Raw genomic sequence first — 55,779 nt, forward strand, 5'->3', positions numbered from 1 at the left:
CGTCCAGGGTCGGGTAGGCGCCGGTGGAGCGGTAGTCGTACTTCTGCTCGCTGTAGTCGAGCACGTCGGCGGTGTGGTTGGTGATGACGTCGAAGAAGACCTTGATGCCCTTGGCGTGCGCCTTGGCGATCAGCTCCTTGAGCTGGTCGTTGGTGCCGAAGTGCGGGTCGACCTGGGTGAAGTCGGTGATCCAGTAGCCGTGGTACCCGGCGCTGGCGTCGGCGCCGGTGCCCTGGACGGGCTTGTTCTTGAAGATCGGCGCCATCCAGATCGCCGTGGTGCCCAGGCCCTGGATGTAGTCGAGCCGGTCGATCAGCCCCTGCAGGTCACCACCGTGGTAGAAGCCCTTGTCAGTGGGGTCGAGCCCGTTGTCCAGCCGGCTGCCGGTGACGCCGCCGGTGTCGTTGCCGGTGTCACCGTTGGCGAAGCGGTCCGGGAGCACGAAGTAGAACTGCTCGCGGGTGAGGTCGTGCCGGGCGGCGGTGGAGGCGAGCGCCGCGTCGGTGGGCGGGGTCTGCCGGGTGGCGGCGGCCGTGGGCGCGGCACCGAGGGCGGCCGCCAGCAGGGCGGCGGCGAGCGGGGCGGCGGCTCTGGCGTGGCGGCTGGTGCTGCGTGGTCGGCGGTACGGCTCTGCGGCCACTGCGGGCTCCCGTCTGGAGTTGTCACTGCGTGAGGGGGCACCCCCGGCCGAAGGCTGGGGGCGGTGGCTGGACGCTAGTGGGTGAAAAATGTTTCAGCAAGATACTGAAATCGTTGCAAGCGAGGTCTTGACCGAACCGTTGCGCAGCGGCCAGAGTCGTCCCGTGGCCGGGTGGCCCGCCGCGACCTGACCGCGTGCGCGGGCCCCCGCCTCGACCGGCCGTCCGTAGGCGAGCCACAATGGACTCCATGCCAGAATCCGGTACCCACCGCGCGAAGCCCCTAGTACCTCGGGGGGACAGCTGGTGAAGAATCCACTACCGCAGGATGAGCAGGCGGCCACGGGTCGTCTGGCAGACTTCTCGTCCATGGGGGAACCGACCGAGATCCGTACAGCGAGCGCCGATCGCGCCGAAGCGGCTCGCGGGGCAGGTTCCGTCCAGGATGCGGGCCGTCCGGCCAGGCAGCCCGACGGAGCCACCCGCGCCGCCCAGTCGAAGCGCGCAGCGCTGCGCAGCCGCGTCCGCGAGCAGCGGCGCAGCCCGGCCCGGCCCCGGCTCCTCTTCGAGCTGGCCCTGATCGGGATCAGCTACTGGCTGTACTCCCTGGTGCGGAACGCGGTGCCCGAGCAGGCCGTGGTCGCGCAGAAGCACGCGAGCTGGATCTGGCGCTTCGAGCAGTTCCTCGGCGTCGACGTGGAGCGCGCGATCAACCACGGGGTGAATTCGGTCACCTGGCTGATCGTGGGGATGAACTACTACTACGCGACGCTGCACTTCATCGTCACCATCGGTGTGCTGGTCTGGCTCTACCGCCGGCACCCCGGGCGGTACGCGGCGGCGCGGTCGGTGCTCTTCGTCACCACGGCGATCGCGCTGGTGGGCTTCTACTTCTTCCCGCTCGCCCCACCCCGCCTGATGACCGACGGCGGCTTCATCGACACCGTGGCCATCCACCACACCTGGGGCTCCCTCGCCTCCGGCGCCGGGGCCCAGGTCTCCAACCAGTACGCCGCGATGCCCTCGATGCACATCGGGTGGTCGCTCTGGTGCGGCCTGACCATCTTCTTCCTGGCCCGGGCCCCCTGGGCGCGGGCGCTCGGCCTGCTCTACCCGCTCTGCACCCTGCTGGTGATCATCTCCACCGCCAACCACTTCTGGATGGACGCGGTGGGCGGCATGGTCTGCCTCGGCGTCGGCTTCACGGCGGCCCGGCTGCTGTACCACCGCTGGGTCTTCCAGCTGCCTCGGTACCCCGGTGGGCTGGTCGCGGAGCCCCCGATGACGGTCCCCGAGCAGTGGCTTGTCCAGGGGCGCGGGGAACTGCGCGAGGTCGGAAGAAGCGGTCCGGTCTCCTGACCACCCGAGCCAGTTGCACTACTCAGGGGCGCGGAGTACTGCGCGCAGTCGTAAGACTCCAGACCGGAGCCTTCCGCACGCGCGCAGTTCCCCGCGCCCCTGATGGTTGCTACCCGTAGAAAAGGTGCTCCACCACCGCCCGGGCCCGGCGGGTCGTACGGCGGTAGTCGTCGACGAGTTCGCCCGAGTGGCCCGGCGCGTAGCCGAGGTAGCGGGCCACGCCCGCGAGTTCGCGGGGGTCGGCGGGGAAGCTGTCCCCGGGGCGCCCCCGGACCAGCATGACGGCCGAGCGGACCCGCGAGGCCAGCTCCCAGGCGGCGTCCAGGACGGCCGCGTCCTCGGGGTCGACCAAGCCGGCGGCCGTGGCGGCGGCCAGGGCCGGGCGGGTGCGAGTGGTCCGCAGGCCGGGGACCTCGTGGCCGTGGCGAAGCTGGAGGAGCTGGACGGTCCACTCCACGTCGGCCAGGCCGCCGCGGCCGATCTTGGTGTGGGTCGTGGGGTCGGCGCCGCGCGGTAGGCGTTCGGATTCGATCCGGGCCTTGATCCGGCGGATCTCCAGCAGGTCCTTCTCGGGCACGCCCGTGCCCGGGTAGCGGAGCGGGTCGATCAGGCGGCGGAAGCTCTCGCCGAGCTCGGCGTCGCCGGCGACGGGCTCGGCGCGCAGCAGGGCCTGGCTCTCCCAGACGTGCGACCAGCGGCGGTAGTAGGCCTGGTACGAGGCGAGGGTGCGCACCAGCGGGCCCTGCCGGCCCTCGGGGCGCAGGTCGGCGTCGACCAGCAGCGGGGGCTCGGGCGAGGGGGCGGCCAGCAGGGTGCGCAGCTGGTGGCAGACGGCCTGGGCGGCCCGGGCGGCGTCGGCCTCCAGGGCGCCGAGCACGGGGTCGTGGACGAAGAGCACGTCCGCGTCGGAGCCGTAGCCGAGCTCGTGGCCGCCGAACCGGCCCATCGCGATCACCGCGAGGCGGGTGGGGAAGGCGCCGTTGGTCCGTTCCCAGTCGGCGATGCAGGCCGTGAGCGCGCCCTGGAGGGTGGCGGCGTTGAGCGCGGTGAGGGCCTCGCCGGCCACGTCCAGGGCCTCGCCCGGCTCCTCGGCGAGCCGGCCGAGCACGTCGGCGGCCGAGGTGCGGAAGAGCTCGCGGCGGCGGACCGCGCGGGCGGCGGCCACCCCGGCCTCGGCGGTGGCGGCCCGGCCGACGGCGGCCCGGATCTCCTGTTCCAGGGCGGCCCGGCCGCGCGGGCGCAGGCCCGCCGGGTCGCCCAGCATGGCCACCGCCTCGGGGGCGCGCAGCAGCAGGTCGGGGGCGAGCCGCCCGGCGGAGAGCACCCGGGCCAGCTGTTCGGCGGCGGCGCTCTCGTCGCGGAGCAGCCGCAGGTACCAGGGGGTGCGGCCGAGCGCGTCGGAGACCTGGCGGAAGCCGAGCAGGCCGGCGTCCGGATCGGCCGAGTCGGCGAACCAGCCGAGCAGCACCGGCAGCAGCGTGCGCTGGATGGCGGCCTTGCGGCTGACCCCGGAGGCCAGCGCCGTGAGGTGGCGCAGGGCGCCGGCCGGGTCGGCGTAGCCGAGCGCTTCGAGCCGGGCCTTGGCGGCCTGCGGGCTGAGCCGGGTGTCGGGCAGCAGCCGGGTGTCGGGCAGCGGCAGCTCGGCGACGGCGTCCAGCAGCGGGCGGTAGAAGAGCTTCTCGTGCAGCCGCCGCACCTCCACCGCGTGCCGCTTCCACTCCCGCTGGAGGGCGAGCACCGGGTCGGTGCGGCCGCCGGCGGCGGTCAGGCCGGTGTCGTTGATCTCCGCGGCGAGCGAGCGGGAGAGCCGGCGCAGGTCGGCCTCCTCGCGCGGCATCAGGTGGGTGCGGCGCAGCCGGTGCAGCTGGATCCGGTGCTCCAGGGCCCGCAGGAAGCGGTAGGCGGATTCCAGCGAGGCGGCGTCGGCCCGGCCGACGTACCCGCCGGCGCTGAGCGCCTCCAGGGCCTCCAGGGTGTTGGGGCTGCGCAGGGACTCGTCGGTGCGCCCGTGCACGAGCTGGAGCAGCTGGACGGCGAACTCCACGTCCCGCAGGCCGCCCGGGCCGAGCTTGAGCTGGCGGTCCAGCTCGGTGGCGGGGATGGCGTCCACCACCCGGCGGCGCATCTGCTGCACGTCGGTGACGAAGTTCTCCCGCTCGGCGGCCTGCCAGACCAGCGGGGAGACGGCCTCGGCGTAGGCGGCGCCGAGCTCGGCGTCCCCGGCCACCGGGCGGGCCTTGAGCAGGGCCTGGAACTCCCAGGTCTTGGCCCAGCGCTGGTAGTAGGCGAGGTGGCTGGCGAGGGTGCGCACCAGCGGGCCGTTGCGGCCCTCGGGGCGCAGGTTGGCGTCCACCGGCCAGATGGTGCCCTCGCCGGTGGTGTCGGAGCAGAGCCGCATCATCCGGGCGGCCAGCCGGGTGGCGGCCTTGAGGGCCGCGTCCTCGGCCACGCCCTCGCGGGCCTCGGCCACGAAGATCACGTCCACGTCGGAGACGTAGTTGAGCTCCCGCCCGCCGCACTTGCCCATCCCGATCACGGCCAGTCGGCAGGCCGCGGCGGCCTCCGGGTCCTCCTCGGCGGCCAGGTCGAGCGCGGTCTGCAGGGTGGCCCCGGCCAGGTCGGCCAGTTCGGCGGCGGCCTGCGGCAGGTCGGTGGTGCCGCTCAGGTCGCGGGCGGCGATGGCCAGCAGGCTGCGGCGGTAGGCCAGGCGCAGCGCGTCGGCCCGGTCGCCGGGGGCCGCCTGGCGCACCAGCTCGGCCAGCTGCCGGGTGAAGTCCTGCGGGCCGGGGTGCAGGTCGTGCACGCCGAAGGTGACCAGGGCGTGCCAGTCGGCGGGCCGGCGGGCCAGGTGGTCGCCGAGCGCGGCGGAGGCGCCGAGCACGCCGAGCAGCCGGTCGCGCAGTGGCTTGGAGCCGGTCAGGGTGTCGCGCAGGGTCTGCCGTTCGGGCTCGGGCAGCGCCTCAAGGAGGCGGGCCAGGCCGAGCAGGGCGAGGTCCGGGTCGGCGGTGGTGCCGAGCGCGTCGAGCAGCACCGGATCGGTGGCCAGCCCGTGCAGGCCGGGCCCGTCCAGCAGCCGCAGCGCCGTCTCCGGGTCGGTGAAGCCGCGGCGCACCAGCCGCACCCCCAGGCTGCTGGTCCGGCTGCCGCCCCGACCGTCCACTGGCATCGCCCCTCCAGACGTGTGTTCCCGTCAGCAGCGTACGTTCCCCGGCCCCGTCGGCGACCGACGCCGCGTCACCTTCGGCGCGCCCGGCCGTTAGGCCCGTGGACCATCCGGAGGACGCGGGCCCGCTAGGCAGCCGTCGGCCTCCGTCGGGAGGACGCGCACTCGCTCGCCTCCGCCGGGAGGACTCGTGCCTCCGTCGGGAGGACTCGTGCCTCCGTCAGGAGGACTCATGCCCACTCGCCTCCCCTCCCTCACCGGGCTGCGCTGCTGGGCCGCGCTGCTGGTGGTGCTCTACCACCTCTCCCGCCAGGTCGGCCCGGTGCCCTGGCTGACCCCGGTGGTCTGGTACGGGCGCAGCGGCGTGACCTTCTTCTTCGTGCTCTCCGGCTTCGTGCTGGCCTGGACGTACCACGGCACGGCCGCCCCGGCCCGGGTCTTCTACCGCCGCCGGCTAGCCCGGATCTGGCCCCTGCACGCGCTCACCACCGGGATCTCGCTCGCGGTGTACGGGGCGATGGGGGCCGTGGTGCCGGTGACCGCCGGGCTCTGGTCGCTGCTGCTGGTGCACCCCTGGGCCCGGGAGTACACCATGGGCGGCAACCCGGCGGGGTGGTCGCTCGGCGACGAGGGCTGGTTCTACCTGCTGCTGCCGGCGCTGCTGCCGATGGTCCGGCGGCCGGTGCGGGTCGCGCTGCTCTGCTGCCTGCTCGGGCCGGTGCTCTGGCTGGCCGGCTCGGAGGTGGCCGATCCGGGGCTGCGCAGCTGGCTGCTGGACTACCAGCCGCTGCTGCGCACCCCGCAGTTCCTACTCGGGGTGGCCCTCGGGGTGGGGCTGCGCCGGGGCCTGCTCCCCCGGCTGCCGCTGCTCCCGGCCGGGCTGGCGGTGGCCGGCTTCCACCTGGCGCTGGTGCCCTGGCACACGGCGGTGCCCGACGCGCTCTGGTACGGCCCGTACTCGGCCGCCCAGCTGCTGGCCGCCCCGCTGTTCGGCTGGCTGGTGCTGGCCGCCGCCCAGGCCGACCTGCGCGGGCCGACCCGGCTCGGCGCCCGCCCGTGGGTGCGGCTGGGCGACTGGTCCTTCGCCTGGTACCTGACCCACGAGGTCGTGATCCGCTGCTGGCTGGCCCTGCTCGGCCGCCCGTGGCCGGCCGCACTGAGCTGGGCGGCGCTGCTCCCGCTCACCCTGGCGGTGGCCGCGGCGCTCTACCGCTGGGTGGAGCGGCCCTGCGAGCGGCTGCTGCGCGACGCGCCGCTGCCGCACCACCCGGGTCGGGCGGTGCGGCAGCGGCGGGCTGCGGTGGGCGGCGGTCAGTCGTCCATCGAGTCGTCCAGGTTGACGTAGGCGTAGAAGACGCCGAGGTCGTAGCCGTCACCCTGGGTGTCGAACATGACCTTGATGTCGGTGTCCCCGGAGCGCAGGAACGGCGAGATGTCCCAGCGGTTGGAGTCGTAACCGAAGTTGTTCCGGTTGTAGGGGTTGCGGGCGAACTGGTCGGACGGGGTCAGCTCCTCGATGGTGGAGTTGAACGCGTCGTTCGCCACGTGGTTGACGTCCGTGAACGGCGTCAGCGGGCCGTTGGTGCTCTTGATCGACAGCGTGTCGCCGTACCACCGCAGGTCACCGTCGTAGACCACGAAACCGAGCTTGCCCTGGACCTGGGCCTGGTCCTTCGGGGTCTCGAGGTCCGTCAGGTCGAACTCGTGCGGCTTGCTGTACGGCAGCTCGACCTGGAAGCCGTCCCACAGGTGGATGTGGCGGAAGGGCTTGCAGTCGTTCTGGTAGGCGATCACGATCGACCAGCCGCCCCAGCTGTGCGGCTTCACCACCGAGTCCATGTTGGCCACGGTGTAGGTGCCGTTGCCGCTCTGCTTGACCAGGTCGGTGATGTCGGCCGAGGCCTGGTAGCTGCTCTCGTCGTCGGTGGTGATGTAGCCGATCGAGGGCTGGTCGTTGGCGATGTTGCGGTACTGCTTCTCGCCCGGCAGCTTGAGGTAGACCTCGTCGATCTGGGTCTCCGGCAGCACGGTGTCGCCGATGCCGCGGGTACCGCCCCAGTACAGCCGGGCGTACTTGACGTTGGAGCCGTCGATCAGCCCGAGGTCGGCGGAGCTGGCCGAGTAGATCTCGTCACCGAACGGGCCGATGCTGCCCGGGTCGATGTTGACGTACTTCATCGGGTAGTCGTTGTTGCGCAGGATCGTGCTGCCGGCACCCGTCCGGGCGTCCTCGCACTTCGGCAGCTTCGGGTCGAGCGGGGCCTTGGTCTCGTCACAGGTCATCAGGCTGTTGCTGATCCTGGTGATCGAGCCGTGCATGTTCTCTTCGAACCGGGTGGTGAACGGGATCGGGTTGCTGGCGATGGTCGTCGCCCGGGTCTTGATCGGGCCGTACGGCCCCGGCCCGCGGGCATCGGCGGCCGGACCGGCCAGCAGTTGGGCGGCGGCGACGGCCAGGGCCGCGCCGGCGATGCCGAGCCGACGGGCGAAGCGTCGGGCGTCGGCGCCGCGACTAGCGGTGGAGAGCATGTGCACCTCTCGGTTCGAAGGGATGCCCCCATCGGACCACAACGCTGCGCAACACTCCCGTCACGTTCCGCCAACCGTGCTGCACTGGTACACGAACAGTCCTACGGTATGCCGAAACGCCGGCTGGCTACTGACTGACCGTCCGACTTCCGACGGGTCGCCAGGCCCGCGACCAGCCGGCCCCTCCCCGACCGGACGCCTCGCTACCGGCAGGACGCCTCGCTACCGAACTGGCGCCTTGTTATCGACTGGACTCCTCGTTACCGACCTGGTGCCTCGTTATCGACCTGGCGCCTCGTTATCGACAAGCCGCCTTGTCACTGACTCGCCGTCTGCTCCGCTCCCCCGGCGACCCCGTCCCCGGCCCCGACCCCAGCCCCACCCCCGGCTCCACCCCCGGCCCTTCGGGTGAGCGCCGAGACCACGGCCAGCGCCGCCAGGTTGACCACCAGCGCGACCACGCCCACGTTGAGGTCCCGCACCGGCTGCGGGAACCCCGGCAGCAGCCGGGCCACCGTGGTGCCGGTGAGCGTCACCGTCGCGACGGTCGCCACCCCGGCCACGATCCCGGCCGCCGCGCCCCAGGCGGTGACCAGCCGCCGGCTCGGCAGGCTCAGCACCAGCGCCGGGAAGAGCTGGGTCACCAGCGCGTACCCCATCAGCAGCAGGTTCACGATGCTGCTGCCGCCCCTGAAGGTGAAGAACAGCGCGAGGGCCGCGACCACCGGCACCAGCAGCTTGGCCAGCCGCCCCACCTCCCGCTGCCCCGCCCGCGGTCGGGCCACCAGGTAGACGTTCCGGGCCAGGCTGGTGGCCGAGGTGGTCAACAGCAGCGAGCCCGGCACCAGCGCCGTGAGCACCCCGGCCCCGCCCACCACCCCGACGAACCACGGGTCGAAGGTCGCGGTGGCCGCCTTCAGTAGCGACAGGTCACCGTCCGCTCCCTTCAGGCCCGGCACCGCGATGATCGCGGCGAAGCCGGCGAAGAACACGAACAGCAGCATCAGTTGGTAGAGCGGCATGAAGACCGCGTTCCGCCGGAAGACCTTCGGGCCCTTGGCGCTGTAGGTGGCGGCGAAGGTGTGCGGCCAGAGGTAGAAGCCGAGCGTGGAGAGCAGCACCGTACTGGCGAACCAGGACGGACTCAGGCCGCTGTGACGCAGCGTCAGGAAGCCCGGGTGCTCGGCGTCCAGTCGGTGGAACATCGGGCCGATCCCGCCCGCGTAGTGCACCGGCAGGTAGATCCCGAGGAAGACCACCACCCCGAGGATCAACACGTCCTTGGCCACCGCCGTCCAGGCCGAACCGTGGATCCCGGAGACCGTCACGTACCCGGTCAGCGCAACGGCGCCGATCACCGCCGCGGCGTGCGCCGAGAGGTGCCCGTACGAGGCGGTGGAGACGATGATCCCCAGCCCGGTGAGCTGGAGCACCAGGTACGGCACCATGGCCACCACCCCGACCAGCGCCACCAGCACCCCGAGCAGCGGGCTGTCGTACTTCTCGGCGAAGAAGTCGGGCTGGGAGAGCAGGCCGTGGCGCTTGGCGTAGTGCCAGACCACCGGCAGCAGCCAGTACGAGAGCACGTACGCCAGCGCCGCGTAGCTGAGGATGTAGAAGGCCGGGCCGCCCTTCCCGTACGCCCAGCCGGCCGCCCCCAGGAACGTGAACGTGGTGTACAACTCCCCTGCCAGCAGCAGAAAGACGAACACCGTCCCGAAGCCGCGGCCACCGACCGCCCACTGCTCCAGATCCATCACCCGCCCCCGCCGCGCGGCCGCCCCCAACCCCACGGCCAGCAGCAGGAACACCCCGATCACCGCCAGCGCCGTCACCGCTCCTCCTCCCCGCGCTCCTCGCGGTTGCGCGGGTCCAGCCGGTACACCACGGCCATCACCACCGAGCTCCCCACCACCCAGAGCACCGACCAGAACAGCAGGAACGGCATCCCCAACACATACGGATCCACCCGGTTCGCCAGGAACCCACCCCCCAGGATCCCGACGAACGGCACCGCCCCGAGCCACGGCAGAACCCTGCCCCTACGTTCCCTCATGCCCGACAGGATGCTCCCCTCGGCCCCCACCCGAAAGCCCCCCGACCAACCCCGAAGTCGAGCTGGTTCCAGCCGAGTTGATCCCACCGGTCAGCGCTTCAGGGCGCGGTACCGCTTGAGCAGAGCGGTCAACTCTCCGTGCCCCACCCGGCGGTTGAGCCCCACGACCAGGTCGTCGGGGCAGAGCTCGTAGAGGTCGCCCCACCAGCGGGCGGCCTTGCTGTCCCAGATCCGGTATCCCCCGGGGACACCTCTGGCCACGTAACGCCGCTTCACTCCGCCCCTTCCTCCAGTCCGCGCAGCGTACTGACCATTCGCATGCCGATCAGCCGAATTCCCCGGCCCCGGACGCGCGGACGGCCCCGGGCAGGAGCCCGGGGCCGTCCGTTCGGTCCTACGCACTACGCACTACACATGCACTACGCCACTCGCCTACAGCACCTGCAGGTTCTTCCGCAGCTCGAACGGCGTCACCTCGGAGCGGTACTCCTCCCACTCCTGCCGCTTGTTGCGGAGGAAGAAGTCGAAGACGTGCTCGCCGAGCGTCTCCGCGACCAACTCGCTGCGCTGCATCAGGTCGATGGCCTCGCCGAGGTTCTGCGGCATGGGCTGGATGCCCATCGCCCGGCGCTCGGCGTCGGAGAGCGCCCACACGTCGTCGTCGGCGCCCGGCGGGAGTTCGTAGCCCTCCTCGATGCCCTTGAGGCCGGCCGCGAGGGTGACGGCGTAGGCGAGGTAGGGGTTGCAGCCGGTGTCGAGGGAGCGGACCTCGACCCGGGTGGAGCCCTGCTTGCCCGGCTTGTACATCGGCACGCGGATCAGTGCCGAGCGGTTGTTGTGGCCCCAGCAGATGTACGAGGGGGCCTCGCCGCCGGCGCCGGCGGTGCGCTGGGAGCCGCCCCAGATGCGCTTGTAGGAGTTGACCCACTGGTTGGTGACGGCGGCCGTCTCGGCGGCGTGCCGCAGCAGACCGGCGATGAAGGAGCGGCCGACCTTGGAGAGCTGGTACTCGGCACCGGACTCGTGGAAGGCGTTGCGGTCGCCCTCGAAGAGCGAGAGGTGGGTGTGCATGCCCGAGCCGGGGTGGTCGGAGAAGGGCTTCGGCATGAAGCTCGCGTGCACGCCCTGCTCCAGCGCGACCTCCTTCATGACCAGGCGGAAGGTCATGATGTTGTCGGCCGTGGAGAGCGCGTCGGCGTACCGCAGGTCGATCTCCTGCTGGCCGGGGGCGCCCTCGTGGTGCGAGAACTCCACCGAGATGCCCATGGATTCGAGCATCGTGATGGCCTGCCGGCGGAAGTCGTGGCCGACCCCGCGCGGGGTGTGGTCGAAGTAGCCGGACTGGTCGGCGGGGATCGGCGGGGTGCCGTCGCCGGGGAGGTTCTTCAGCAGGAAGAACTCGATCTCGGGGTGGGTGTAGAAGGTGAAGCCGAGGTCGGAGGCCTTCTCCAGGGTGCGCTTGAGCACGAACCGCGGGTCGGCGTAGGACGGCGAGCCGTCCGGCATCAGGATGTCGCAGAACATCCGCGCGGTGCCCGGCGTCTCCGAGCGCCAGGGCAGTATCTGGAAGGTCGTCGGGTCCGGCTTGGCGATCATGTCCGACTCGTAGACCCGGGCGAACCCCTCGATCGCCGAGCCGTCGAACCCGATCCCCTCCTCGAACGCCTGCTCCAGCTCCGCCGGGGCCACCGCCACCGACTTCAGGAAGCCCAGTACGTCGGTGAACCACAACCGCACGAACCGAATGTCACGCTCCTCGAGCGTGCGAAGCACGAACTCCTGCTGCTTGCCCATGGGGACAGTCTCACCTCTGCTCTTTACGTTCGTGTTACGCACGAGGCCGGCCCTGATTCACCCGGCCAACGGACCCTCCCCCCATCATCGCGGACCGGGCCCACTCGTCCACCCCCGGGGAGGCAGTCAGCCCCCGTCCGAGCCCGCGCGCTCCAGCACAGGCCGGTACTCGTCGGGATGGAGGACCATCGCACGGTCCTCACCGTCCCGGGTGACGACCTGCGCGCCCTCGGACCCGGCCGGCCGAATCACCTCGTCCAGTCGCGACCCGGCCTCTTGCTGCCGCCACCTCCTGCGCGCCTCCGTCTCAGGTCGAATCATCCCGCGTTCGGGACATAGCGTCAGCTTGACGATTAGACTGGGCGGCATGCCGAATCTTCGTGTGGCGCTCGGGCAGATCGACCCCTGGGTGGGGGACGTGGCGCGGAACTGTGAGGCGGTGGTGCGGTGGGCCGAGGAGGCCGGGCGGGGCGGGGCCCAGGTGGTGGTGTTCCCGGAGATGGTGCTGACCGGGTATCCGGTGGAGGACCTGGCCCTGCGGGAGTCGTTCGTCGAGGGGTCGCGCGCGGCGCTGCCGGCACTCGCGGAGCGGCTGGCGGCAGAGGGGCTCGGCGAGCTGGCCGTGGTGGTGGGCTACCTGGGCCGGTCCCGGGACGGGCGGCCGCAGAACTGTGCGGCCGTGCTGCACCGGGGCCGGGTGGCCACCCGCTTCGCCAAGCACTACCTGCCGAACTACGGAGTGTTCGACGAGTACCGGTACTTCGAACCGGGTGACCAACTCGCGGTGGTGCGGCTGCACGGGGTGGACCTCGCACTGGCGATCTGCGAGGACATCTGGCAGGACGGCGGCCGGGTGCAGGCGGCGGCCGAGGTCCGCGCGGGGCTGCTGCTGACGCTCAACGGCTCACCGTACGAGCGGGGCAAGGACGACCTGCGACTGGAACTGGTCCGCCGCCGCGCCGCCGAGGCGGGCTGCCCGCTCGGGTACCTCAACATGGTCGGCGGGCAGGACGAGCTGATCTTCGACGGCGGCTCGCTGGTGGTCGACCGGGACGGTGAACTCCTCGCCCGAGCACGGCAGTTCGAGGAGCAACTGGTACTGCTCGACCTCGAGCTGGCGACGGCCTCCGACCAGCACGAGAACGGCGCCGCACTGGCCGGCGGCCTGCGGCTGCTCCGGACCGACCTGGGCGGCGAACCGCTGCCCGCACCGGCCGAACGGCTGCCCGGGGAGATCGCGGAGCCACTGGCGGACGAGGCGGAGATCTGGTCGGCACTGGTCGAGGGCACCCGGGCGTACGTGGCCAAGAACGGGTTCGGCTCGGTGCTGCTCGGGCTCTCCGGCGGGATCGACTCGGCGGTGGTCGCGGTGATCGCGGCGGACGCCCTCGGGGCGGAGCGGGTGCACTGCGTGTCGATGCCGAGCGCCTACTCCTCGCAGCACTCCCGGGACGACGCCGCCGAACTGGCCCGCCGCACGGGAGTGCACCTGCGGACGGTGCCGATCGCCGGGATGTTCGACGCGTACCAGGAGGCGCTCGGGCTGACCGGACTGGCCGAGGAGAACCTCCAGTCGCGGCTGCGCGGCACGGTGCTGATGGGCATCTCCAATCAGGAGGGGCATCTGGTGCTCGCTCCCGGCAACAAGAGCGAGCTGAGCGTGGGGTACTCGACGCTGTACGGCGACTCGGTCGGCGGGTACGGGCCGATCAAGGACGTGTACAAGACCCTGGTCTTCCGGCTGGCCCGCTGGCGCAACGCGGTGGCGGCCGAGCGGGGCGAGACCCCACCGATCCCGGAGCACACCATCGAGAAGCCGCCCTCGGCGGAGCTGCGGCCGGGGCAGGTGGACACCGACTCGCTGCCCGACTACGAACTGCTGGACGCGGTGCTCGGCCGGTACGTGGAGGGCGACCAGGGACGGGACGCCATCGTCGCGGCCGGCTACCCGGCCGAGGCGGTGGACCGGATCGTACGGCTGGTGGACACCGCCGAGTACAAGCGGCGTCAGTACCCGCCGGGGCCGAAGATCTCCGGCAAGGCGTTCGGGCGGGACCGCCGCCTACCGGTCACCAACCGGTGGCGGCGAGGGTGAGGCCCAGGGGCATCGTTACGTCGCAAGCAACTTTGCCCCGACCGCATCGTTGCCTCGGGAGCAATAGTGCACCCGAGGCAACGATGCCCCCGACATAACGATGCCCTCGGTGTAGCGGTACCCCCGACGTAACGCGACGGCGCCCCGCCGCCAACGCCCACCACCCCACCTCCCCCCGGCTTCACCGCATCGCGACCTCACGGCCTCACCGCTTGCGCGCCAGCGTCACCCCGTCGCGGACCGAGAGCATCACCGCGTCCACCCGGTCGTCAGCCGCGATGAACTCGTTCAGCCCCCGCATCGCCAGGTGCTGCTCCTGCTGGTAGGCCGGGTCCAGCGAGCGGCCACCGAGCAGGACGTTGTCCAGGACGATCACCCCGCCCGGGCGCAGCCGGCGCAGGATCTCCTCGTAGTACGCGGGGTAGCTCTGCTTGTCCGCGTCGATGAAGGCGATGTCGATGTGCGGCTCGTCCGGCAGCGCCCGCAGGGTGTCGAGCGCGGGGGCGATCCGCAGGTCGATCCGGTCGGCCACCCCTGCGCGCTCCCAGTACTCCTGCCCGACGGCGGTCCACTCGGCGCTGGTGTCGCAGGCCAGCAGCCGGCCGCCCTCACCCAGCCCGCGGGCGATGCAGAGGGAGGAGTAGCCGGTGAAGACCCCGACCTCCACGGCGTACTTCGCGCCCAGCATCTGCACCAGCATGGTGAGCAGCGCGCCCTCGTCGGCCGAGACCTGCATCCAGGCCGCCTGCCCGGTGACCTCCCTGGTCCGCTCGGCGAGTTCCGACAGCACCTGGTCGGCCGGCGTGCTGTGACGCAGCACGTAGCCGCCGACCAGCGGGTGCACCGCCTCCAGCTCGCCGCCGTCGACCGGCGCGGCCCACTCGACGGTGAGCTCCTCCTGGGTGGCGAACCGCACCAGGTGGCGGGCGACCACATCCTGAACCCGCATCAGCTGCTCGGCATCGGCCGCCGCCGCGCTCAGCTCCAGCTCACCCGGACGGGCGGTCAGGACACAGCGCGCGCCACTGTCGAGGGTGACGGTGCCGAGCCCCTCGGCGTCGACCGTGGCACTGATCTTGTGGCCCAAGTGGGAGACGAGCTGCTTGAGGTAGCGCTCGGGCCGGTCGGTGGGGACGTGGGCAATGGAGAGCGGCATCGGGGGTTCCTCTCACCGGGGGTGGTCCCGGTACGGCGTCGAATACGGCACGGTGCCGAGCACGACGTGGGGCAGGCACTTGGAGCACGGGGTCAAGCGATGAGAATTCTCGCTGCTTTCGTCGAGGCAGATTCTCCGCACCGACCTCGGCATTTGTCAAAGCGTCGAGTTCCCTGGACACTTTCGGTATGGCAGAAGACGACCGCCCCGCCCCACTGGTCATCCAGTCACCGGCCCAGTTCAAGGCCCTCGGACACCCGCTGCGCCACCGGGTCGTCAACATGCTGCGCCAGCGCCCGGCCACCCTGCGGCAGTTGGCGGAGGCGCTCGGCCTGGCCAAGGGCACCATCGGCTACCACGTACGGGTACTGCGCGAGGCCGGGCTGGTCGAGCTCGCCGAGAGCCGTCAGGTGCGCGGCGGCACCGAGCAGTACTTCGGGCTGATCAACAAGAGCTTCGCCTTCCGGGAGGGCGAGACGCTGGCGGCCGCCTTCCTCTACAACTCGGCCCTCGCCGAGATGCGGCCGGCCCCCTCCGGCCAGCCCGAGCACACCGAGCTCCGCCACCTCTGGCTCACCCCCGAGCAGGCCGCCTCGATCGCCGACCAGCTGCGCGAACACGTCGCCGAGCTGCAGAAGTTCGGGGTGCGGGCGGCGCAGCTGGGGGCGGGCGAGAGTCCGACCGCCCAGGCGTACGGAATGCTGGTCAGCCTCTTTCCGGCCGACGTCCCGAGGCTGGGGCCGGACGACGTGGGGTGAGGGGTGCCTGCCCGGCGGCTTCCCCCAGCCTGAGTGCACCCCGACGGCACCTTTGCGCCGGCGGGGGCTTTACCTCGGAGGCACCTTTGCCTCGGAGGCACCTTTGCCGCGAGGGCAACCTTCCCTTGGGGGCAACCCTGCTCGAGGCGCAACCTTGCGGCAGGCGCAATCTTGTAGCGGAGGCATTCTTGCTCTGCGGGCACTTTTGCCCCGCGGGTAAACCTAGTACCGGTAGGCCGCGGCCACCGCGCGGTGGTCGCTGCCGTCGGCCGGAAGCACCCAGGAGTCGGTCGGGGTGAGTGGGCCCCGGCTGAGGATCTGGTCGATCCGGGCCATCGGGAAGGCCGAGGGCCAGCTGAAGCCGAAGCCGTTGCCAGCCGCCCCCTGGGCCGACCGGAGCTGCGAGGTGACCGGGGCGAGCGAACGATCGTTGACAGTGCCGTTGAGGTCGCCGAGCAACAGTACCCGCTGGATCGACTCCTGACGGATCGCCAGTCCCAGTGCCTCCGCACTGACGTCCCGTCGGCCGGCCGTGAAGCCGCCGTCGAACTTGACCCGGACCGAGGGCAGGTGTGCCACGTACACCGCAAGCGGCCCCTTGGGGGTGGTGACGGTGGCACGGAAGGCCCGGGTCCAGCCCATCTTGAGGTCGACCGGGGAGATGTCGGCCAGCGGGTACGCGGACCAGAGGCCGACGGTGCCCTCGACCGCGTGGTACGGGTACTTGGCCGCCAGGCCCTTGGTGTAGGTGGGGACGGCCGAGCCGGCGAGTTCCTCCAGGGCGACGATCTGGGCGCCGGAGTCGTTGAGCAGCTTTACCGTGCCGGCCGGGTCGGTGTTGGCGGCGGCCACGTTGTGGCTGAGGACGGTGAAGTCGCCCTTGCCCGTGCTCTTGTCGGTGAGCAGGCCGCCGAACAGGTGGAACCAGACCAGGGCCGGCAGCAGTACGGCGGTCAGCGCCGTGGCCGAACGGCGCCAGAGACCGAGCAGCAGCAGGACCGGTACGGCCAGCCCCAGCCAGGGGAGGAAGGTCTCCAGCAGGCTGCCGAAGTTGCCAAAACTGTTCGGCAGCCAGGAGTGGCAGGCCAGCAGCAGGGCGACCAGCACCGCGAGGGCGGCGAGGATCCAGCCGCGTCGCCAGTCCCGCCAGGGCGATCCGGTGGTCTCGGGGCTCCGGGTCGTGGTCGGCGCCTGCGCGCTGTCGGCCTGCGTCATCCGGTGCTCCTCCGTACGTGCCCGCTTCGTCTGGCCGATCCCGGTTTAGTCGGATTCTCGGCTCAGCCTATGACGGCACAGACGCGGCCCGGCCCGGTCGGGGTTGCGACGCGCGCCGGTTCCGTGAGATTCACCACGGGGCGCGATCATGACCGCTCGAGCAGCAGATCCCCCGGCCCGCCGGCCCGAGCCGCCGGGCGACGGGCGACGGGCGACGCGGCGGGAGTCAGGCTCCGGTGCCGACGCCCTTGAGGAGGGCGTCGACCATCTGCTCGGGGAGGGTGGGGTCGTCGAGCGGGGCGTCCTCCCAGAGGACGGTGCGCAGGAGCATCGGGCCCATCACGATCTCGATCAGGACGTCCAGCGGGATGTCGGCGCGGAGCACGCCCTCCTCGACGCCGCGTTGGATGATCGAGCGGGCCAGTTCGCGGCGGGGCTTGATCACGCGCTCGTGGTAGGCCTGGTGGAGTTCGGGCCAGGAGTGCATCTGGCCGAGGGCCGCCTTGAGCATCCAGCGGGAGCGCTTGGCCAGACCGCGCTGGCGCATGTACTCCAGCATGGCCACCAGCTCGTCGCGGATCTCGCAGTCGCCGGTGCGCACCGGTTCGGGAGCCTCCAGGCGGGCGACCACGTCGACCAGCAGGGCCTCCTTGTTGGGCCAGCGCCGGTAGATGGTCGCCTTGCCGACCCCGGCCGCGGCCGCGATCCGCTCGATGGAGAGCTCGGTGAGCTGGACGCCCTCCTCCATCAGCCCCTCGACCGCAGCGAAGATCGCCTGCTCGGCAGCCTCGCTGCGCGGGCGCCCCCGCCGGGGAGCTGCGGGCTCCCCGGCGAGGGCGTCATGCTCGGCGGCGAGGTTACGCGCCGACCGGGCGAGGGCCTGCGGCGCCCCGGAGGGAGACTGCCGCGCCGGAAGTTCGGTCTTCATGGCCCTCATTCTCCACTTCTCGATCAAGCCTGGGCAGAGCCGGACTGCGGCTCCGCCGAAGCGGCGGCCACCGAGACAGGAGCCACCGGGACGGGGGCCGGAGCAGCACCCTCAGCCGGAGCACCGGACCCACCGGACGCACCGGACGCACCGGACCCACCGGACGCACCAGACGGATCGGAAGGATCGGACGCACCGGCGGAAGCCGGAGCCCCGGCGCCGGCCGGCACGCGGCCCGGCAGCAGCAGCCAGGCGAGCAGCACGCCCACCGCCGTGATGCCGGCCGAGAGCCCGGCGACCACGTGCATGGCGTGGATGAAGGCGTCCTCGGCGGGCCGGACCAGGCCGGAGTTCCCGGTGCGGGCCGCGATCGCGAGGGTGGCCTCCAGGGACTCGCCCGCCTTGTCGCGCAGGGCCGAGGGCAGCTGGGCGAGCCGGCCGCCGACGCCGTCGCGGTAGGAGGTGGAGAGCACCGCACCGAGCACGGCGACCCCGAGCGAGCCGCCGACCTGGCGGAAGGTGTTGTTGACGGCCGAGCCCGCGCCGGCCTTCTCGCGGGGCAGCGAACCCATGATCGCGACGGTGACCGGCGGCATCACGTGGGCCATGCCGGCGCCCATCACGAAGCCGATCACCACCAGCACCCAGATCGGGGTGGAGACGCCGAGCAGCAGGTAGCCGAGGAAGCCGAGCGCGATCAGCGCCATGCCGCCGGCACAGGTGGCGCGGACGCCGAAGCGGTCGACCACCAGCCGGGCCCGGGGCGCGAAGACCAGCTGGGCCGCCGCCAGCGGCAGCATCAGCACGCCGGCCTGGAGGGCGCTGTAGCCGCGCACGCTCTGGGTGTAGAAGACGCCGAAGAAGGAGACGCCCATCAGCGCGAAGAAGACCAGGCCGACCACGGCCACCGAGCCGCTGAACTGCTTGCGGCGGAACCAGCTGATGTCCAGCGCCGGGTGGGCCGTGCGGCGCTCGTGCAGGACGAAGAGGACCAGGGCGAGCACGCCGCCCAGCGTCGGCACCCAGGCGGCCGGCGCGGTGAAGTCGGCCAGCTCGCCGCCCTTGATGATGCCGTAGATCAGCGCGACCAGGCCGATGATCGAGAGCAGCACGCCGATCGGGTCGAGCTTGCCCGGCTTCGGGTCCTTGGAGTCCGGCACGAAGAGCGCCATGGCGACCAGGGCCGCGGCCACGATCGGCACGTTGACCAGGAAGACCGAGCCCCACCAGAAGTGCTCGATGAGCAGCCCGCCGGTGATCGGCCCGATCGCGATGGCCAGGCCGACCGCCCCGGCCCAGATGCCGATCGCCTTCGGCTGCTCGTGCCGCTCGAAGACGTTCATGATGATGGCCAGCGTGGCGGGCATCACGAAGGCGCCGCCGAGACCCATCACGGCCCGGTAGGTGATCAGTTCGCCGGGCGAGGCGGCCAGCGCCGAGAGCAGCGAGCCGAGGCCGAAGACCAGCATGCCGCCGAGCAGGGTCCACTTGCGGCCGAGGCGGTCACCCAGCAGGCCGGCGGTGAAGAGCAGGCCGGCGAAGACCAGGGTGTAGGAGTTGATCGCCCATTCGAGGTCGCTCTGGCTCGCGCCGAGGCCCACGGGGGCGGGGGTGGCGATCGTCTTCATCGCCACGTTGAGGATCGAGTTGTCGAGGACGACGACCAGCAGGGCGAGCACCAGGGTGCCCAGGATCAGCCAGCGCCTGCGGTGGATCGCCTCGGGGACGCGCCGGGCCGCAGCGCCTGCGGTGGCGTCGGTGACGTGCTGGGTGGACATCTCTACGTGTTTCCCGTCCGTACGAGTCTGTGCGGACTTACGAGCCGGAAGCGTCTCGTAACCCCTTGAGCCTCAGCATAGCCCTCGTTTCGATACGAGACGGGTCCGTATCGTAAAGTCTCGGCAAAGGACTCCAGGTGACGCTCTGGGCACCCGGCTCTTTGCGCGGGCGCTGCCGCGTGCAAGCATGGAGGAGATCCGGGGACGCCGTACGGCGCCACGAGACGACAACCTTCAGGAGCCTGTTCGATGAACGCTTCTCAGCTTCAGCCTGCCCAGAACCAGCCCGCCGTGGCCCCCGCCGGCGCTGGGCAGACCCTCTACGGCGGTGTGACCAACCGCCGCGTGACCGTCCGCGATCTGGCCGCCGCCAAGCAGCGCGGCGAGCGGTGGGCGATGCTCACCGCGTACGACGCCCTGACCGGCGGGGTCTTCGACGAGGCCGGCATCCCGGTGCTGCTCGTCGGCGACTCGGCGGGCAACTGCCACCTCGGCTACGAGACCACCGTGCCGGTGACCATGGACCAGATGGTGATGCTCTCCGCCGCCGTCGTCCGTGGCACCAAGCGCGCCCTCGTGGTCGCCGACATGCCGTTCGGCTCGTACCAGGAGTCGCCCGCCCAGGCCATGCACAACGCCGCCCGTCTGCTCAAGGAGGCCGGGGTCGGCGCGGTCAAGCTGGAGGGCGGCGAGCGCAGCGCCCGCTCGATCGAGCTGCTGGTCGAGGCCGGCATCCCGGTGATGGCGCACATCGGCCTCACCCCGCAGTCGGTGCACGCCTTCGGCGGGTACCCGGTGCAGGGGCGCGGCGACGAGGCCGCGCACCAGCTGCTGCGGGACGCCAAGGCCGTGCAGCAGGCCGGGGCGTTCTCGGTCGTGCTGGAGGCCGTGCCGGCCGAGCTGGCCCAGCAGGTCACCGAGCAGCTGGCGATCCCGACCGTCGGCATCGGCGCGGGCGTCAACTGCGACGCGCAGGTGCTGGTCTGGACGGACATGGCCGGCATGACGGCCGGTCGGGTGCCGAAGTTCGTCAAGCAGTACGCGAACCTGCGGGCCGTACTCGGGGACGCGGCGCGGGAGTACGCGGCGGACGTGGCGAGCGGCGCCTTCCCGGCAGCCGAGCACTCCTTCAAGTAACACCGGCCACGAGTAGGGGCGCGGGGAACCGCGCCCCTACCTCCGGTAATGCGCCCCTGACTCCGGTGCCGGGCGCCGTTCAGTACCAGCGCTGCCAGGAGTTGAACCTGTTCGGGTCGGCGTTCCACAGTCCGACCGGGCTCCCGTTGCCGCGCCAGTACGAGGAGTACCCGTCGAGGGCGGCGGCCAGGGCCGAGCGTAAGTTCGTCATGGCCCCAACGGTAGGAACCCGTGGTCCGGCCGGAAAGGCCCGGGGCGCAAGTGGCGCACTCGCTCTCCGCTTCGATCCGACGGGTCGGATGACAGCGGGCTGACGGTGGGCTGACGGTGGGCCGCCGGTGGGCCCCGGCAGTCTTCTCGGCATGACAGCAAACACCAATGCCGTCGAGGTGCGCGGGATCGTCAAGCACTTCGGGGAGACGAAGGCGCTGGACGGCGTCGACCTCAGCGTGAAGCAGGGGACCGTGCTGGGGGTGCTCGGGCCGAACGGGGCCGGGAAGACCACGCTGGTGCGGATCCTGTCCACCCTCATCAAGCCGGACGCCGGCACCGCGTACGTCGGGGGGTACGACGTCCTGACCCAGCCGCGCCAGCTGCGGCGGACCATCGGGCTGACCGGGCAGTACGCCTCGGTGGACGAACTGCTCTCGGGGTACGAGAACCTCTACCTGATCGGGCGGCTGCTCGACCTCTCGGCCAAGGAGGCCAAGGCCCGGGCGCTCGAACTGCTGGAGCGGTTCTCCCTCACCGAGGCCGCCAAGCGGCCGGCCAAGACCTACTCCGGCGGGATGCGCCGCCGGCTCGACCTGGCGGCCAGCATGATCGGGCGGCCCCGGGTGCTGTACCTGGACGAGCCCACCACCGGCCTCGACCCGCGGACCCGCAACGAGGTCTGGGACGAGGTGCAGCGGATGGTCGCCGAGGGCAGCACGGTGCTGCTCACCACGCAGTACATGGAAGAGGCCGAGCAGCTCGCGCACGAGCTCACCGTGATCGACCGCGGCCGGGTGATCGCGGCCGGCGGGATCCAGCAGCTCAAGACCCAGGTCGGCGGCCGCACCCTCCAGGTCCGGCCGGTGCACCCCGCCGAACTCCCCGAGATGGCGCAGCTGTTGGCCGAGAACGGCCTGGCAGCCACCGTCTCCACCGAGACCGGCCTGCTCTCGGCCCAGATCACCGAGGACGAGCAACTCACCAGCGTGGTGGGCCTGCTGGGGGTCCGGGGCTTCGGCATCGCGAGCATCGACACCAAACTCCCCAGCCTGGACGAGGTGTTCCTCGCCATCACCGCCAAGCCCGACACCGCCAGGCCCGGCACCGCCACTCCCGGCACCGCCGCGGCCCGCACCATCAAGGCCGATCCGGCTGACGCCCCGAGCGACGCCGTCCCCGCCCCGCAGAAGGAGGCCGTGGCATGAGCGCCGCGACACTGACCGCCGCACCCCAGTCGTACGCCGACGAGGACCAGCGGATCGGCCCGCGCGCCCACCTGCGCCACCTCGGCGCGCTGACCCGGCGCAACCTGATGCGGATCAAGGCCGATCCGGAGTCGATGCTGGACGCGCTGCTGGTGCCGATCATCTTCACCGTGCTCTTCGTCTACGTGTTCGGCGGCGCGGTGAAGGGCACCCAGCAGGACTACATCCAGTACATGATCCCCGGGCTGCTCGGCACCACCGGGCTCAACCTGGCGATGGGTGTCGGCACCGGGCTGAACACCGACTTCCAGTCCGGGGTGATGGACCGGTTCCGGACGCTGCCGATCGGGCGGGCGGCGGTGCTGCTCTCCAAGATGGCGGCGGAGACCCTGCGGGGGCTGGTCTCCTTCACCATCCTGATCCTGTTCTCGATGCTGCTCGGGCTGGAGATCCGGGAGGGCTTCCTCCACCTGCTGGCGGCCGTGGGGCTCTCGCTGCTGTTCGGCATGTCGATCGTGTGGATCTCCATGCTGCTGGGGATGTCGCTGCGCAGTGCCCAGGCCGTCCAAGGGATGTCGATGATCGTGATCATGCCGCTGCAGTTCGGGTCCTCGATCTTCGCGCCGACCGACACCATGCCCGGCTGGCTCCAGTCCTTCACCCACTACAACCCGCTCTCGGCGCTGGCCGACGCCAGCCGCAACCTGATCAACGGCGGGCCGCTGACCCACTCGGTGCTGATCGTGGTGATCTGGTCGGTCGCGATCACCTCGATCACCGCCCCGCTCGCGGTGGCCCGCTTCCGCAAGCGCACCTGAGCGCCGGCGCCCCCGGTGGCCGCTCAGTCCAGGCACTCGTCCAGCAGGGCGGCCGTCTCCGTGATGGAGAGCAGGCCGCCCTCGGCGAGTGCCTCGGCGTACGCGGCCTCGCCGAGCATCCCGAGCAGCACCTCCTCGGCCAGCTCGCGCTCCCGCCGTTCCAGGAAGGTGCCGATGTCGCCGTGCAGTTGGGTCTGGGCCCCGAGCAGCAGCACCGCGCGCCGGGCCAGCCGCAGGTCTCCGGTCTGCCCGGCCAACGCCGTCAGCACCCCGGCGGCGGGCATGGCCAGCATCACCGTCATGTGCTGGGCGAAGACCGAGGCCAGCTCGTCCACCTGCCGCAGCCGGGCGCGGCCGAGCCGCAGCAGCTCCGCCGCCCGCTGCGGCTCGCCGGCCCGGGCGTGCACCCAGGCCCGGAGCGAGTCGACGATGCCGAGGAACACGTCCGGCACCAGCGGCCCGAAGGAACGCTGGTCGACCTTGAGCGCGTCCAACTGGCCCAGCGCCGCCGGGTACTCCCCGCGCCAGGTGAGCAGCGCGCAGAGCGCCAGCCGGCCGAACATCGCGGCGCCGTCGTGCGAGTGGCTCTTGAAGGTGAGCCCGTCCAGCGCCTCCCGGATCAGCCGCTCGCCCTCGGCCTCGTCCAGCTCGAACAGCGCCTCGCCCAGCCGTACTTGGAGGGTCGGGATCTCCTGCCAGGAGCCCAGCTCGCCGGCCAGCTCGATCGCCCGGCGGTAGCAGTCCACGGCCCGCCGGGAGTCGCCGGCCTTGGCCGCGTTCTCCCCCGCCGCCGAGAGCGCCTCGGACATCCCCCAGCGGTCGCCGGTACGGGTGAAGAGTTCGAGCGCCTCCGCGCAGTCGGCGGCGGCCTGCTCGGTGGTGCCCACCCAGTCGTTCATCATCCGGGCCCGGATCTGCAGGACGAACGCCAGGTCGGATTCCGTCCCGTGCACCCGGCAGCCGGCCACCGCGTCGTCCAGCAGCGGCCGGAGTCGGTCCATGTCCCCGGCCAGGAAGGAGGCGAAGACCCGGAGCAGGCCGGGGAAGCGGTAGGCCTGCGGCAGGTCCGGGGTGTACGTGGCGGTGATCCGCCGGGCCAGGTCGGCCATCTCGGTCTTGCCCAGCATCGCCATGTCGGCGCTGAACATCCCGATCAGCCGGTGGATATGCAGCTGGCGGCGGGCCTCCTGGAGCAGCTCGGGGGCCAGCGGCGGCGGCGAGTCCAGTGGCCCGGTGAGCAGCGGCACCGGCGCCGGGGCGCCGTCGGCGAACGGGTCCGGCCCCAGGCCCGCGACCAGCTCGGCCCAGTCCCGGGCCTCCAGCCGGAAGTCGCGCAGCGACCAGAACCAGTCCATGCCGAGCACGATCAGCAGCGCCTCCTCCTCGTCCCCGGTGTCCACCGCCCGGCGCAGCGCGGCCCGGACGTTGTCCTGCTCGCGCTCCAGCACGCCCAGCCAGTGCAGTTGGTCGGCGCCGTGCAGGTTGGCGTACGCCTCGCGGACGAACTCGCGGCAGGCCACCGTGTGCCGCCGGGCCGTCTCGCCGCGCGGCCCCTCCGGCTCGGCCTCGGCGAGGCGCTCGGTGGCGTACTCGTGGATGATCTCCAACATCCAGTACCGGGGCTCGTCCTCGGCCAGGCCCGCCACCAGCAGCGACTTGTCCACCAGCGAGAGCACCAGGTCGGCCACGTCCTCCCGGACCACCTCGACCCCGTCGGCGCAGACCTGCTCGGCGGCCTCCAGGGTCCAGCCGCCCGCGAAGACCGAGAGCCGGCGCAGCACCGCACGCTCGCGCTTGCCGAGCAGCTCCCAGCTCCAGTCCACCACCGCGCGCAGCGTCTGCTGGCGCGGCAGCAGCGTCCGTGAACCGGCCGTGAGCAGGGCGAACCGGCTGTCCAGCCGGTCGGCGAGCCGGCGCGGGGTCAGCCCGCGCAGCCGGGCGGCGGCCAGTTCGATGGCCAGCGGCAGCCCGTCGAGCCGACGGCAGATCTCGGCGCAGGCGGCCGGGTCCTCCGCCGGGTCGAAACCCGGGCGGGCGGCCGCCCCGCGCTCGGCCAGCAGCCGCAGCGCCACCTGGTCCGGCAGCGGCTCGACCGGCACCACGGCCTCGCCGGGCACCCCGAGCGGCTCCCGGCTGGTGGCCAGCACGGTCAGGCCCGGGCATTCGGCGAGCAGGTGGTCGGTGAGCTCGGCCGCCGCCTGGATCAGGTGCTCGCAGTTGTCGATCACCAGCAGCATCCGGCGCTGGGCGCAGTGCTCCACGATCCGGCGCACCGGATCCGCACTGCGGGAGACCTCGGCCACCGCCCCGCCCGCGTGCAGCACCGTCTCCCGCAGCCCGAGCGCCGAGAACACCGCCCCGGCCACCGCCGCCGGCTCGTCCAGCGGCGCCAGCTCGGCGAACCAGACCCCGTCCGGCCACACCTCCCCCCGCTGCTCCAGCTGCGCTGCCTCCAGCGACAGCCGCGTCTTCCCCGACCCCCCGGGCCCGGTCAACGTGGTCAGCCGCCCGGCGCCCAGCGCCGCCCGCAGCGCCGCCAGCTCCTCCTCCCGACCGACGAAGCTGGTCAGCCGCGGCCGCAGATTCCCCACCGGGCGCCCGCCCGCACCATCCACCAAACGCCCGGATGCACCATCCAGCGAACGCGCGCCCGCACCATCCACCAAACGCCCGGATGCACCATCCAGCGAACGCGCGGTTGCACTATCCAGGGGCGCGGGGAACTGCGCGAGGTCGGCAGGCACCGCCCCCGCACTCGCCCTCACACCTGCCCCCGCTCCCCCAGTGGCCCCCACCCCCGAACCGGCTCCCGCCACCGAACGGGCCCCCGCTCCCGCCCCCGCAAGAAGCTCCCCGTGCAGCGCCCGCAGCTCCGGCCCAGGATCGGCCCCCAACTCCTCCGCGAGAGCGCGCCGCACCACCTCGTACCGCCGCAGCGCATCCGCCGTCCGGCCGCTATCGCGCAGGGCGCGGATCAGCAGCACCTGGAGCTGCTCGTCCAGCGGGTGAAGCTCGCAGAGCTCGGTCAGCTCGGCGGTGGTCTCGGCCGCCTGGCCGAGGGCCAGGCGGGCGGTCAGCAGCAGCCGGTGCGCCTCGTCCCGCTGGCCCTCCAGCCGGGTGGCGGCGCCCGCCGCGTCCGGCAGGTCGGCCAGCGCCGGCCCGCGCCAGAGCGCCAGCGCGGCGGTCAGCCGGTCGACGGCCGCCCCGGCGTCACCGGCCGCGAGCGCCGTCCGCCCCTCGCCCACGAGCTGCTGGAAGTCCCCCAGGTCGGTGCTGCGCCCGGTCAGCCAGTACCCCGCCGGCCCGGACCCGACCTCGTCCCGCCCCACCGTCCGCCGCAACCGCCCCACCAGGGTCTGCAGCGCGGCCAAGGCGTCCTGCGGCTGGTCCGCCCCCCACACCTCCTCGACCAACAGCTCCGCCGGGCACGGCCGCCCTTGACGCAAGGTCAGCGCCGCGAGCAACGCCCGCAACCGCGCGCCACCCAACGCGACCTGGGTGCCGTCGTCCTGCCGGGCCGTGGTGATGCCGAGGATGCCGTAGTACACCGGACCATTCTGGTGTACGAGCCCGCCGCCCGGTGACGGTGGCGGGGAAGTGGACAGGCGGTGGACACCTCGACGGTTGCCGCCGGACACGGGGGCCCGGCATCATCGGGGGTCCGTCCTGCCCTCTCTAATGCTCGGAGCCCCGCACCATGACCTTTGCCGACACGGAGCGCTCGCGGAGCGAGGAGAGCCGGATCAGCCCGGTGTTCTGGGTGCTGCTGGCCACCCTGGTGACGTCCGGACTGGCGGTCGGGAACGGGTACGGGAACGCGCGGCTGGGGATCTTCCTCTTCGTGGTCTCGGGGTGGATGGTCTCGCTCTGCCTGCACGAGTACGCGCACGCCCGCACCGCGCTGCACGGCGGTGACCTGACCGTGGGCGCCAAGGGGTACCTGACCCTCAACCCCTTCAAGTACGCGAACGCGCTGTTCAGCTTCGTGCTGCCGATCGTGTTCGTGATCCTGGGCGGGATCGGCCTCCCCGGCGGGGCCGTCTACATCGAGCGGCACCGGATCCAGGGCCGGCTCAAGCACAGCCTGATCTCGGCCGCCGGCCCGCTGGTCAACGTGGTGCTGGCGCTGGTGTTCCTGCTGCCGGTGGGCCTGGGCTGGTTCGACCTGATCTCGCCGCAGGTGGTGGTCGACGACCACCAGTACCAGGAGACCTACCTCCAGGTGGCCTTCGCCTTCCTCGGCTACCTCCAGCTGACCGCCGCGGTGCTCAACCTGCTGCCGGTGCCCGGCCTGGACGGGTACGGGATCCTCGAGCCGTGGCTCTCCTGGAAGACCCGCCGCGCGGTGGAGCCGTTCGCGCCGTACGGGATGCTGGCCCTGTTCGTGCTGCTCTGGCAGTCGCCGCTGGGCGGCTACTTCCTGCGACTGGTGCTCTGGGTGATGGACCTGGTCGGCGTCGAATCCGGGCTGGTGGGAGCCGGCTACCAGCTGTTCCGCTTCTGGGAGAGCTGAACCCACCCGGCCTGACACTGTCGCAAGGCTGTGACAGAGGGGCCCTGCGGATCGCCCCCTTTTCTCAGATCGAGTGCATACGCTCGACGGTATGCCTTCGTCGAACCGCCCCTCCGCCACCCAGAAGCTCGGGCTCGCCGGCAAGCTGGTCGCCATCAGTGTCGTGGCGGGTGTGATCACCGCCGGTCTCGCGCTGCCCGCCGTGGGCAGTGTGGGGCTGGGGACCAAGGACGCGATATCCGACTTCAACAGCCTCCCCGACGACTTCACCACCCCGCCGCTCTCGCAGTCCTCCACGGTCTACGACGCGGCGGGCAACGTGATCGCCACGGTCTTCGACCGTGACCGCACGGTGGTGCCGAGCGACCAGATCGCCCCGGTGATGAAGCAGGCCCTGGTCGACATCGAGGACAACCGCTTCTACCAGCACGGCGCCGTCGACCTGAAGGGCATCCTCCGGGCGATCGACAAGAACGCCGCCGGCGGCGGGGTCAGCCAGGGCGCCTCGACGCTGACCCAGCAGTACGTGAAGAACGTCTTCGTGGACGAGGCCGGCGACGACCAGAAGGCCGTGCTGGCCGCCCAGGCGCAGAACCTCGGCCGCAAGGTCAAGGAGATGAAGTACGCGATCAAGGTCGAGGAGACCTTGACCAAGGACCAGATCCTGACCAACTACCTGAACATCACCTTCTTCGGCGAGCAGGCCTACGGCATCGAGGCCGCCGCCCGGCGGTACTTCAGCGTGCACGCCAAGGACCTCTCGCTGCCGCAGGCGGCGCTGCTGGCCGGTCTGGTGCAGTCGCCCAGCGGCTACGACCCGATCGCCAACCCGAAGACGGCCAAGGAGCGCCGGGACACGGTGCTGCGCAAGATGGCCGAGTACGGCTCGATCACCAAGGCCCAGGCCGACCAGGCGATCGCCACGCCCGTCACGCTCAGCGTGACCCGGCCGCAGCAGGGCTGCATCACCGCGCAGAACGGCGAGGGCTTCTTCTGCGACTACGTGAAGAAGATCGTCACCAGTGACCCGGCCTTCGGCGCCTCCAACGCCGAGCGGCAGGCGCTCTGGAAGCGCGGCGGCCTGCAGATCCACACCACCCTCGACCCGAAGGCGCAGTCGGCCCTGCAGGACTCGGTGACCAGCCACGTGTACGCCACCGACAAGGCGGCCACCGCGATGACGGTGGTGCAGCCTGGCACCGGCAAGATCCTCGCGATGGGCCAGAGCCGCCCGTACGGGCTGAACGCCCACCAGACCTCGATCAACCTGAACGTGACCAAGGCGATGGGCGGCGGGCTCGGCTTCCCGACCGGCTCGACCTTCAAGCCGATCGTGGCGGCGGCCGCGCTGGAGAACGGGATCGACCCCTCGCAGTCCTACGACTCCCCGTACAGCATGCCGTGGCCGCGGATGACCACCTGCAGCGGCGGGGTGCTCAAGGAGGGCGGCGAGGTGCACAACGACGCCAAGAGCCTGACCGGCCCGTTCACCATGGGCCCGGCCATGGCCAAGTCCGTGAACACCTACTTCGCCGCCCTGGAGGCCGACGCCGGGCTCTGCAACGTCTCCCAGCTGGCCAACAAGATGGGCATCACCCAGCAGGCCGGCGGCGAGCCGCTCCAGGTGGTGCAGTCGATGACGCTCGGCTCCAACGACCTGACCCCGCTGGAGATGGCGAGCGTCTACGCGACCTTCGCCGCGCACGGCACCTACTGCGCGCCGAGCGCGATCACCTCGGTGACCACGGCCGACGGCAAGCAGCTGAACGTGCCCAAGTCCGCCTGCACCGAGGCGATGTCGGCCAAGACCGCCGACACCATCACCGGGCTGCTCAAGGGCGTGGTCGAGGACGGCACCGGCGCGGAGGCCGGGCTCTCGGACCGGCCGAGCGCGGGCAAGACCGGCACCACCAACGCGGGCAAGCAGGTCTGGTTCGTGGGCTACACCCCGGAGTTGGCCGGCGCCACCGTGGTCAGCGACACCGACGCGCCGACCTCGCTGGACGGCCAGAAGATCGGCGGCCACTGGGTGGACCAGGCCTTCGGCGGCACCCTGGCCGGGCCGATCTGGCAGGACGCGATGAGCGGCGCCCTGGCCGGTACCCCGGCCCAGGACTTCACCGGCGTGCCCGACCTCTCCACCCCTCAGCCCCCCGCCTCCGGCCAGTCGGGCAGCCCCGACCCGCAGCCGAGCCAGAGCGACAACGGCCAGTAGCGGGTGCCCGGGGGCTGCTACTGACGCTCGGCGGCGGCCCGCTCCTGGCGCTCGCGGCGCAGGTAGAACCAGGCGATGTTGCTGGCCACGCCGGCCAGCAGCACCCAGACCACGCCGAACCAGTTGCCCTCGACGAAGGAGACCACGGCGGCCGTCAGTGCCAGGACGAAGATGATCGAGGCCATCAGGGCGTTGCGGGGCATGGAAGTGGCTCCTAGGTCCGGAAGTGTCGTCCCCCATTGTCACGGAAGGCCCGCCCGGTTCCGCACCAGGGGGCCTTCCGTGTACACAGGAACCGAGGGCCGGGGCTCAGACGTCGGTGACCCGCAGGCCCGCGTGGGCCTTGTAGCGGCGGTTGACCGAGATCAGGTTGGCCACCAGCGCCTCCACCTGGTGGGCGTTGCGCAGGCGGCCGGCGAAGATGCCGCGCATGCCGGGGATCCGGCCCGCGAGCGCCCGGACCACGTCGGTGGCCTCGCGGTCCTCGCCGAGCACCAGTACGTCGGTGTCGATCTCGGCCACCGCCTCGTCCTGGAGCAGCACCGCCGAGAGGTGGTGGAAGGCCGCGGTGACCCGCGAGTCCGGCAGCAGGGCCGCCGCCTGCTGCGCGGCGCTGCCCTCCTCGGGCTTGAGCGCGTAGGCGCCCTGCTTGTCGAAGCCCAGCGGGTTGACGCAGTCGACCACGATCTTGCCCGCGAGCTCGGCGCGCAGCGCGGTGAGGGTGGCCGCGTGGCCCTCCCACGGCACCGCGACGATCACCACGTCGCTCTCCCGGGCGCAGGTCGCGTTGTCGGCGCCGCGCACGCCGAGGCCCAGCTCGGCGGCGGCGGCCTCGGCCCGCTCGGCCGTCCGGGAGCCGATGACCACCTGCTGCCCGGCCTTGGCCAGCCGGTAGGCCAGGCCGCGGCCCTGGTCGCCGGTGCCGCCCAGCACGCCGACCACCAGGCCGGAGACGTCGGGGGCTTCGTGGGCAGGGCTGCTGACGGTCACTGAATCGTGGGTACTCATGGGGGAGATCCTGCCAAAACGCGCCGCGCAGGAGCATGCTGAACCGCATGGACGCCGTGAGAGTTTCAGCACTACGCGACCGCCTGGCCGGGACGGGCTGGCTGGAGGCCGCCGGGGCGTTCGGCGGAGCGCTGCGGCGGGCGGTCGGCCGGCGCGGCGCCGAGCCGCTGCTGCTGGTCGGCACCGAGCGGCACGAGCCCTGGCACCTGGCCGCCCACCTGGACGACGAGGCCGCCTGGTCCGGCGTGCCGGGCCTGGCCCCGACCCTGCTGCGCCACCACGTGCCGCCCGGCGCGCCCGCCCACCTCGGCCACGGCCTCACCCGGCTGGCCACCGCCCGCCGGGGCGCCACCCTGCTGGTGGTGGCCCCCGAGCGCACCGACGACCCGCTGCTCGAACGCCTCCAGGACGCCCGCCGCAGCGGCGCCACCCTGCTCGCCCTGGACACCGGCGACCGCGAGCTGGCCGGCCTGGCCCACGAGCGCCTCACCGTGCCGGGGGCGGGCGGCGAGCCCTTCGACCTCGTTCAGCACCTGGTCAGCACGGCGGCGGGCGCGAAGCCGCCAGGGCTGCTGGCTCGCCTGACGGCGGCTCCGTTGAGCAGATGGTGAACCCTGGTGCGGTGGGACGTTGCGGGTGCCACTGCCGGTCGGCGACCGGGCCGGGGTCGGCTCCTTCCGTACTCGCGCAGTTCCCCGCGCCCCTGGTAGTGCAGCTAAATCACTTGCCGATCGGCCGGCCGGGAGCCGATGATGCCCGGCGATGACTTCTGATGCCTCCTGGCGTGCCCTGCTGCACAAGATCCGACCCGACCTGACCCCCTGGCGCTCCTCGCCCGACTTCCGGCTCCTCTGGAGCTCCGGCTGCATCTCGGCCTTCGGCAGCTTCCTGACGTACGTGGCGCTGCCGCTGCAGATCAAGGACCTGACCGGGTCCTCGTTCGCCGTGGGTCTGATCGGCGCCGTGGAGCTGGTGCCGCTGATCGTCTTCGGGCTCTGGGGCGGGGCGCTGGCCGACGCGCTGGACCGCCGCAAGCTGGTGCTCTGCTCGGAGGCGGGCCTGGCGCTGCTCTCCGGGCTGCTGCTGCTCAACGCGCTGCTGCCGCACCCGGTGCTCTGGCCGATCTACGTGGTCGCCGCCCTGGTCGCGGCCGTGGACGGCCTGCAGCGCCCGGCCCTGGATTCGCTGACGCCCCGGATCGTGCCGCACGACCAGCTGACGGCGGCCTTCTCGCTGCTCTCGCTCTACCGCAACGCGGCCTCCGTCGCCGGCCCGGCACTGGCCGGCGTGATCGTGGCCACGGCGGGCGTGCAGACCGCGTACGCGCTGGACGTGGCGACCTTCCTGGTGTCGCTGCTGCTGCTCGCCCGGCTGCGGGCGGTGCCGCCGGCCACCGGCGCGGAGCGGCCCACCGTCAAGTCGATCGTGGTCGGCGTCCAGTACGCCTGGAGCCGCAAGGACCTGCTCGGCACCTACGCGATCGACATCGTGGCGATGCTCTTCGCCTTCCCGGTGGCGATCTTCCCGTTCCTCGCGGCCGACCTGGACGCCGGCTGGGCCCTCGGTCTGCTGTACGGCGCCTCGGCCGTCGGCGCGCTGCTGGTCTCGGTCACCTCGGGCTGGACCTCGCACGTGCACCGGCACGGCCGGATGCTGGTGCTGGCCGCCCTCGGCTGGGGCGCCGCGATGACACTGGCCGGCCTCTCCGGCAACATCTGGCTGGTGCTGCTCGGCCTGGCCGCGGCGGGCGGCGCCGACCAGATCAGCGGCATCGCCCGCTCGACCATCTGGAACCAGTCCATCCCGGACGAGCTGCGGGGCCGCCTGGCCGGGGTCGAGCTGCTCAGCTACTCCGTCGGCCCCCAGCTCGGCCAGGTCCGGGCCGGCGGCATGGCCAGCCTGATCGGCGCCCGCGGCTCGGTCTGGGTCGGCGGCCTGGCCTGCGTGGTCGGCGTGATCGGCCTCACCGCCGCCCTCCCGTCCATGCTCGCCTGGGACAAGCGCACCGACCCCAACGCGCTGGCCGTCCGCGCCGGCCGCGAGGCGGCGGAGGCCGCCGAAGCTGCGGAAGCCGGGGAGGCCGCAGAAGCCGGGGAGGCCGGGGAGGCCGGGGAGGCCGCGGAGACGGCTGCCCCTGGTGCGGCGGTGGCTTGACGGGCCCTCACCGCACCGGGCCCCCGGTCAGCCGTTCGGCTGGTCGGGGGTTCCGCCGTTCCAGCGGGAGTCCTCCTCGCGCCACTCCTCGTTGCGCTCGGCCGCCGTGTCCAGGGCCCGGGCGGCCTCCTCACGGGTGGCGTACGGGCCGAGCCGGTCCTTGGCCGCGCACTCCGGGCCCTCCTCGACCTTGGCGTGCTTGAGGCACCAGTACCACTCCCCCGGCTGCCCGGTCGGCTTGCTCTTGCCGAAGCCCAGCGGCATCGCGATCAACTCCCATCGGTCGTCCCTGCTCTTGATCATTCCCGGTCCGCGCCGACCGCACACGGCCGGGGTCGGACCAGGCCCGGCCGATAGAATCGCGGGCATGGCTCTCGTACCCGGCGTCCAGTCGCCCATCCGCAAGGTCCCCGCGCACATCGCACGCCCGGAGTACGTCGGCAAGCCCGCGCCGACCCCGTACACCGGGCCCGAGGTGCAGACCGCCGAGACCGTCGAGAAGATGCGGATCGCCGGGCGGATCGCCGCGCAGGCGATGGCCGAGGCCGCCAAGCTGATCCGGCCGGGCACCACCACCGACGCGCTGGACGCCGTGGCGCACGAGTACATGTGCGACCACGGCGCCTACCCCTCGGACCTCGGGTACCGGGGCTTCCCCAAGTCGATCTGCACCTCGGTCAACGAGGTGATCTGCCACGGCATCCCGGACTCGACCGTGCTCGAGGACGGCGACATCGTCAACATCGACGCCACCGCCTACATCCACGGCGTGCACGGCGACCTCAACGCCACCTACCTGTGCGGGGACGTGGACGAGGAGTCGCGGCTGCTGGTGGAGCGCACCGAGGAGTCACTCGCCCGGGCGATCAAGGCGGTCAAGCCGGGGCGTCAGATCAACGTGATCGGGCGGGTCATCGAGTCCTACGCCAAGCGCTTCGACTACGGCGTGGTGCGGGACTTCACCGGGCACGGGATCAACACCTCGTTCCACTCCGGCCTGATCGTGCCGCACTACGACAGCGAGCGGGCCACCGAGGTGATCAAGCCCGGGATGACCTTCACCATCGAGCCGATGCTCACCCTGGGCACCTACGACTACGAGATCTGGCCGGACGGCTGGACGGTGGTCACCAAGGACCGCAAGCGGACCGCCCAGTTCGAGCACACCCTGGTCGTCACGGCCGAGGGCGCGGAGATCCTCACCCTGCCGTGATCGCTCCGACGGGTGCCCGTCAGCCGATGAGCCACTGCTCCTCGGCGACGGCACCCACCTCGGTGCAGGCGTCGGTCAGCACGTCGAGCAGCCGCAGCGCGTCCGGCAGCGGCTGCTCGGGGCCGCGCAGCCAGCGCACCTGGGAGCCGTCCGGCAGGGCCGCCGGGGGGACGAGGGTGTAGGAGCCGCGGCAGTGCCAACGCAGGCCGGGGTGCTCGGACATGGTGTCCGGGGTGGAGTCCAGCGCGCTGGGCCACCACTCGTCCTCGTCGGCCGGGGTGCCCTTGGTGGCGGTGAAGAAGAGGTACCGGTCCTCGCCGACGGCGGCGACCGGGCCGCCGACGCCCAGCGCGTCCAGCCGCTCCAGGGCCAGCCGGCCCGCCTCAGCCGGGACGTCGAGCACGTCGTGGGCGCGGCCGGTGGCGGTCACGAAGTTCGCCTGCGGGTCACGCGAGAGCCAGCGCGAGAGCTGCTCGGGGTCGGTGGTCGCCTGGGACTGCCAGGCGAAGGAGACCGGATGCTGACCGGGGGCCGGACAGCCCACCCGGTCGCAGGAACAGCGGTGCCCGGCGGGATGCGCGGCGGGCGCGAGCGGGAAGCCCGCGGTCACGGCACCGAGCAGCTGATCCAGCCGAACGGCCGCGTCCAGGCCGGTCACGGGTCTCGCACCCTGCCGGTCCCGCCGCTGCCACCAGGCCGTCCACCTACCGCTGGCTACCATCGGGCCCCTTCCGCACCTGCAGTTACCGTGCCTGGTGCGGCACGGTCACGGACGCAACAACCGACGCAACACCCGAACCGGCCCGTTGCTTCCCGGGGCCGGGCACGACCCGACGCGTCTCAATCACGGGCCGGAGCCGGGGTCACCGGACGGCCGACGCCCGGGGTCACGGTACGGAGTACGGGGCCCGCTGACCCGGGGAACCCCGGAGGCGTACAGAGCAGGATAAGGGTGCGGGCGGGGTCCGGATGACCGGGGGCGGTGCCGCTTCGGTCACACTCGCGCGGGGGCCTAGGCTGACCTGGTGAGAAGCGCGGACACCGAATTCCACGGCGGACCCCTGGACGGCAGGGTGCTGGCCGTCCTGCTGACGACGCTCGGCCACGTACCGAAGGTGTACCGGGTACCGGTACCGGCGCACGGCGAGACGCCGGCCGCGACGCTGGTCTACCGCCGGGCCAAGGAGTACGACCCCAAGGGGCGGTGGCGCTGGCGCTACGAGTACGACCGCGAGGCCTCCTCGTAGCACCAGCGGCGGGCCACGGGCCCTCCGGGGCTCACCCCTCCTCGGCGAGGATCAGGTAGAGCTTCTTCTTCGCCTCGGTGAGGACGGCCAGGCCCTTGGCCCGCTGCTCCTCCGTGCCGGTGGTCATCACCTGGCGGACGGCGTGCTCGACGGCCGAGAGCGCCTGGGCGACCTCCTGCACCGCCTCCCAGTCGACCCCGCGGCCGGCCTCCTCCCAGGGCGACTCCGCGCCGGCCTCGGCCTCGGCGCGCCCGGTCTCGGTCAGCTCGAACAGCCGCTTGCCGGACACCTCCTGCGCCTTGATCAGCCCCTCCTCCTCCAGCAGCTGGAGGGTCGGGTAGACCGAACCCGGGCTCGGGCGCCAGGCCCCGCCGGTCCGCTCGCCGATCTCGGTGATCATCTCGTAGCCGTGCATCGGCCGCTCGCGCAGCAGCGCCAGCAGCGAGGCCCGCACGTCACCCCGCCGGGCCCGGCCACGGCCCCGGCCGCCGCCACGCCCGTGCGGCCCGAAGCCGCCGCCGTGCCGCCCACCGAACCCGCCGTGCCCGAACGGCCCACCCCCACGCGGCGGCCCGCCGAACCCCCCGAAGGCCCCCCGGCCCTCGAACATCTCCCCCATCTCACTCCGGCCACCGGCGAACCCGCCGGTCTCCTGGCCCCGCCCACGGCGACGCCCTTCTCCACGGAACTGTCCTCGCATGAGGACCACCACCTTCATGTTTCAGTCGGAAGCCTCCCAGCGAGGCATCTCGATAACTCGACGATATATCGCTAACTATCGCCCGTCAACGGATTCCGTAAGTCGGCGACTGTCGGCTCCTTGAGCCGGTGGGCCCGGGCTTGACTTCAAGGCGGCTTGAGGATGGAAGCTCTCCCGGTGATCACCTCTGCCTCGCCCGGCACCCGGGCTGCTCGAATACCCGCCGGCTACCGGGCGCTGGCCCGGGAGCGTTCGTTCCGACGGCTGCTGCCGGCGTTGGCCGGCTCCGACCTCGGGGACGGGATGAGCATGGTGGCCGTGCCCTGGCTGGCGCTGTCGGTGGCGCCGGCCGGGCGGGTCGGGCTGTACGTGGGGGCGGCGGTGGCCGCGTACGCGCTGCCCGGGGTGGTCGGGGCGCTGGTCTTCGGGCGGTGGCTGCGGGCCCGGTCGCCGCGGCGGCTCCTGGTGGCGGACAGCCTGCTGCGGGCCGTCCTGCTCGGGGCCGTCCCGCTGGCCTGGGCGGCCGGCGCGCTGCACCCCGCGCTCTACCTCGCGCTGTTGGCCGGCTCCTCCGTGCTGCACGCCTGGGGCAGCGCCGGACGGTACTCCCTGGTGGCCCAGGTGCTGCCGCCCGAACACCGGCTGGCCGCCAACGCGCTGCTCGGCGCGAGCAGTTCGGCCGCCATCGTGCTCGGCCCGGCGGCGGCCGGCCTGCTCGCCACCCTGCTCTCCCCCGCCTGGCTGATCGGCCTCGACGCCGCGAGCTTCGCGATCCTCGCACTGCTCGCCCACCGCTCCACCACCACTGCCGCCGCACCGGGTCCGGCTGGGCCACCGACCCCGCCCCGGCGCGGCGAGGGACTCCGACTGCTGCGCCGCCAGCCGGAGTTGCTCGGCATCCTGACCCTCACCTGGGCCTTCAACTTCCTCTACGGCCCGGTCGAGGTCGCCCTCCCGCTGCACATCACCACCGAGCTGCACGCCGAGGCGAGCCTGCTCGGCGCGTACTGGACGGCCTTCGGCGCCGGCGCCGTGCTCGGCGGGCTGGCCGCCGGGCTGCTGCGCCGACTGCCGCTCTGGACGGTCACCTTGGGGATCGTGGCCGGCTGGGGCCTGACCCTGCTGCCGTTCGGGTTCGGCGCCCCGGCCGCCGCCACCGTCACCTGCTTCGGCATGGGCGGCCTGGTCTACGGGCCGTTCACCGCTCTGACCTTCACCCTCTTCCAGAACCGCACCCCCACCGCCCAGTTGACCACCATGCTGGCCACCCGGACCGGCGCCCTGCTCACCGCCGCCCCGGTGGGCACCGCCCTCGGCGGCCCGCTCACCGCCGCCTTCGCCCCGCACACCGTGATCGCCGCCTCCGGCGCCGCGACCCTCCTGCTGGCCGCCACCGGCGCCGAGCTCCGGCTGCGCACCCGCCGCCCCCCGGCCACCCTCCCCCACCCGATGGCGCGCGAAGTCCCTTGACCCGCAGTCGAATACGGACCGCCGACTCGGCATCACCCGGGCCCTTGCACCGATCGCACACAGCCGTGCCCCCCGCAGCGAAACACCGGCTTTCGGCCCTTTCCCGAGTCCAGGCCGAGGCCGGAACCAGGGCCCGACTTACGACACGACACTCCCGTCCCGGCGGCAAACCCGCCTGGCGGCGGGGCAGTCGGGCTACGGTGGCCGACATGGCCGGTGAAGAGGATCTGCGGAAGCTGCTCAGCGGGATGCACCCCGTACTGAACCCCGGGCGGTACGTGTACTGCACGCTGCCCGCCCGAGTGCCGGCCGGGCTGCGGCCGGTGGTCACGGTGGTGGAGGCCGAGGGGCCGACCGTCGTGCTGGCCCAGGAGGAGGCCGACTCGCTCGGGCTGCCGTACGAGTACGTGGCCGCCTGGATCACCCTGCAGATCCACTCCGCCCTGGCGGCCGTCGGCCTCACCGCCGCCGTGGCGACCCGGCTGGCCGATCATGGCATCAGCTGCAACGTGGTGGCCGGCTTCCACCACGACCACCTGTTCGTGGCCGCCGGGGACGCCGACCGGGCCGTCGAGGCACTGCGTCAACTGGCCGCCGAGCACGCCTGATCGGAGCAGCCGGGCACCGTCGGGACACCGATGGCCGCCCGGATGACCGAAACCCGACGGCTCCCGAACTTCTTTACCGATTCGCTGTGTACATGCCTAGTAACGCAAGGTAGTGTCAGCCTCTGCCACGCTGGACCGGAGGGGAGAACACATGCCACGCGACAAGATCCCAAGAGTCATCGCCGGGACGGACACCTTCGTCACCGACCCGGAGGACGAGACCGAGGAGGGCGACCCGCCTTACTGCCTCGGCCCCGACGGCGTCGCAGGTGCCGCAGGCCCGGCGGACGCCGACAGCGACGAGGAGGCCTCCTCACACTGGGGCCAGTGGCTGCGCCCGGACTGAGCGCCGGCCTCCCCGGCACCACAGCGCCCGTCCGGCCGACCCGGCCCTCGCACCACCCTGCGACGCATTCCATCGCACCGCGCCGCACCACGAAGCAACGCGCCGCGACGTACCGCGACGCGACGCGACGTACCGCGAAGCACCAACGGCCTTGCGCAGCCCCGGCCTTCCCCCCGACGGCCGGGGCTGACGCCTGTCCGCGCCCGGCGCGTGGGGCATCAGGCCGACCCGGCGGTCTCCGTCCGCAGCCAGTCCAGGTACGCCGCGCTGCCGCCGAGCACCGGCACCACGAGCAGCTCCGGCGTCTGGTACGAGTGCCGCTCGGTGACGAACTCGGCCAAACCGTCAGCGAGTTCGGCCAGGGTCTTGAAGTCGACCCGCCACTCCTCGGCCTGCTCCACCGCCCCGGCCCAGCGGTACACCGAGCCGATCGGGTACACCTGGGCACAGGCCGCCAGCCGCTCGGCCACGGCCGCCGCCGCCAACTCCCGGGCCAGTGGCTCGCTCTCGTGGGTCGTGGTCACCACCACGAACTCCGGCCCCGCACTCTGGTTCGTCGTCACACCGCCAGGGTAGACCGCCACCTCGGGCCGACCGGCCCGGCTGCGGGCTCCCGAAGGGGTGGACGGATGACCGAGGAACTCTGGGACGAGGTACGGCGGCTCGCCGTCCGGCTGGACGAGACCGGTGCGCTGGCGCCCGAGCAGCGCACGCTGCTCCAGATCCTGAAGATCGGCGAGGAGTTCGGCGAGGCCGCCGAGGCCGTGATCGGTGCCCAGGGCGCCAACCCCCGCAAGGGCCACTCGCACACCTGGGCCGATGTGGAGCGCGAGCTCTACGACGTGCTGGTCACCACCATGGTGGCCCTGCTGCGGCTCAACCCGGCCCCGGCGAAGCCGTTCGAGGAACACCTGAAGCGGGCCGTCCGGCGCACCCTCGGCGAAGCGGGCTGACCGGTCAGGTCGCCTGCCGGGTCACGGACCGGACTCGGCGTGTCACGGGCCTGACCCGTCGTGTCACAGGCTCGCAACAGGGGTAACCCGGCCCCGGCCCGGCCACGTGTACAGGGCTGCCGGACGGAGAACCGCCCGGCGGCCCGACCACTTGGGGGACTCCTGCCATGCCTGCTCGCCGCATCCTCGCCACCGCCGCGCTCGCCACCGCCGCGCTGACCCTCAGCCTCACCGCCTGCGACCCCACCCAGCCCTCGGACGGCAAGTCCGCCGCCGCCCCGGCTCCCACGGTCACCGCCACCGCCGTGCCGGTCTCCGCGCCCACCGGCGGCACGACGGCGGGCGCCGGCCAGACCACCCCCAAGCCCACCAGGGCCACCGCCAAGCCGGGCACCAGCACCAAGCCGAGCGCCACCGCCAAGCCGAGCGCCGACTGCACGGCCAACGCCCAGCACCCGGGCCACAAGGTGATCAACGCGACCGTGGCCTGGGGCTCCCCGGACCGGATCGGCGCCAACGCGACCAAGTTCGTCTGCGGCCCCGACGTCCCGGACGACGGCTACTACGAGGCCGTGGCCCCCAACACCGAGTACCGCTTCGCGGCCGGCGCCAAGGCCACCCTGCTGGCCACCGGCGTCAAGACCACCGAGGTGCCGCTGGCCCGGCTGCTCCAGCAGATCAACACCTGCACCGGCCACCCCGGCGACGCCGGTGACTACAGCTGCTACGGCAACATGTACGACATCACGGTCGACGCCACCGGCAGGATCACCACGATCAGCGAGCTCTACCACCCCTGATCGCGCTCATCCACCGGCCGGGCCTTCAACCCCCGGCCGGTCCGTGCCCCGGCCCCACCGCTGCCCACACCAGCCGCGCGGTCTCCTCGGCCGACCGACTGCCGTCCACCACCAACCGGCAGCCCCGGCGCAGCGGTTCGACGTACCGGGCGTGGGCCTCGCGCCGGCTCTCCAGGTAGTTCCGCAGCAGCACCTCGACCGGGAAGTCCCCGTCCACGCACTTGCGCCGGATCTTCCGCGCCAGCCTCAGGTCCGCCGCCAGCTCGACGAACACGTCGAGCCGCTCCACTTCCGGCGCGGTCGCCACCATGCGCGCGAACAGCCCCTCCACGACCACCACCGGTGCCGTCGCCGCTGCCACGTCCCTGGCCAGCCGCTCCAGGTCCTGCGACCGCGGATCCCCGACGTCCAGTCGCGGCACCCCCGCCTCATCCGGAACCCACACCCCACGCCCGGGCGCGCCGAAGTAGTAGTCGTCCCCGTGCAGCACCACCGCCCCACCACCGGCGCCGGCCCCGGCCGCCAAGGCCGCCGCGAGGGTCGTCTTCCCGGCCCCGGCGCCGCCGGTCAGCGTCACCACCGTCCGCATCATGCCCCCACGGCCCCTACGGCCTCCTCCGACTCCTCCGACTCCTCCGGCGCCCAGCGCAGCAGGTCGCCCGGCTGGCAGTCGAGCGCCTCGCAGAGCGCGGCGAGCGTCGCGAACCGCACCGCCTTCGCCCGGCCGTTCTTGAGGACGGCCAGGTTGGCGGGGGTGATCCCGACCCGGTCCGCGAGCTCGCCCACCGACATCTTCCGCCGAGCCAGCATCACGTCGATGTCGACGAGGATCGACATCAGATCACCTCGTCCAACTCGGCCTGCAGCCCGGCGGCTTCAAGGTCCCGCGTGACGGCCTGGCGGAGCAGCATCCGCAGCACCAGCACCACCAGCGCGACCCCCAGGATCGCCAACCCGATCCCGCCCATGATCACGGTGCCCCCCGGATCCTCCCGCTGCCCCGGCGCATTGACGGCCGTGACCGCGAACCAGAGCAGGGCCACCGCCACCACCGCCCCGATCACCCCGTCCACGTACCGGAACGCAGCATCGGAGAACACCGTCCCCCGCCGCACCATCGCCACCAGCCGCCACACGCAGACCAGCGCGACCTGCCCTGCCGCCATCCCCAGCAGCGTGATCACCCGGAACGCGGTCAACGGCAGCATCCCGTCATCCGACTTGGTCACCATGGCCACCACCATCAACACCTGCACGAGCACGGTGCCGCCGAACACCACCCCGAGCACACCGCGCAGCGCGGCCACGGTCAGCTTCCCCATCGCCCATCCTTCCATCGAACCACGATAGGAATCTATCGATTCTCGATAGGAAAGGGAAGGGCGGGCCAACCTCCGAAGAGCGGGGGCCGGACGCGAGAAGGCCCCTGGTCTGCGAAGACGCAGGCCGGGGCCTTCCCTCGTCCTCATCCAGCTACCGGGCGAGATCCCCGGCCGGCTCCGAAGGAGCAGGTGGGCAGTGCCGAGCCGGTGTCGGATGGATCAGCGGCGCTGTGCGCGGCGCTTGAGCGTGCGCTCGTAGTCCTGGAACCGGGCCTTCGAGATCAACGAACGGTCCGGGGTGCGCAGGACGATCCCCTCCGGCCGGCCGCCCGCGCCCTCGTCGAGGGCCACCCGGGTGTCGGGCAGCATCGCGTTCAGCCAGCTGTGAGTCTCCTCGATGCCGGTCGGCAGCTGTCCGGCCGGGACGGTGCCCAGACGCGGGGTCACCTCGATGCCCTCGGCCTCCGCCGCGCGCTGCAGGTCGGCCTCGGACGACCAGTACTGGCCGCCGCCGTCACGCCACTGGGCGATCCGCTCCCGGTCCCAGCCAAGGGCCTCCTCGGGCACCCGGGCGAGGTCGAACAGGCGGTGACCGACGTTTCCGCCTGCCGTGTACTGCTTGGCCGCCGCGCCGACCCGGTGACCGTACACCTCGAGGAAGTACACCAGGATGCCGTCGGCCGGACGCCCCTTCAACCGGTCGGCGAGCGGCCGGAGCGCCGCCACGATGCCCAGGGCCGGATTGGACACCCGGTCACCCCGGGCGTGCAGCAGTTCCTCCCGGGAGCCGATGAAGTAGTCCCCGTCGGGCAGCAGGACGATGCGCCCGTTGGTCCCGTCGACCTTCTCGGTGAGGACCACCTCGCCCGTGAACGCGGTGGGGTTCTCGAGCAGACCGCCGTTCTTCGGGTCGAGCTCGTGGTGCGTGGGGATCGACGGGTACTTCGTGGCCGAGTTCAGTGCGGCCAGGTCGAGCAGGGCCATGGGAATCCTCCGGAGCAGGGCTGTGCTTCACCGCCGGGGCTCAGCGGGACGGCTCACGAGACGGGCTCGCGGGTACGTGGAACGGCCAGCATGGCCCACGCGAAGATCCACTCGCCACCGCATTTCCCGGGACCACACCTGACGCCCCGGCACCTTCGCCTGCCCCCTGCTCCGCCTGGCCCGACCGCCGGCCACCGGCCACCGGCCACCGGCCACCGGCCACGCAAAGGCCCTCTGACCTGTAAGAACACGGATCAGAGGGCCTCTCGCAGATGACCGACGGACGAGTCGGCCTGTACGCCGGGTTCTGTCTCCCGGGGTGCTTGCGCGGCCCGGGGAGGCGGTCATCCATCTAGGGCTGCCGTTGCCGACAGCCTCGTGCGGTCTACCCGCGGACTCGGGCGAGCAGCCCTCGAACATCCGCGCACGGTGCCCGGAGGCACCGATCTTGACCTTGCTCCGGGTGGGGTTTACCGAGCCGGCCGAGTCACCTCGGTCGCTGGTGGTCTCTTACACCACCGTTTCACCCTTACCTACCGAGGTAGGCGGTCTGTTTTCTGTGGCACTGTCCCGCGGGTCACCCCGGGTGGGCGTTACCCACCACCCTGCTCTGTGGAGCCCGGACGTTCCTCGGCGGGCCCCGTGAAGGACCCGTCGCGACCGCCCGGCCGGCTCGTCCGCCGTACTGGTCATGGTAGCCGCTCGGCGGGGGCCTCCCGTACCGGGGCCGGGTCGAGTCGGGCCGCCACCCGGTGGGCGGTGCGGGCCGCCCACGGGGTGGTGGTGGCCAGGGCGAGCAGCAGGACGGCCGCGCCGAGGCCGGTGACGATCCACCAGCCGGTGTGGCTGGCGGCCGTGAAGTCGGTGCCGGCCGCGCTGGAGACGGCCGCGCTGACCACCGAACCGATCACCGCCACGCCGAGCGACTGCCCGACCTGGCGGCTGGTGGAGGCCACCCCCGCCGCCACCCCCGCCCGGCTGCTGGGCATGCCGGCGACCGCCGAGTTGGTGATGGGGGCGTTGACCACGCCGAAGCCGAGCCCGAAGAGGGCGTAGGCGAGCAGCAGTTGCGGGGTGGGGGTCGCCGGGCTCAGGCGGACGAGCAGCAACCCGCTGGCGCAGATCGCCGCCCCGGCGACCAGGAGCGGCGGCCGGGGCCCGTACCGGCCGACCGTCCAGCCGGAGACCGGCCCGCCGACGAACATCAGGGCAGCCATCGGGAGGGTGTGCAGCCCGGCCTGGACCGGGCCGAGGTGGCGGACCTCCTGGAGGTACACGGTGGAGAGGAAGAGGAAGCCGCCGAGCGCCGCGCAGGCGCTGATCGCGGCCGCCACCGCGCCGGTGAAGGGGACGCTGGCGAAGAAGCGGGGGTCGATCAGGGGTTCGGCGGTGCGGCGTTCCCAGCGGGGGAAGGCCAGCAGGGCGGCCAGCGCGAGGGCGGCGAGCAGCAGGACCACCGGGGAGTGCCAGCCCTGACCCGGGCCCTCGATGATGGCGGCCGTGCCGCCGCCGAGCAGCAGGACGAGCAGCAGTTGGCCGACCGGGTCGAGTCGGCGGGGGCGCGGCGCACGGGATTCCGGGACGTGACGGAAGGTCAGCGCGAAGACGGCCAGGCCGACCGGGACGTTCACCAGGAAGATCCACTGCCAACCGGCCGCCGAGACCAGGAAGCCGCCGATCAGCGGGCCGAGCGCCATCGCCAGCCCGACCACCCCGCCCCAGGCCCCGATCGCCTGGGCCCGCTCGCGGGGGTCGGTGAAGGTGTTGGTGATGATCGACATGGCCACGGGGTTGAGCATCGACCCGCCGACGGCTTGGAGCGCCCGGAAGCCGATCAGCCAGCCGAGGCCGGGGGCGAGGCTGCAGAGCAGCGAACCGAGCACGAAGACCAGCAACCCGACCCGGAACACCCGCCGCCGCCCGAGCCGGTCGGCCACCGACCCGGCCGGGATGAGCAGGACCGCGAGGACCAGGGTGTAGGCGTCGACCGTCCACTGGAGCCCGGCGGCGGGCGCGTGCAGGGCGTGGCGCAGGGCGGGCAGGGCGATGTTCACCGCCGTGGTGTCCAGGCAGACGAGGAACAGGCTCAGGCAGCAGACCGTGAGGACCAGCAGCCGTCGGCGGCGGCTGTCGGTCGGTTCGGCCGGCTGGGCGTGCGGTGCGGTGGACCCCCGGGGCATCACCTGGCGATGCTCTCAGATGGCCGGTGGGCGTTGTCATCGGTTTATCGGTTTGATTGGTGGGGTGGGCCTCCCCGGTGAGTGCTTCCGGGCGGGCGGGCAGGCGGTCAGGCGGCGGCGAAGCGGACGGTGCGGGCGACGGGGTCGGCGGTGGTGAGGCGGACGCGGAGGCGTTCGCCCAGGGGGAGGGTCACGTCGGCCTCGCAGGCGGCGACCACGGCGGGGTCGCGGAGTTGGACGGTGCCGCGCTGGGGCTTGCGGTCGTCGACCTCGATCACCACGGCGTCGAACAGCTCGCCCTCGCGGCCGAGCAGCACCTCGCTCTCCACCAGGTCGACGCAGGCCCGCTCCACGGCGCGGGCCCGCCGTTCACCGCCGGCCATCACGCCGGGCAGGCTCGGCAGCTGCTCCCCCACCCAGGCGGGCAGTTCGGCGCCGCCGGCGACCGCCGCGCAGATCTCCAGCGCGTACCGGTCGGCGAGGCGGCGCAGCGGGGCCGTGCAGTGCGCGTACGGCGCGGCGAGCGCGGCGTGGCCGGGGTCCGCCGGGACGGGCAGGCCCTGGGCGGTGTCGAAGGAGTGGTAGCCGGCGCCGCGGAGCAGGCCGGTACAGGCATTGAGGAAGGCGGCGTGTTCGGCCCGGGACGGGTCGAGGCTGCGGATCAGCTCGGGGTAGGGCATGGTCTCGGGCCAGTCCACGGCCAGCGCCTTGGCGATCCGGCGCAGGCGGGCGTACCCGGATTCGGGCGCGCCGGGGAGGGTGCGGAGCAGGCCGACGCCGGCGTCCAGCATCAACTCGGCGGCGGCCATGCCGGTGAGCAGCGAGATCTGGGCGTTCCAGCCGTCGGCGGGCAGCGGTGCGCGGTAGGTCAGGCCGTAGCCGCCGTCCAACTGCTCGACCTCCTGCTCGGGCAGCGGCAGGCTGATCCCGCCCCGAGCCCGCTCCTGCTCCTCGCGCAGCCGCCCGATCACGGCCAGCAGACCGAGCTGCTCGTCGCCGTTGAAGTCGACGGCCCGCTGGACCTCCGCGTAGTCGAGCCGACGGCGGGAGCGGACCTGGGCGCGGCGCAGGTCGGCGAGGACGACGGCGCCGTCCGCGTCGAGGTCGAGCTGCCAGAGCAGGGCCGGGCGCAGCTCGCCGGGGAGCAGGCTGGCGGCGTCCTCGGCGAGGCGCTCGGGGTGGAGCGGGATCCGGCCGTCGGGGAGGTAGAGGGTCTGCACCCGGCGGTGGGCCTCCGCGTCGAGCGCGCTGCCGGGGTGGAGGAAGGCCGACACGTCGGCGATCGCGTAGTGGACGCGGTAGCCGGTGCCACGGCGGGAGAGGTGCATGGCCTGGTCGAGATCGCGCGAACCGGGCGGGTCGACCGTGAAGAGGGGGAGGTCGGTGGCGTCCAGAGCGGGCAGGCGGGGTGCGGCGGCGGCCTGTTCGGCCTCGGCGAGGGCGGCCGGGGGCCACTCGGTGGGGAGGTCGAGCTGGGTGCGGAGCTCGGCGAGTTCGGCGTTGATCCGGGTGGGGTCGGCGACCCGGACGGTCAGCTGACGGCGGGGCATGTCCGCAGCCTACGGCGGGGGTGGGGCGGGAGCGGGGTGCCGCGCGGCAGGGGGAAAGTTACGGCGAGGGCAAAGATGCGGCGAGCGTAAGCATGCGACGAGGGCAAGGGTGCAGTGGTGGCAAGAGTGCAGTCATGGCAAAAGTACGTCGAGGGTAAAAGTGAAGCGAGGGCAGATGGGATTCGAGAGCAAAGGTGCCGTGAGCGTAAAAGTACAACGGAGGTAAATGTAGGGCCGTGGTACGGCCTGGTCAGCGAGGGTCGGCCAGTAGAGTGGCGGGGTCGCTGTGCCACAAAGTGTTGAGGAGTGCCGCTGTGCTGGTGTTGCTGCCGCCGTCGGAGGGGAAAGCGGACTCGGGGGCGGGCGCGCCGCTGGCGCTGGACGGGCTCTCGTCCGCCGAGCTGACGGGCGCGCGGGCCGCCGTGCTCGATGCGTTGGTCGAGCTCTGCCAGGGCGACCCGGACGTGGCGCAGGAGGTGCTCGGGCTCAGCAAGGGCCTGCGTGGGGAGATCGCCCGCAACGCCGGGCTGCGCGAGGCCGGGGCGCTGCCCGCCGGCGAGGTGTACACCGGGGTGCTGTTCGACGCGCTCGGGCTGGCCAAGCTGGACGAGGCCGCGTACGCGCGGGCCGAGCGTACGCTGCTGGTGTTCTCCGGGCTCTGGGGTGCCGTCCGGATCGGTGACCGGATCCCGCCGTACCGCTGCTCGATGGGCGTGAAGCTGCCGCCGCTCGGCGCGCTCGGCGCGTACTGGCGTGGGCAGTTGGGCGAGGCGCTGCCCGCCGCGGCCGGCCGCGGGCTGGTGCTCGACCTGCGGAGTTCCGCGTACGCCGCCGCCTGGAAGCCCGCCGGTGAGCTCATCGGGCGGACCGCCACCGTGCGGGTGCTGCACGAGCGCGAGGTGGACGGGGTGCTCAAGCGTTCCGTGGTGAGCCACTTCAACAAGGCGACCAAGGGCCGGATCGTGCGTGACCTGCTGGTGGCCGGCGCCGAGCCCGCCTCCCCCGGTGAGCTGGTGGACGCGCTGACCGGGCTGGGCTACCGGGTCGAGGTCTCGGCCGAGGGCACCGCGCGCAAGACCTGGCAGCTGGACGTCGTCGTGGACGAGATCCACTGATGGCCGGGGACGCGACCCTGGTGCAGCGGCTGGCCGAGCAGCTGCCCGAGGCGGCAACGACCGACGGGTTGGCCGAGCTGGTCGAGGGACTGCTGGCCTACCAGGTGCCCCTCAGCGGGATGGACCGGGTGCGGCTGTCGGTGCTCGCGGAGGAGCAGGGCGTCCGGGAGCGGATCACGCCCGGGCTGCTGCGCTGCCTCGGGGACGGGGTGCCGGCCGTGGTGCGGCTGCTCGACGAGGAGGAGGTGCTCCCGGGGAGCGGCGGGCTGGTGCTGGTGCCGTGGATCGGGTGCAACCGGTGCGGGCAGGCGCTGCTGCGGGCGCACACCTGGGAGGACTGGGACGACGTGTCCGACCGCGCCGAGAAGTACCTGGTCGGGGCGGCGGAGTTCGCGACGGCCGGGGAGGCTTTTGCGGAGTTGGTCGGCCACTGCGGTAGTGAGGGGCGCGGGGAACTGCGCGAGGGCGGGAGAGGCGTAGCGGTCGCCTGACGCAGAAGGCCCGGTTGCACCGTCATCGGATGGTGCCACCGGGCCGGCGTGCGAACAGTACGGGCGGTCAGGGGCTGGGCGCGCGGTTCCTCGCACCCCTGAGAAGAATCATCTGAGAAGAATCACCGCAGGTGCGAGGTGTCGTTCATCAGCCGGAGCGAGGCGTTGCCGTCCGCGTAGTACTGGACCGCGCAGAAGGAGGCCGCCGAGAGTTCCATCCGGTAGAGCGAGTCGGGCGGCGCGCCGAGCGCGAGGCGGACCAGGGTCTTGATCGGGCTCACGTGGGAGACGACCAGGACGGTCTTGCCGGAGTAGCGGGCGAGGAGCTTGTCGCGGGCCACGCCGACCCGGTGGGTCAGGGTGGTGAAGGACTCGGCGGAGCCGGTGGGCTTGGCCTTGGCGGAGCCGAGCCAGGCGGCGAGGTCCTCCGGGTGGCGGTCCTGGACCTCGGCGAAGGTGAGGCCCTCCCAGGCGCCGAAGTCGAGTTCGCGCAGACCCTCCTCGGTGCGCAGTTCGAGGCCGAGCCGCTGGGCGACGGCCTCGGCGGTCTGCCGGGTGCGCCGCATCGGCGAGCAGACCACGGCCTGGATCGAGCCGCGCGCGGCCAGCGCCTCGGCGGCCCGGTTCGCCTGCCAGTGGCCCTTCTCGGAGAGCTCCGGGTCGGAGCCGCCGCTGCCGGAGAAGCGCTTCTCCGGCGTGAGCGGGGTCTCGCCGTGCCGGAGCAGCACGAAAGTGGTGGGGGTGCCGAGGTCGGCCGGGGCGGCCCACCCCGCCTTGGGGGCGGCGGGGGCCGGCAGCGGTCCGTCCACGGGGGCGGTCGGACGGGCGGCCCCGGACTCCCGGGAACCACCGGGCTCCCACTGCTTGCCGGCCTTGCCGGCGTCCATCGCCTCGTTGGCCAGCCGGTCCGCCTCCTTGTTCCGCTCGCGCGGGATCCAGGTGTAGCTGACCTGGGCGCGCGGCAGCACCGTGCGGGCCTCGGCGGCCAGCGGCTGCATGCCGGGGTGCTTGATCTTCCAGCGCCCCGACATCTGCTCGACCACGAGCTTGGAGTCCATCCGGACGTCCACCGCGGCGTCCGGGTCCAGCTCGCGGGCGGCCTTCAGCCCCGCGATCAGACCCCGGTACTCGGCCACGTTGTTGGTGGCGTGTCCGATGAACTCGGCAGCCTCGGCGATGATCTGCCCGGTGTCGCCGTCGCGGACCACCGCGCCGTACCCCGCCGGGCCCGGGTTGCCCCGGGAGCCGCCGTCCGCCTCGACGATGAACCTGCGGCCCCCCACCGGATCAGGCGCTCTCGGCGGTGCGGACCAGGATGCGGCCGCAGTTCTCGCAGCGGACCACGGCGTCCTTGGGCTCGGCCTTGATCACGTTGAGGTCCGCGGTGGCGAACTCGACCCGGCAGCCCTCGCAACGGCGCTGGTAGAGCCGGGCCGCGCCGACGCCGCCCTGCTGCTCGCGCAGGCGGGTGTAGAGCTTGAGCAGGTCGGCCGGGATGACGGCGGCGACGGTCTCGCGGTCGCGCTTGACCTTCTCCACGTCCGCGTCGATCTCGGCGAACGAGGCGTCGCGGCGGCCCTCGGCCTCGCGCAGCACCACGGTGGAGTGCTCCAGGCGCGCGGTCAGCTCGGCGACCCGGCCCTGGGCGGACTCCATCCGCTCCATGATCTCCAGCACGACCTCCTCGAGGTCGCCCTGACGCTTGGCCAGCGAGGCGATCTCGTGCTGGAGGTTCTCCAGGTCCTTCGGTGAGCCGGTGCCGGAGTCGAGGCGCTGCTGGTTGCGGGCGGCGCGGGCGCGCACCTGCTCCACGTCGGCCTCGGCCTTGGCGAGCTCGCGCTCGGTGTCGCCCTGCTGGGCCTGGGCGGCGACGACCAGGGAGGTGAGGGCGGTGTGGTCGGCGGTGGCCTGGTCGATCTCGGCGTGCTCGGGCAGGCTGCGGCGCCGGTGGGCCAGCTGGTCGAGGCGGGAGTCGATGGCCTGCAGGTCGAGCAGGCGGATCTGGTCGGCGGGCGCGGCGTTCAAGCGGGGAACTCCTGTGGGATCGTCAGGTCAGTCGGACAAGTCTGGTGCGGCATCGAGCCGCTGGGGCCGTGGGCCGGTGGGGCCGTAGGGCGGTGCGGCCCACCGGGGCCGTCGGGCGGTGAAGCCGTCAAGCTCTCGAGCCCCGGGGGTCAGGCGGCCGGTGGGCCGTCGGGGTCGGGCCGGTGCATCGGGGCGTGGGCCGTCCACGGGTCGGTGACCCGCTCGGAGACCCGGGTCTCCAGTTGCCAGCCCTGCTGCTGGGCGGCGGCGAGCAGGCCGCGCTCGGCCAGCCGCAGCCAGGGCCACTCGGTGGCCCAGTGCGCGGCGTCCACCAGCGCGACCGGGGCCGCCTCGACGGCCTCGGAGGCCGGGTGGTGGCGCAGGTCGGCCGTCACGTACGCGTCCACCCCGGCGGCCCGGACCTCGCCGAAGAAGCTGTCCCCCGAGCCGCCGCAGACGGCGACCCGGCTGATCAGCCGGTCCACGTCACCCGCCACCCGCACCCCGGCGGCCGTGGCCGGCAGCCCGGCGGCGACCTGGGCGGCGAAGGCGGAGAGGGTCAGCGGAGGCTCCAGGACGCCGATCCGGCCGGTGCCCCGGCGGCCCGCCGGGTCGGTCGGGTCCGGGATGAGCGGGCCGAGCACCCGCAGGCCGACGGCCTCGGCCAGCGCGTCGGAGACGCCCGGGTCGGCGTGGTCGGCGTTGGTGTGGGCCACGTGCAGGGCGATGCCCGCGCGGATCAGCGAGTGCACCACCCGCCCCTTGAAGTGCGTGGTGGCCACACTGGTGGTGCCGCGCAGATAGAGGGGGTGATGGGTGACCACCAGGTCGGCTCCCCACTCCACCGCCTCGTCGACCACCGTCTGCACGGGGTCCACGGCCAGCAGGACGCGGGTGACCTGGGCGTCGGTGTCTCCGCAGACCAGGCCGACGGCATCCCAGGATTCCGCCCACCGTGGCGGGTACAGCTCTTCGAGCACGCTGATGACGTCGGACAGTTTCGGCACCTGTTGAGACTACCGCGCGCGGGGAGCAGGCCGGGCCCCGGCGGGGGGCGGCGGGCCGCGTCCCGGCCGGTCGGGGCCGGTCCGAGGCCGGTCGTTGCCCGGTCCGAGGCCGGTCCGGGCAACCGAGCGGGCACCGCACAGCCGCTCGTCAACCGGCGCACGAGGGTCTGCGGACGTGTTCCGCGCACTCCGGCGGCAGCCCCCCGGGAGGCCCGCCGTGGTGTCACAGGCCACACGCACCCGGTGGCGCGCATTCGAAAACGAATCGAGATCACCCTTACGGGTGAAGTGACTCCCGAGGCGTTGAGCCACACCGCCCCCGAAAGTAACTTCAGTGGTGCGAACGAGAGTTGCCTCGACCAGGGGGGTCGGGAAGGGCGCACCGCCAGGCCGCACCGCCCGGTCACCGACCGGGTCCAGACCGGTTCACCGACCGGGTCGCGGCCCCCGGGCCGGCACACACCGCACACCGGTGGAGTGTCCCGTCCGGGTACATCAAGGCAGCGCGGCCGGGGTGGCTCTCGTACTTCCGTAGACCGATTCGAGCCGGGGTTCCCGCCTGCGCGGGTGCCCTCGGCGATCACGACGAAAGGGTGTGGCAGATGAGGGCGGGCACACCGTTTCGCATGGCAGGGGGGCCGGGGTCGGTGGACGACGAGCCGAATGTGGACGGCACGTTGGTGGAGGTCGCCCGGGCGGCCGTGCACGGCGCCGGGAGCCGGGGAGGCGACGGTGGGTGGGAGTTCACCGTCGAGGGCTTCTGGTGCACGGCTCGGCCGCTCGGTACGCGGACGGCGCCGCCCGTCCAGGGGTGGAAGCTGCACGTCAGCGCGGCCGCCGAGGTGGCCGAGCAGGTGCTGGCGGCCGTCGCGGGTGTCCTCGCGGACGACCCGTGCACCTTCAAGTTCGCCGCCGACCGGGAGCGTCTGCACGAGGTCAACTCCCGCAACAGCGAGCGCGGTTCGGCCGGCAAGTACATCACCGCGTACCCCGCCGACGAGGCACAGTTCGGCCGGCTGGCCGAGCGGCTGCACCGGGCCACCGAGGACCTGCCCGGCCCCGGGGTGCTCTCCGACCGGCCGTACGCGCCGGGCAGCCGGGTCTCCTACCGGTACGGCGTCTTCACCGGCCGCGCCGAGCTGGGCAACGACGGTGCCTACCGTTCGATGCTGACCGGCCCGGACGGGCAGCGGGCGGAGGATCTGCGGACGGCGGGCTACCGATGTCCGCCCTGGCTGGTCGACCCCGTCGAGGGGAGGGGGTCGACCGCCGGCACCGCCGCAGCCCAAGATGCTGCCGCAGGTGGGGCCGGGAAGCCGCGCGGGGGCGGGGTGCTGCTCGGCGGGCGGTACGCGCTGACGGCGGCCGTGCGGCACAGCACCAAGGGCGGGATCTTCCTCGGCAAGGCCGTGGACAGCGGCGCCGAGGTGGTGGTCAAGCAGGCCCGCGCCCACATCGAGGTGGACCGCTCCGGCCGCGAGGCGCGCACCGCGCTGCGGCACGAGGCGATGCTGCTCACCCGGCTGGACGGGCAGCGGCTCACCCCCCGTCCGATCGAGCTGATCGAGCAGGACGACAACCTCTTCCTGATCCAGGAGCGGATCCCCGGCCTCCCGCTCGCGAGCTGGGTGGCCGGCCGCCTGCGGCGGGACGGCACCCCGGACGTCGCCTGGGCCGAGGCAGGGCCGATCGCGCTGGCGCTGACCGAACAGCTCCAGCGGGTGCACGCCCAGGGCCTGGTGCTGCGCGACCTGTCACCGACCAATGTGATGGTCCAGCCCGACGGCGAACTCCGTTTCGTCGACCTGGAGTTGGCCGCCACGGCGGGCAGCACCGCCGGTACGGCCGGCACCCCCGGCTACCGGGCGCCCGAGCAGGGGCCCGGCGACACCACCGCCGTGGCCGACCACAGCGCCGACCTCTACGCCCTCGGCGGCCTCTTCTTCCTGCTCGCCACCGGCCATGACCCGCTGCTGCCGGAGGACACCCCGCTGCCGCGCCCGGCCGGCGACCGGATCGGCCGCTGGCTGGAGCTGGCCGCCCGCAACGGCGACACCGCCCGCCGGCTCGCCCCGGTGATCCTCGCGCTGCGCGCCGAGGACCCCGGCCGGCGCTGGAGCCTGGCCCGGGTCAAGGAGGCCCTGACCGGCTGCGCCGCCGCACCCGTCGGCCACCCCGCGCCGGTCACCCCGCTCGCCGACCAGCTGGTCGACCGGGTGATCCGGGACGGCCTGCGGCACCTCGCCGCCACCGCCACCCCCGAGCGCCGGGACCGGCTCTGGCCCACCGTGCCCGCCGGACAGCTCACCGACCCGTGCAACGTGCAGCACGGCGCCGCCGGCGTGCTCGCCGTGCTGGCCCGGGCCGTCGGCACCGGTTCACTGCCCGGCGTGGAGCGTGAACTCGCCCTGGAGACGGCCGCGTTGGCCGCCGACTGGATCGAGCGGCGGTGCGCCGCCGAGCCGACCGCGCTGCCCGGCCTGCACTTCGGCCGCTCCGGCATCGCCTGGGCCCTGCTGGACGCCGCCGAAGCCCTCGGCGACGCACGACTCGCCGCCCGCGCCGTCACCCTGGCCCGGACGGTGCCGTACGTCTGGCCGAATCCGGACGTCTGCCACGGCGCCGCCGGAGCCGGCTTCCTGCAGCTGCGCCTGCACCGCTCCACCGGCGCCGCCGACTACCTGGACCGGGCCGCGGTCTGCGCCGACGGACTGCTCGGCGCCGCCCATGAGGAGCCCTACGGCACCGTCTGGTCCGTCCCCAAGACCTTCGACTCCAGCCTGGCCGGAGTCACCCACCTCGGCTACGGCCACGGCGTGGCGGGCATCGGCGCGTACCTGCTGGCCGCCGGCCGCCCGGAGGCCGCCCTGCGCGCCGCCCGCACCCTGGCCGCGACCGTCAGGACCACCGAGGGCGACAGTACCTGCTGGTGGCCGCAGAGTGCGGGAGACCCGGAGCACATCCGGCTCCAGCACTGGTGCAACGGCTCCTCCGGGGTCGGCAGCTTCCTGATCCGGCTCTGGCAGGCCACCGGCGACCCCGATGCCCGGCGCCTCGCGCTCGGCGCGGGCGAGGCCGTACTGGCCGGCCGCTGGCACAGCGGCACCAGCGCCTGCCACGGCCTGGCCGGCAACGGCGAGTTCCTGCTCGACCTCGCCGAGGCCACCGGGGCCCCCCGGTACCGCACCGGCGCCGAGGAGTTGGCCCGGCTGATCCTGGCTCGGGCCGGGCTGCGCGACGGCCTGCTGGTGCTCCCCGACGAAACCGGCCTCGGACTCGCCCCCGCCTACGGCACCGGCTACTCCGGCGCCCTCGCCTTCCTGCTGCGCCTGCGGCACGGCGGCTCGCGCCTCTGGCTCGACTCCTGATCAGCCGTCAATTCCATTCCCCCGCACAGAGAAAGAGGTGAGCCCGCCATGAGCAGCAGCACCGCCACCCGCACCACCGCGCCCGCCCTGCGCCGGCTGAGCTTCACCTTCGCGCTCGACGGTTCGCACGCCGCCTGCCTGGCCGCCGGCGCCGACGGTGGCTGGTACGTGGAGAGTTGGCGGCTGACCGTGGACGGCTCCGCCGTCCCGACCCCGGTGGAGCTGCCCGGTCAGCGCTCGGAGAGCCTGCGCTCCCAGCTGGTCGCACTGCCAGACGGCCGGGTGCTGGTCTGCCGCCACGACGGCGACCGGCACGACCTCGTCCTGCTCTCCACGGCCGGCACCGAACGCGTGCTCGCCACCCTGCGGATGCCGGGCCTGCGGCTGCTGCCCGTCCCGGCGGTGGACAACGGCACCTCGGGCACCGGTACGTCGTTCGGCACTGGCCTGGGCGGGCCGGTGGCGGTGGCGCTCGGGACGGACACCCGGCCGATGACCACGGTCTGGCTGGTGTACGCCGACGGCTCCGCACCCCGGCAGGTGGCCGAGATACCCGGCCTGCACGGCGGCGGGGTCTGGCTCGACCGGTCCGGGCGGCTGCTCGCGCTGGACCGGGTCGCCGACGGGGTGGTGAAGTCCGTCGTGCTCGACCTCGACCTCGGCCAGGCCACCCCGCTGCTGGAGATCGCCGAGCGGAGCAACGACCGGCTGGTGCTCTTCGACCCGGACACCCGGTTCGCCATGGTGCGCAGCGACGCACCCGGCGAGGACCGGCTCGGCTGGGGCGTGCTCGGCGGCAGCGCGCCGCTGCGCTTCCCCGAAGTGCTGCACGTGCCCGGGGTGTTCCTCCGGCCGATCGCCCTCGCGCCCGGCACTACCTCTGGTGGTGACTCGTGGGGCACGGCCGAGACCTCCGGTACCGGTTCGTCGGCCACGGCCGACGCCTCCGGCACCGGCTCGTGGGCCACAGCCGACTCGGCGGCCGAACTGCCGCGGGTGGTGGCGCAGATCGACCGGGGCGCTGCCTCCGCGCTCGCGCTCTGGACGCCCAGCGGCGGTCGGCTCGACCCGCTGCCGGTGCCGCCCGGGCGGCTCGGCGCCGTCGGCCACTGGTCCACCGCCGGTCTGCGGATGCCCTACTCGGCGCCCGACCACCCCGCCGCGCTGGCCACCCTGGACGTGGACGCGTTGCTGGGTGCGGGAGCGTCGGCCGTCGCGGTCGGCGGGCAGCTCGCGCCGACGGCCCGGTACGACCGGCGGACCCCGCCCGGCTGGCGGCTGGACGGCAGCACCGGACCGGCCGAGGGCAGCCACTGGCACCGGGCCGAGAGCCTCGAACTCACCGGCCCGGCCGGCCCGATCGAGGCCGTGGTCTACGGCGGCGAGGCCTGGCTGAGCGCCCCGCACCTGGTGCTCGCCCTGCACGGCGGGCCGGCCGACGCCTGGCGGTTGGAGTTCGACCCGGCGCTCCAGCGGATGGCCACCGCCGGTCTGGCGGTGCTCGCGCCCAACCAGCGCGGCAGCACCGGCTACGGCGCCGCGCACGCGATGGCCATCCGGGGCGCCTGGGGCGGCCCCGACCTCGCCGACCTGCTGCACCTGCTGGAAGGGCTGGCCGGACAGCGAGCGGCACTCGGGCTCGAACCGCCCGCGCTGTTCGGGGTGAGC

The 55,779-nt window shown here is 72.9% G+C and carries 50 protein-coding genes and 1 other RNA gene (2 of these 51 only partly in view); 22 read left to right on the forward strand and 29 right to left on the reverse strand.

What is annotated here, in order from left to right; translation table 11 throughout:
• Nucleotides 1–640, reverse strand: the start of a protein-coding gene (pulA, locus tag CFP65_RS10395; RefSeq protein WP_104815838.1) for a pullulanase-type alpha-1,6-glucosidase. The gene continues 4,835 nt to the left of window position 1, outside the view; the window shows 640 of its 5,475 coding nt (coding positions 1–640); its start codon is at nucleotides 638–640; its stop codon lies off the left edge, out of view.
• A 367-nt stretch (nucleotides 641–1,007) separates the two neighbouring features.
• Here pulA and CFP65_RS10400 point away from each other — a divergent pair, with 367 nt between their 5' ends.
• Complete coding sequence (locus CFP65_RS10400) at nucleotides 1,008–1,997, forward strand: phosphatase PAP2 family protein (protein ID WP_104815839.1); 990 nt, start codon at nucleotides 1,008–1,010, stop codon at nucleotides 1,995–1,997.
• A 109-nt stretch (nucleotides 1,998–2,106) separates the two neighbouring features.
• Here CFP65_RS10400 and CFP65_RS10405 read toward each other — a convergent pair whose 3' ends face one another.
• Nucleotides 2,107–5,163, reverse strand: a complete 3,057-nt coding sequence (locus tag CFP65_RS10405; protein WP_104815840.1) for a bifunctional [glutamine synthetase] adenylyltransferase/[glutamine synthetase]-adenylyl-L-tyrosine phosphorylase — start codon at nucleotides 5,161–5,163, stop codon at nucleotides 2,107–2,109.
• Between the two features lie 229 nt (nucleotides 5,164–5,392).
• Between CFP65_RS10405 and CFP65_RS10410 the strand changes: the two genes are divergently transcribed.
• Nucleotides 5,393–6,505, forward strand: coding sequence for an acyltransferase (locus tag CFP65_RS10410; RefSeq protein WP_104815841.1), 1,113 nt, complete (start codon nucleotides 5,393–5,395; stop codon nucleotides 6,503–6,505).
• Here the strand turns inward: CFP65_RS10410 and CFP65_RS10415 are convergent.
• The 5 genes from CFP65_RS10415 to glnA all read right to left on the reverse strand — a co-directional run bounded on the left by CFP65_RS10415 (nucleotide 6,472) and on the right by glnA (nucleotide 11,539).
• The gene (locus CFP65_RS10415; protein WP_254552321.1) at nucleotides 6,472–7,689 is read right to left on the reverse strand and encodes a hypothetical protein; all 1,218 of its coding nucleotides are present in this window, start codon (nucleotides 7,687–7,689) and stop codon (nucleotides 6,472–6,474) included. The two genes, CFP65_RS10410 and CFP65_RS10415, sit on opposite strands and share 34 nt — an antisense overlap.
• 317 nt (nucleotides 7,690–8,006) lie before the next feature.
• Nucleotides 8,007–9,524, reverse strand: a complete 1,518-nt coding sequence (locus tag CFP65_RS10420) for a sodium:solute symporter (RefSeq protein WP_254552322.1) — start codon at nucleotides 9,522–9,524, stop codon at nucleotides 8,007–8,009.
• A complete protein-coding gene (locus tag CFP65_RS10425) occupies nucleotides 9,521–9,745 on the reverse strand; it encodes a DUF3311 domain-containing protein (RefSeq protein WP_104820766.1) in 225 nt (74 codons plus the stop codon). The genes CFP65_RS10420 and CFP65_RS10425 overlap by 4 nt, the downstream gene beginning before the upstream one ends.
• Before the next feature lie 90 nt (nucleotides 9,746–9,835).
• Complete coding sequence (locus tag CFP65_RS10430; RefSeq protein ID WP_104815842.1) at nucleotides 9,836–10,021, reverse strand: hypothetical protein; 186 nt, start codon at nucleotides 10,019–10,021, stop codon at nucleotides 9,836–9,838.
• A 156-nt stretch (nucleotides 10,022–10,177) separates the two neighbouring features.
• On the reverse strand, nucleotides 10,178–11,539 hold the full coding sequence (gene glnA / locus CFP65_RS10435) for a type I glutamate--ammonia ligase (RefSeq protein ID WP_104815843.1): 1,362 nt from the start codon (nucleotides 11,537–11,539) through the stop codon (nucleotides 10,178–10,180).
• 367 nt (nucleotides 11,540–11,906) lie between these two features.
• On the opposite strand from glnA, the gene CFP65_RS10445 reads away from it, so the two are divergent.
• Nucleotides 11,907–13,634, forward strand: coding sequence for an NAD+ synthase (locus CFP65_RS10445; protein WP_104815845.1), 1,728 nt, complete (start codon nucleotides 11,907–11,909; stop codon nucleotides 13,632–13,634).
• A gap of 205 nt (nucleotides 13,635–13,839) precedes the next feature.
• On the opposite strand, the gene CFP65_RS10450 is transcribed toward CFP65_RS10445, so the two are convergent.
• Entirely contained in the window at nucleotides 13,840–14,790 is a 951-nt protein-coding gene (locus tag CFP65_RS10450) for a DUF2218 domain-containing protein (RefSeq protein WP_371682395.1), read from the reverse strand.
• 188 nt (nucleotides 14,791–14,978) lie between these two features.
• Here CFP65_RS10450 and CFP65_RS10455 point away from each other — a divergent pair, with 188 nt between their 5' ends.
• Entirely contained in the window at nucleotides 14,979–15,548 is a 570-nt protein-coding gene (locus CFP65_RS10455) for a winged helix-turn-helix domain-containing protein (protein WP_217368153.1), read from the forward strand.
• A gap of 222 nt (nucleotides 15,549–15,770) precedes the next feature.
• Here the strand turns inward: CFP65_RS10455 and CFP65_RS10460 are convergent, their stop codons facing one another.
• The 3 genes from CFP65_RS10460 to CFP65_RS10470 form a co-directional block, all read right to left on the reverse strand.
• Nucleotides 15,771–16,763, reverse strand: coding sequence for an endonuclease/exonuclease/phosphatase family protein (locus CFP65_RS10460; RefSeq protein WP_158702124.1), 993 nt, complete (start codon nucleotides 16,761–16,763; stop codon nucleotides 15,771–15,773).
• A gap of 226 nt (nucleotides 16,764–16,989) precedes the next feature.
• A complete protein-coding gene (locus CFP65_RS10465) occupies nucleotides 16,990–17,691 on the reverse strand; it encodes a TetR/AcrR family transcriptional regulator (protein ID WP_104815846.1) in 702 nt (233 codons plus the stop codon).
• A gap of 23 nt (nucleotides 17,692–17,714) precedes the next feature.
• Nucleotides 17,715–19,469 carry an MFS transporter gene (locus CFP65_RS10470; RefSeq protein WP_104815847.1) on the reverse strand — a complete coding sequence of 585 codons (1,755 nt, stop codon included), beginning with the start codon at nucleotides 19,467–19,469 and terminating at the stop codon, nucleotides 17,715–17,717.
• Between the two features lie 249 nt (nucleotides 19,470–19,718).
• On the opposite strand from CFP65_RS10470, the gene panB reads away from it, so the two are divergent.
• Nucleotides 19,719–20,606: a 3-methyl-2-oxobutanoate hydroxymethyltransferase gene (gene panB, locus CFP65_RS10475; RefSeq protein ID WP_104815848.1), complete on the forward strand. Its 888-nt coding sequence runs from the start codon at nucleotides 19,719–19,721 to the stop codon at nucleotides 20,604–20,606.
• 79 nt (nucleotides 20,607–20,685) lie between these two features.
• Here the strand turns inward: panB and CFP65_RS41780 are convergent, their stop codons facing one another.
• Nucleotides 20,686–20,817, reverse strand: coding sequence for a hypothetical protein (locus CFP65_RS41780; RefSeq protein ID WP_256387268.1), 132 nt, complete (start codon nucleotides 20,815–20,817; stop codon nucleotides 20,686–20,688).
• A 151-nt stretch (nucleotides 20,818–20,968) separates the two neighbouring features.
• Here CFP65_RS41780 and CFP65_RS10480 point away from each other — a divergent pair, with 151 nt between their 5' ends.
• Nucleotides 20,969–22,024 (forward strand): ATP-binding cassette domain-containing protein, encoded by a 1,056-nt coding sequence (locus CFP65_RS10480; RefSeq protein WP_104815849.1) that lies wholly within the window; start codon nucleotides 20,969–20,971, stop codon nucleotides 22,022–22,024.
• The gene (locus CFP65_RS10485) at nucleotides 22,021–22,842 is read left to right on the forward strand and encodes an ABC transporter permease (RefSeq protein ID WP_104815850.1); all 822 of its coding nucleotides are present in this window, start codon (nucleotides 22,021–22,023) and stop codon (nucleotides 22,840–22,842) included. The genes CFP65_RS10480 and CFP65_RS10485 overlap by 4 nt, the downstream gene beginning before the upstream one ends.
• Nucleotides 22,843–22,865: 23 nt before the next feature.
• Here CFP65_RS10485 and CFP65_RS10490 read toward each other — a convergent pair whose 3' ends face one another.
• Nucleotides 22,866–26,390, reverse strand: coding sequence for a BTAD domain-containing putative transcriptional regulator (locus CFP65_RS10490; protein WP_254552323.1), 3,525 nt, complete (start codon nucleotides 26,388–26,390; stop codon nucleotides 22,866–22,868).
• 149 nt (nucleotides 26,391–26,539) lie between these two features.
• Between CFP65_RS10490 and CFP65_RS10495 the strand changes: the two genes are divergently transcribed.
• Nucleotides 26,540–27,355 carry a site-2 protease family protein gene (locus tag CFP65_RS10495; RefSeq protein WP_104815851.1) on the forward strand — a complete coding sequence of 272 codons (816 nt, stop codon included), beginning with the start codon at nucleotides 26,540–26,542 and terminating at the stop codon, nucleotides 27,353–27,355.
• Between the two features lie 91 nt (nucleotides 27,356–27,446).
• Nucleotides 27,447–29,570 carry a transglycosylase domain-containing protein gene (locus tag CFP65_RS10500; protein WP_104815852.1) on the forward strand — a complete coding sequence of 708 codons (2,124 nt, stop codon included), beginning with the start codon at nucleotides 27,447–27,449 and terminating at the stop codon, nucleotides 29,568–29,570.
• Nucleotides 29,571–29,587: 17 nt separating this feature from the next.
• On the opposite strand, the gene CFP65_RS10505 is transcribed toward CFP65_RS10500, so the two are convergent.
• Together CFP65_RS10505 and npdG are read right to left on the reverse strand one after the other, a co-directional pair.
• Nucleotides 29,588–29,773, reverse strand: coding sequence for a hypothetical protein (locus CFP65_RS10505; RefSeq protein WP_104815853.1), 186 nt, complete (start codon nucleotides 29,771–29,773; stop codon nucleotides 29,588–29,590).
• A gap of 106 nt (nucleotides 29,774–29,879) precedes the next feature.
• Nucleotides 29,880–30,578, reverse strand: a complete 699-nt coding sequence (gene npdG / locus CFP65_RS10510) for an NADPH-dependent F420 reductase (protein WP_104815854.1) — start codon at nucleotides 30,576–30,578, stop codon at nucleotides 29,880–29,882.
• A 47-nt stretch (nucleotides 30,579–30,625) separates the two neighbouring features.
• Between npdG and CFP65_RS10515 the strand changes: the two genes are divergently transcribed.
• Together CFP65_RS10515 and CFP65_RS10520 are read left to right on the forward strand one after the other, a co-directional pair.
• Complete coding sequence (locus tag CFP65_RS10515; protein ID WP_254552324.1) at nucleotides 30,626–31,189, forward strand: hypothetical protein; 564 nt, start codon at nucleotides 30,626–30,628, stop codon at nucleotides 31,187–31,189.
• 151 nt (nucleotides 31,190–31,340) lie between these two features.
• A complete protein-coding gene (locus CFP65_RS10520; protein ID WP_104815856.1) occupies nucleotides 31,341–32,732 on the forward strand; it encodes an MFS transporter in 1,392 nt (463 codons plus the stop codon).
• Between the two features lie 27 nt (nucleotides 32,733–32,759).
• On the opposite strand, the gene CFP65_RS10525 is transcribed toward CFP65_RS10520, so the two are convergent.
• Nucleotides 32,760–33,035 (reverse strand): hypothetical protein, encoded by a 276-nt coding sequence (locus CFP65_RS10525; RefSeq protein ID WP_371682396.1) that lies wholly within the window; start codon nucleotides 33,033–33,035, stop codon nucleotides 32,760–32,762.
• A 64-nt stretch (nucleotides 33,036–33,099) separates the two neighbouring features.
• Between CFP65_RS10525 and map the strand changes: the two genes are divergently transcribed.
• Entirely contained in the window at nucleotides 33,100–33,945 is an 846-nt protein-coding gene (gene map, locus CFP65_RS10530) for a type I methionyl aminopeptidase (RefSeq protein ID WP_371682397.1), read from the forward strand.
• A gap of 19 nt (nucleotides 33,946–33,964) precedes the next feature.
• Here map and CFP65_RS10535 read toward each other — a convergent pair whose 3' ends face one another.
• Complete coding sequence (locus CFP65_RS10535) at nucleotides 33,965–34,666, reverse strand: bifunctional DNA primase/polymerase (RefSeq protein WP_104815858.1); 702 nt, start codon at nucleotides 34,664–34,666, stop codon at nucleotides 33,965–33,967.
• Between the two features lie 304 nt (nucleotides 34,667–34,970).
• Between CFP65_RS10535 and CFP65_RS10540 the strand changes: the two genes are divergently transcribed.
• Complete coding sequence (locus tag CFP65_RS10540) at nucleotides 34,971–35,192, forward strand: hypothetical protein (protein WP_254552325.1); 222 nt, start codon at nucleotides 34,971–34,973, stop codon at nucleotides 35,190–35,192.
• A 31-nt stretch (nucleotides 35,193–35,223) separates the two neighbouring features.
• Here CFP65_RS10540 and CFP65_RS10545 read toward each other — a convergent pair whose 3' ends face one another.
• Nucleotides 35,224–35,910: a PadR family transcriptional regulator gene (locus tag CFP65_RS10545; RefSeq protein ID WP_371682398.1), complete on the reverse strand. Its 687-nt coding sequence runs from the start codon at nucleotides 35,908–35,910 to the stop codon at nucleotides 35,224–35,226.
• Between the two features lie 144 nt (nucleotides 35,911–36,054).
• Between CFP65_RS10545 and CFP65_RS10550 the strand changes: the two genes are divergently transcribed.
• The 3 genes from CFP65_RS10550 (at nucleotide 36,055) to CFP65_RS10560 (ending at nucleotide 38,316) form a co-directional block, all read left to right on the forward strand.
• The gene (locus tag CFP65_RS10550; RefSeq protein WP_104815861.1) at nucleotides 36,055–37,362 is read left to right on the forward strand and encodes an MFS transporter; all 1,308 of its coding nucleotides are present in this window, start codon (nucleotides 36,055–36,057) and stop codon (nucleotides 37,360–37,362) included.
• A gap of 209 nt (nucleotides 37,363–37,571) precedes the next feature.
• Nucleotides 37,572–37,970 (forward strand): ACT domain-containing protein, encoded by a 399-nt coding sequence (locus tag CFP65_RS10555; RefSeq protein WP_104815862.1) that lies wholly within the window; start codon nucleotides 37,572–37,574, stop codon nucleotides 37,968–37,970.
• 151 nt (nucleotides 37,971–38,121) lie between these two features.
• Entirely contained in the window at nucleotides 38,122–38,316 is a 195-nt protein-coding gene (locus tag CFP65_RS10560; protein ID WP_104815863.1) for a hypothetical protein, read from the forward strand.
• Nucleotides 38,317–38,534: 218 nt separating this feature from the next.
• Here CFP65_RS10560 and cutA read toward each other — a convergent pair whose 3' ends face one another.
• On the reverse strand, nucleotides 38,535–38,879 hold the full coding sequence (gene cutA, locus CFP65_RS10565) for a divalent-cation tolerance protein CutA (RefSeq protein WP_104820771.1): 345 nt from the start codon (nucleotides 38,877–38,879) through the stop codon (nucleotides 38,535–38,537).
• Nucleotides 38,880–38,945: 66 nt separating this feature from the next.
• Between cutA and CFP65_RS10570 the strand changes: the two genes are divergently transcribed.
• Complete coding sequence (locus CFP65_RS10570) at nucleotides 38,946–39,269, forward strand: MazG-like family protein (protein WP_104815864.1); 324 nt, start codon at nucleotides 38,946–38,948, stop codon at nucleotides 39,267–39,269.
• A 167-nt stretch (nucleotides 39,270–39,436) separates the two neighbouring features.
• Complete coding sequence (locus tag CFP65_RS10575) at nucleotides 39,437–40,069, forward strand: hypothetical protein (RefSeq protein ID WP_104815865.1); 633 nt, start codon at nucleotides 39,437–39,439, stop codon at nucleotides 40,067–40,069.
• Nucleotides 40,070–40,094: 25 nt separating this feature from the next.
• Here the strand turns inward: CFP65_RS10575 and CFP65_RS10580 are convergent, their stop codons facing one another.
• The 7 genes from CFP65_RS10580 to CFP65_RS10610 all read right to left on the reverse strand — a co-directional run bounded on the left by CFP65_RS10580 (nucleotide 40,095) and on the right by CFP65_RS10610 (nucleotide 46,105).
• A complete protein-coding gene (locus tag CFP65_RS10580; RefSeq protein WP_254552326.1) occupies nucleotides 40,095–40,649 on the reverse strand; it encodes a hypothetical protein in 555 nt (184 codons plus the stop codon).
• An 8-nt stretch (nucleotides 40,650–40,657) separates the two neighbouring features.
• Complete coding sequence (locus tag CFP65_RS10585; protein WP_104815867.1) at nucleotides 40,658–40,906, reverse strand: helix-turn-helix transcriptional regulator; 249 nt, start codon at nucleotides 40,904–40,906, stop codon at nucleotides 40,658–40,660.
• Entirely contained in the window at nucleotides 40,906–41,391 is a 486-nt protein-coding gene (locus CFP65_RS10590; RefSeq protein WP_104815868.1) for a DUF2975 domain-containing protein, read from the reverse strand. Before CFP65_RS10590 ends, CFP65_RS10585 begins: the two co-directional genes overlap by 1 nt.
• A 219-nt stretch (nucleotides 41,392–41,610) precedes the next feature.
• Nucleotides 41,611–42,375, reverse strand: coding sequence for an RNA ligase family protein (locus CFP65_RS10595; RefSeq protein ID WP_104815869.1), 765 nt, complete (start codon nucleotides 42,373–42,375; stop codon nucleotides 41,611–41,613).
• Nucleotides 42,376–42,655: 280 nt separating this feature from the next.
• Nucleotides 42,656–43,051: RNase P RNA component class A (rnpB, locus tag CFP65_RS10600), an RNA gene on the reverse strand.
• Nucleotides 43,052–43,064: 13 nt separating this feature from the next.
• Nucleotides 43,065–44,555 carry an MFS transporter gene (locus CFP65_RS10605; protein WP_174805631.1) on the reverse strand — a complete coding sequence of 497 codons (1,491 nt, stop codon included), beginning with the start codon at nucleotides 44,553–44,555 and terminating at the stop codon, nucleotides 43,065–43,067.
• A 107-nt stretch (nucleotides 44,556–44,662) separates the two neighbouring features.
• A complete protein-coding gene (locus tag CFP65_RS10610; RefSeq protein WP_104815870.1) occupies nucleotides 44,663–46,105 on the reverse strand; it encodes an RNB domain-containing ribonuclease in 1,443 nt (480 codons plus the stop codon).
• A 314-nt stretch (nucleotides 46,106–46,419) separates the two neighbouring features.
• Between CFP65_RS10610 and yaaA the strand changes: the two genes are divergently transcribed.
• Complete coding sequence (gene yaaA / locus CFP65_RS10615; protein WP_104815871.1) at nucleotides 46,420–47,220, forward strand: peroxide stress protein YaaA; 801 nt, start codon at nucleotides 46,420–46,422, stop codon at nucleotides 47,218–47,220.
• Nucleotides 47,220–47,711, forward strand: coding sequence for a hypothetical protein (locus CFP65_RS10620; RefSeq protein ID WP_104815872.1), 492 nt, complete (start codon nucleotides 47,220–47,222; stop codon nucleotides 47,709–47,711). Before yaaA ends, CFP65_RS10620 begins: the two co-directional genes overlap by 1 nt.
• 122 nt (nucleotides 47,712–47,833) lie before the next feature.
• Here the strand turns inward: CFP65_RS10620 and CFP65_RS10625 are convergent, their stop codons facing one another.
• The 3 genes from CFP65_RS10625 to CFP65_RS10635 all read right to left on the reverse strand — a co-directional run bounded on the left by CFP65_RS10625 (nucleotide 47,834) and on the right by CFP65_RS10635 (nucleotide 50,743).
• Entirely contained in the window at nucleotides 47,834–48,994 is a 1,161-nt protein-coding gene (locus tag CFP65_RS10625) for a bifunctional RNase H/acid phosphatase (RefSeq protein WP_104815873.1), read from the reverse strand.
• Between the two features lie 4 nt (nucleotides 48,995–48,998).
• Entirely contained in the window at nucleotides 48,999–49,736 is a 738-nt protein-coding gene (locus tag CFP65_RS10630; protein WP_104815874.1) for a zinc ribbon domain-containing protein, read from the reverse strand.
• A gap of 149 nt (nucleotides 49,737–49,885) precedes the next feature.
• Nucleotides 49,886–50,743 carry a Nif3-like dinuclear metal center hexameric protein gene (locus tag CFP65_RS10635; protein WP_104815875.1) on the reverse strand — a complete coding sequence of 286 codons (858 nt, stop codon included), beginning with the start codon at nucleotides 50,741–50,743 and terminating at the stop codon, nucleotides 49,886–49,888.
• A 626-nt stretch (nucleotides 50,744–51,369) separates the two neighbouring features.
• Here CFP65_RS10635 and lanL point away from each other — a divergent pair.
• Nucleotides 51,370–54,111 (forward strand): class IV lanthionine synthetase LanL, encoded by a 2,742-nt coding sequence (gene lanL, locus CFP65_RS10640; RefSeq protein WP_158702125.1) that lies wholly within the window; start codon nucleotides 51,370–51,372, stop codon nucleotides 54,109–54,111.
• Nucleotides 54,112–54,159: 48 nt separating this feature from the next.
• Nucleotides 54,160–55,779, forward strand: the 5' portion of a protein-coding gene (locus CFP65_RS10645) for an alpha/beta fold hydrolase (protein ID WP_104815877.1). It continues 432 nt past the right edge of the window; the window shows 1,620 of its 2,052 coding nt (coding positions 1–1,620); the start codon lies at nucleotides 54,160–54,162; its stop codon lies off the right edge, out of view.

It is taken from the genome of Kitasatospora sp. MMS16-BH015 (genome assembly GCF_002943525.1).
Classification (GTDB): Bacteria; Actinomycetota; Actinomycetes; order Streptomycetales; family Streptomycetaceae; genus Kitasatospora.

Bases quoted from the DNA above. Each gene is read 5' to 3' on its own strand.
- CFP65_RS10400 (WP_104815839.1), top strand. From the start codon at position 1,008: ATGGGGGAACCGACCGAGATCCGTACAGCGAGCGCCGATCGCGCCGAA.
- CFP65_RS10405 (WP_104815840.1), bottom strand. From the start codon at position 5,163: ATGCCAGTGGACGGTCGGGGCGGCAGCCGGACCAGCAGCCTGGGGGTG.
- CFP65_RS10410 (WP_104815841.1), top strand. From the start codon at position 5,393: ATGCCCACTCGCCTCCCCTCCCTCACCGGGCTGCGCTGCTGGGCCGCG.
- CFP65_RS10415 (WP_254552321.1), bottom strand. From the start codon at position 7,689: ATGCTCTCCACCGCTAGTCGCGGCGCCGACGCCCGACGCTTCGCCCGT.
- CFP65_RS10425 (WP_104820766.1), bottom strand. From the start codon at position 9,745: ATGAGGGAACGTAGGGGCAGGGTTCTGCCGTGGCTCGGGGCGGTGCCG.
- glnA (WP_104815843.1), bottom strand. From the start codon at position 11,539: ATGGGCAAGCAGCAGGAGTTCGTGCTTCGCACGCTCGAGGAGCGTGAC.
- CFP65_RS10445 (WP_104815845.1), top strand. From the start codon at position 11,907: ATGCCGAATCTTCGTGTGGCGCTCGGGCAGATCGACCCCTGGGTGGGG.
- CFP65_RS10450 (WP_371682395.1), bottom strand. From the start codon at position 14,790: ATGCCGCTCTCCATTGCCCACGTCCCCACCGACCGGCCCGAGCGCTAC.
- CFP65_RS10455 (WP_217368153.1), top strand. From the start codon at position 14,979: ATGGCAGAAGACGACCGCCCCGCCCCACTGGTCATCCAGTCACCGGCC.
- CFP65_RS10460 (WP_158702124.1), bottom strand. From the start codon at position 16,763: ATGACGCAGGCCGACAGCGCGCAGGCGCCGACCACGACCCGGAGCCCC.
- CFP65_RS10465 (WP_104815846.1), bottom strand. From the start codon at position 17,691: ATGAAGACCGAACTTCCGGCGCGGCAGTCTCCCTCCGGGGCGCCGCAG.
- CFP65_RS10470 (WP_104815847.1), bottom strand. From the start codon at position 19,469: ATGTCCACCCAGCACGTCACCGACGCCACCGCAGGCGCTGCGGCCCGG.
- panB (WP_104815848.1), top strand. From the start codon at position 19,719: ATGAACGCTTCTCAGCTTCAGCCTGCCCAGAACCAGCCCGCCGTGGCC.
- CFP65_RS41780 (WP_256387268.1), bottom strand. From the start codon at position 20,817: ATGACGAACTTACGCTCGGCCCTGGCCGCCGCCCTCGACGGGTACTCC.
- CFP65_RS10480 (WP_104815849.1), top strand. From the start codon at position 20,969: ATGACAGCAAACACCAATGCCGTCGAGGTGCGCGGGATCGTCAAGCAC.
- CFP65_RS10485 (WP_104815850.1), top strand. From the start codon at position 22,021: ATGAGCGCCGCGACACTGACCGCCGCACCCCAGTCGTACGCCGACGAG.
- CFP65_RS10495 (WP_104815851.1), top strand. From the start codon at position 26,540: ATGACCTTTGCCGACACGGAGCGCTCGCGGAGCGAGGAGAGCCGGATC.
- CFP65_RS10500 (WP_104815852.1), top strand. From the start codon at position 27,447: ATGCCTTCGTCGAACCGCCCCTCCGCCACCCAGAAGCTCGGGCTCGCC.
- CFP65_RS10505 (WP_104815853.1), bottom strand. From the start codon at position 29,773: ATGCCCCGCAACGCCCTGATGGCCTCGATCATCTTCGTCCTGGCACTG.
- npdG (WP_104815854.1), bottom strand. From the start codon at position 30,578: ATGAGTACCCACGATTCAGTGACCGTCAGCAGCCCTGCCCACGAAGCC.
- CFP65_RS10515 (WP_254552324.1), top strand. From the start codon at position 30,626: ATGGACGCCGTGAGAGTTTCAGCACTACGCGACCGCCTGGCCGGGACG.
- CFP65_RS10520 (WP_104815856.1), top strand. From the start codon at position 31,341: ATGACTTCTGATGCCTCCTGGCGTGCCCTGCTGCACAAGATCCGACCC.
- CFP65_RS10525 (WP_371682396.1), bottom strand. From the start codon at position 33,035: ATGATCAAGAGCAGGGACGACCGATGGGAGTTGATCGCGATGCCGCTG.
- map (WP_371682397.1), top strand. From the start codon at position 33,100: ATGGCTCTCGTACCCGGCGTCCAGTCGCCCATCCGCAAGGTCCCCGCG.
- CFP65_RS10535 (WP_104815858.1), bottom strand. From the start codon at position 34,666: ATGGTAGCCAGCGGTAGGTGGACGGCCTGGTGGCAGCGGCGGGACCGG.
- CFP65_RS10545 (WP_371682398.1), bottom strand. From the start codon at position 35,910: ATGAAGGTGGTGGTCCTCATGCGAGGACAGTTCCGTGGAGAAGGGCGT.
- CFP65_RS10550 (WP_104815861.1), top strand. From the start codon at position 36,055: ATGGAAGCTCTCCCGGTGATCACCTCTGCCTCGCCCGGCACCCGGGCT.
- CFP65_RS10555 (WP_104815862.1), top strand. From the start codon at position 37,572: ATGGCCGGTGAAGAGGATCTGCGGAAGCTGCTCAGCGGGATGCACCCC.
- CFP65_RS10560 (WP_104815863.1), top strand. From the start codon at position 38,122: ATGCCACGCGACAAGATCCCAAGAGTCATCGCCGGGACGGACACCTTC.
- CFP65_RS10570 (WP_104815864.1), top strand. From the start codon at position 38,946: ATGACCGAGGAACTCTGGGACGAGGTACGGCGGCTCGCCGTCCGGCTG.
- CFP65_RS10575 (WP_104815865.1), top strand. From the start codon at position 39,437: ATGCCTGCTCGCCGCATCCTCGCCACCGCCGCGCTCGCCACCGCCGCG.
- CFP65_RS10585 (WP_104815867.1), bottom strand. From the start codon at position 40,906: ATGTCGATCCTCGTCGACATCGACGTGATGCTGGCTCGGCGGAAGATG.
- CFP65_RS10590 (WP_104815868.1), bottom strand. From the start codon at position 41,391: ATGGGGAAGCTGACCGTGGCCGCGCTGCGCGGTGTGCTCGGGGTGGTG.
- CFP65_RS10595 (WP_104815869.1), bottom strand. From the start codon at position 42,375: ATGGCCCTGCTCGACCTGGCCGCACTGAACTCGGCCACGAAGTACCCG.
- CFP65_RS10605 (WP_174805631.1), bottom strand. From the start codon at position 44,555: ATGCCCCGGGGGTCCACCGCACCGCACGCCCAGCCGGCCGAACCGACC.
- CFP65_RS10610 (WP_104815870.1), bottom strand. From the start codon at position 46,105: ATGCCCCGCCGTCAGCTGACCGTCCGGGTCGCCGACCCCACCCGGATC.
- CFP65_RS10620 (WP_104815872.1), top strand. From the start codon at position 47,220: ATGGCCGGGGACGCGACCCTGGTGCAGCGGCTGGCCGAGCAGCTGCCC.
- lanL (WP_158702125.1), top strand. From the start codon at position 51,370: ATGGCAGGGGGGCCGGGGTCGGTGGACGACGAGCCGAATGTGGACGGC.